At 75.1% G+C, this 56931-nt stretch carries 55 protein-coding genes and 1 tRNA gene (2 of these 56 running past the window's edge); 31 read left to right on the top strand and 25 right to left on the bottom strand.

Annotation, left to right across the window (positions count from 1 at the left end):
• Both ACI8AR_RS01785 and ACI8AR_RS01780 read left to right on the top strand, forming a co-directional pair.
• Positions 1–371: the 3' end of a peptidylprolyl isomerase gene (locus tag ACI8AR_RS01785; protein WP_457049442.1), read on the top strand. Its footprint begins 625 nt before the window's first position; only the last 371 of its 996 coding nucleotides appear in the window; the start codon falls outside the window, past its left edge; it ends in the stop codon at positions 369–371.
• A gap of 4 nt (positions 372–375) precedes the next feature.
• Positions 376–1287 carry a MazG family protein gene (locus ACI8AR_RS01780; protein ID WP_457049441.1) on the top strand — a complete coding sequence of 304 codons (912 nt, stop codon included), beginning with the start codon at positions 376–378 and terminating at the stop codon, positions 1285–1287.
• Here ACI8AR_RS01780 and ACI8AR_RS01775 read toward each other — a convergent pair.
• A complete protein-coding gene (locus ACI8AR_RS01775; protein ID WP_457049440.1) occupies positions 1284–1964 on the bottom strand; it encodes a hypothetical protein in 681 nt (226 codons plus the stop codon). The two genes, ACI8AR_RS01780 and ACI8AR_RS01775, sit on opposite strands and share 4 nt — an antisense overlap.
• A gap of 157 nt (positions 1965–2121) precedes the next feature.
• Between ACI8AR_RS01775 and eno the strand changes: the two genes are divergently transcribed.
• From eno to ACI8AR_RS01755, 4 genes are read left to right on the top strand one after another with little or no spacing between them, the layout of a single operon-like run.
• Positions 2122–3402, top strand: a complete 1281-nt coding sequence (eno, locus tag ACI8AR_RS01770; protein WP_457049439.1) for a phosphopyruvate hydratase — start codon at positions 2122–2124, stop codon at positions 3400–3402.
• A 4-nt stretch (positions 3403–3406) separates the two neighbouring features.
• Complete coding sequence (locus ACI8AR_RS01765) at positions 3407–3946, top strand: FtsB family cell division protein (RefSeq protein ID WP_456936878.1); 540 nt, start codon at positions 3407–3409, stop codon at positions 3944–3946.
• A 44-nt stretch (positions 3947–3990) separates the two neighbouring features.
• Positions 3991–4521, top strand: a complete 531-nt coding sequence (locus tag ACI8AR_RS01760) for a DUF501 domain-containing protein (protein WP_456928214.1) — start codon at positions 3991–3993, stop codon at positions 4519–4521.
• Positions 4518–5468, top strand: coding sequence for a Ppx/GppA phosphatase family protein (locus tag ACI8AR_RS01755; RefSeq protein ID WP_457049438.1), 951 nt, complete (start codon positions 4518–4520; stop codon positions 5466–5468). Before ACI8AR_RS01760 ends, ACI8AR_RS01755 begins: the two co-directional genes overlap by 4 nt.
• A gap of 7 nt (positions 5469–5475) precedes the next feature.
• Here the strand turns inward: ACI8AR_RS01755 and ACI8AR_RS01750 are convergent, their stop codons facing one another.
• Positions 5476–5769, bottom strand: coding sequence for a DUF4235 domain-containing protein (locus ACI8AR_RS01750; RefSeq protein ID WP_457049437.1), 294 nt, complete (start codon positions 5767–5769; stop codon positions 5476–5478).
• A gap of 63 nt (positions 5770–5832) precedes the next feature.
• On the opposite strand from ACI8AR_RS01750, the gene ACI8AR_RS01745 reads away from it, so the two are divergent.
• The 5 genes from ACI8AR_RS01745 (at position 5833) to ACI8AR_RS01725 (ending at position 11028) form a co-directional block, all read left to right on the top strand.
• Positions 5833–6597, top strand: coding sequence for a uracil-DNA glycosylase (locus ACI8AR_RS01745; RefSeq protein WP_457049436.1), 765 nt, complete (start codon positions 5833–5835; stop codon positions 6595–6597).
• Between the two features lie 65 nt (positions 6598–6662).
• Positions 6663–6736: transfer RNA gene (locus tag ACI8AR_RS01740), tRNA-Leu, on the top strand.
• Positions 6737–6878: 142 nt separating this feature from the next.
• Positions 6879–8483, top strand: coding sequence for a M28 family metallopeptidase (locus ACI8AR_RS01735; protein ID WP_457049435.1), 1605 nt, complete (start codon positions 6879–6881; stop codon positions 8481–8483).
• 186 nt (positions 8484–8669) lie between these two features.
• On the top strand, positions 8670–9596 hold the full coding sequence (locus ACI8AR_RS01730) for a Bax inhibitor-1/YccA family protein (RefSeq protein WP_456936884.1): 927 nt from the start codon (positions 8670–8672) through the stop codon (positions 9594–9596).
• Between the two features lie 172 nt (positions 9597–9768).
• Positions 9769–11028, top strand: a complete 1260-nt coding sequence (locus tag ACI8AR_RS01725; RefSeq protein ID WP_457049434.1) for an epoxide hydrolase family protein — start codon at positions 9769–9771, stop codon at positions 11026–11028.
• Between the two features lie 71 nt (positions 11029–11099).
• On the opposite strand, the gene ACI8AR_RS01720 is transcribed toward ACI8AR_RS01725, so the two are convergent.
• Together ACI8AR_RS01720 and ACI8AR_RS01715 are read right to left on the bottom strand one after the other, a co-directional pair.
• Complete coding sequence (locus ACI8AR_RS01720; RefSeq protein ID WP_457049433.1) at positions 11100–12320, bottom strand: acetyl-CoA C-acetyltransferase; 1221 nt, start codon at positions 12318–12320, stop codon at positions 11100–11102.
• 135 nt (positions 12321–12455) lie between these two features.
• Positions 12456–13469, bottom strand: a complete 1014-nt coding sequence (locus ACI8AR_RS01715) for an SGNH/GDSL hydrolase family protein (RefSeq protein WP_456936887.1) — start codon at positions 13467–13469, stop codon at positions 12456–12458.
• A 68-nt stretch (positions 13470–13537) separates the two neighbouring features.
• Here ACI8AR_RS01715 and ACI8AR_RS01710 point away from each other — a divergent pair, with 68 nt between their 5' ends.
• Complete coding sequence (locus tag ACI8AR_RS01710; RefSeq protein WP_457049432.1) at positions 13538–14932, top strand: DUF2252 domain-containing protein; 1395 nt, start codon at positions 13538–13540, stop codon at positions 14930–14932.
• On the opposite strand, the gene ACI8AR_RS01705 is transcribed toward ACI8AR_RS01710, so the two are convergent.
• From ACI8AR_RS01705 to ACI8AR_RS01690, 4 genes are read right to left on the bottom strand one after another with little or no spacing between them, the layout of a single operon-like run.
• Positions 14895–15353, bottom strand: a complete 459-nt coding sequence (locus ACI8AR_RS01705; RefSeq protein ID WP_457049431.1) for a GNAT family N-acetyltransferase — start codon at positions 15351–15353, stop codon at positions 14895–14897. The two genes, ACI8AR_RS01710 and ACI8AR_RS01705, sit on opposite strands and share 38 nt — an antisense overlap.
• The gene (locus ACI8AR_RS01700) at positions 15350–15865 is read right to left on the bottom strand and encodes a hypothetical protein (protein WP_457049430.1); all 516 of its coding nucleotides are present in this window, start codon (positions 15863–15865) and stop codon (positions 15350–15352) included. The genes ACI8AR_RS01705 and ACI8AR_RS01700 overlap by 4 nt, the downstream gene beginning before the upstream one ends.
• Before the next feature lie 42 nt (positions 15866–15907).
• Positions 15908–17896 (bottom strand): VWA domain-containing protein, encoded by a 1989-nt coding sequence (locus ACI8AR_RS01695; RefSeq protein ID WP_457049429.1) that lies wholly within the window; start codon positions 17894–17896, stop codon positions 15908–15910.
• Positions 17897–17898: 2 nt separating this feature from the next.
• Positions 17899–19362: a sigma 54-interacting transcriptional regulator gene (locus ACI8AR_RS01690; protein WP_457049428.1), complete on the bottom strand. Its 1464-nt coding sequence runs from the start codon at positions 19360–19362 to the stop codon at positions 17899–17901.
• Between the two features lie 85 nt (positions 19363–19447).
• Between ACI8AR_RS01690 and ilvA the strand changes: the two genes are divergently transcribed.
• The 4 genes from ilvA (at position 19448) to ACI8AR_RS01670 (ending at position 24784) form a co-directional block, all read left to right on the top strand.
• Positions 19448–20662 carry a threonine ammonia-lyase gene (gene ilvA, locus ACI8AR_RS01685; RefSeq protein ID WP_457049427.1) on the top strand — a complete coding sequence of 405 codons (1215 nt, stop codon included), beginning with the start codon at positions 19448–19450 and terminating at the stop codon, positions 20660–20662.
• Positions 20663–20809: 147 nt separating this feature from the next.
• Positions 20810–21829, top strand: a complete 1020-nt coding sequence (locus ACI8AR_RS01680) for an ATP-binding cassette domain-containing protein (protein ID WP_457049426.1) — start codon at positions 20810–20812, stop codon at positions 21827–21829.
• Positions 21826–22635: an ABC transporter permease gene (locus ACI8AR_RS01675; protein WP_387987883.1), complete on the top strand. Its 810-nt coding sequence runs from the start codon at positions 21826–21828 to the stop codon at positions 22633–22635. Before ACI8AR_RS01680 ends, ACI8AR_RS01675 begins: the two co-directional genes overlap by 4 nt.
• A gap of 91 nt (positions 22636–22726) precedes the next feature.
• The gene (locus ACI8AR_RS01670) at positions 22727–24784 is read left to right on the top strand and encodes a M3 family metallopeptidase (protein ID WP_457049425.1); all 2058 of its coding nucleotides are present in this window, start codon (positions 22727–22729) and stop codon (positions 24782–24784) included.
• A gap of 77 nt (positions 24785–24861) precedes the next feature.
• Here ACI8AR_RS01670 and ACI8AR_RS01665 read toward each other — a convergent pair whose 3' ends face one another.
• Both ACI8AR_RS01665 and greA read right to left on the bottom strand, forming a co-directional pair.
• The gene (locus tag ACI8AR_RS01665; RefSeq protein WP_457044950.1) at positions 24862–25182 is read right to left on the bottom strand and encodes an RNHCP domain-containing protein; all 321 of its coding nucleotides are present in this window, start codon (positions 25180–25182) and stop codon (positions 24862–24864) included.
• A gap of 20 nt (positions 25183–25202) precedes the next feature.
• Positions 25203–25703, bottom strand: coding sequence for a transcription elongation factor GreA (gene greA, locus ACI8AR_RS01660; RefSeq protein WP_110907602.1), 501 nt, complete (start codon positions 25701–25703; stop codon positions 25203–25205).
• A 217-nt stretch (positions 25704–25920) separates the two neighbouring features.
• Between greA and mca the strand changes: the two genes are divergently transcribed.
• Both mca and ACI8AR_RS01650 read left to right on the top strand, forming a co-directional pair.
• Positions 25921–26808: a mycothiol conjugate amidase Mca gene (gene mca, locus ACI8AR_RS01655; RefSeq protein ID WP_457049424.1), complete on the top strand. Its 888-nt coding sequence runs from the start codon at positions 25921–25923 to the stop codon at positions 26806–26808.
• Positions 26805–27167, top strand: coding sequence for a hypothetical protein (locus ACI8AR_RS01650; protein WP_457049423.1), 363 nt, complete (start codon positions 26805–26807; stop codon positions 27165–27167). Before mca ends, ACI8AR_RS01650 begins: the two co-directional genes overlap by 4 nt.
• A 55-nt stretch (positions 27168–27222) precedes the next feature.
• Here ACI8AR_RS01650 and ACI8AR_RS01645 read toward each other — a convergent pair whose 3' ends face one another.
• Positions 27223–27777, bottom strand: a complete 555-nt coding sequence (locus ACI8AR_RS01645; protein ID WP_457049422.1) for an AMIN-like domain-containing (lipo)protein — start codon at positions 27775–27777, stop codon at positions 27223–27225.
• A 288-nt stretch (positions 27778–28065) separates the two neighbouring features.
• On the opposite strand from ACI8AR_RS01645, the gene ACI8AR_RS01640 reads away from it, so the two are divergent.
• The 3 genes from ACI8AR_RS01640 (at position 28066) to ACI8AR_RS01630 (ending at position 30355) form a co-directional block, all read left to right on the top strand.
• Entirely contained in the window at positions 28066–28674 is a 609-nt protein-coding gene (locus ACI8AR_RS01640; protein ID WP_457049421.1) for a TetR/AcrR family transcriptional regulator, read from the top strand.
• A gap of 206 nt (positions 28675–28880) precedes the next feature.
• Positions 28881–29291: a response regulator gene (locus ACI8AR_RS01635; RefSeq protein ID WP_457049420.1), complete on the top strand. Its 411-nt coding sequence runs from the start codon at positions 28881–28883 to the stop codon at positions 29289–29291.
• Positions 29292–29341: 50 nt separating this feature from the next.
• The gene (locus tag ACI8AR_RS01630; RefSeq protein WP_457049419.1) at positions 29342–30355 is read left to right on the top strand and encodes a glycoside hydrolase family 6 protein; all 1014 of its coding nucleotides are present in this window, start codon (positions 29342–29344) and stop codon (positions 30353–30355) included.
• 73 nt (positions 30356–30428) lie between these two features.
• On the opposite strand, the gene ACI8AR_RS01625 is transcribed toward ACI8AR_RS01630, so the two are convergent.
• The 9 genes from ACI8AR_RS01625 to ACI8AR_RS01585 all read right to left on the bottom strand — a co-directional run bounded on the left by ACI8AR_RS01625 (position 30429) and on the right by ACI8AR_RS01585 (position 42713).
• Positions 30429–32570, bottom strand: a complete 2142-nt coding sequence (locus ACI8AR_RS01625) for a GAF domain-containing protein (protein WP_457049418.1) — start codon at positions 32568–32570, stop codon at positions 30429–30431.
• A 150-nt stretch (positions 32571–32720) separates the two neighbouring features.
• The gene (locus ACI8AR_RS01620; RefSeq protein WP_457049417.1) at positions 32721–33425 is read right to left on the bottom strand and encodes a response regulator; all 705 of its coding nucleotides are present in this window, start codon (positions 33423–33425) and stop codon (positions 32721–32723) included.
• On the bottom strand, positions 33422–35347 hold the full coding sequence (locus ACI8AR_RS01615) for a PAS domain S-box protein (protein ID WP_457049416.1): 1926 nt from the start codon (positions 35345–35347) through the stop codon (positions 33422–33424). Before ACI8AR_RS01615 ends, ACI8AR_RS01620 begins: the two co-directional genes overlap by 4 nt.
• On the bottom strand, positions 35344–35793 hold the full coding sequence (locus tag ACI8AR_RS01610) for a hypothetical protein (protein ID WP_456936906.1): 450 nt from the start codon (positions 35791–35793) through the stop codon (positions 35344–35346). The genes ACI8AR_RS01615 and ACI8AR_RS01610 overlap by 4 nt, the downstream gene beginning before the upstream one ends.
• A gap of 205 nt (positions 35794–35998) precedes the next feature.
• Positions 35999–36790 carry a polyprenol monophosphomannose synthase gene (locus tag ACI8AR_RS01605; protein WP_457049415.1) on the bottom strand — a complete coding sequence of 264 codons (792 nt, stop codon included), beginning with the start codon at positions 36788–36790 and terminating at the stop codon, positions 35999–36001.
• A complete protein-coding gene (locus ACI8AR_RS01600; RefSeq protein ID WP_457049414.1) occupies positions 36747–37937 on the bottom strand; it encodes a PAS domain S-box protein in 1191 nt (396 codons plus the stop codon). The genes ACI8AR_RS01605 and ACI8AR_RS01600 overlap by 44 nt, the downstream gene beginning before the upstream one ends.
• Complete coding sequence (locus tag ACI8AR_RS01595) at positions 37934–39463, bottom strand: hypothetical protein (protein WP_457049413.1); 1530 nt, start codon at positions 39461–39463, stop codon at positions 37934–37936. The genes ACI8AR_RS01600 and ACI8AR_RS01595 overlap by 4 nt, the downstream gene beginning before the upstream one ends.
• A gap of 708 nt (positions 39464–40171) precedes the next feature.
• A complete protein-coding gene (locus ACI8AR_RS01590; RefSeq protein ID WP_457049412.1) occupies positions 40172–41701 on the bottom strand; it encodes an ArnT family glycosyltransferase in 1530 nt (509 codons plus the stop codon).
• A 382-nt stretch (positions 41702–42083) separates the two neighbouring features.
• Positions 42084–42713: a GtrA family protein gene (locus ACI8AR_RS01585; protein WP_457049411.1), complete on the bottom strand. Its 630-nt coding sequence runs from the start codon at positions 42711–42713 to the stop codon at positions 42084–42086.
• A 424-nt stretch (positions 42714–43137) separates the two neighbouring features.
• On the opposite strand from ACI8AR_RS01585, the gene ACI8AR_RS01580 reads away from it, so the two are divergent.
• The 6 genes from ACI8AR_RS01580 (at position 43138) to ACI8AR_RS01555 (ending at position 50219) form a co-directional block, all read left to right on the top strand.
• Positions 43138–44436, top strand: coding sequence for a glycosyltransferase (locus ACI8AR_RS01580; protein ID WP_457049410.1), 1299 nt, complete (start codon positions 43138–43140; stop codon positions 44434–44436).
• A 287-nt stretch (positions 44437–44723) separates the two neighbouring features.
• On the top strand, positions 44724–45371 hold the full coding sequence (locus ACI8AR_RS01575) for a response regulator (protein WP_457049409.1): 648 nt from the start codon (positions 44724–44726) through the stop codon (positions 45369–45371).
• A 154-nt stretch (positions 45372–45525) separates the two neighbouring features.
• Complete coding sequence (locus tag ACI8AR_RS01570) at positions 45526–47535, top strand: thioredoxin domain-containing protein (RefSeq protein WP_457049408.1); 2010 nt, start codon at positions 45526–45528, stop codon at positions 47533–47535.
• 57 nt (positions 47536–47592) lie between these two features.
• Positions 47593–48195, top strand: a complete 603-nt coding sequence (locus ACI8AR_RS01565) for a hypothetical protein (protein ID WP_456926448.1) — start codon at positions 47593–47595, stop codon at positions 48193–48195.
• Positions 48196–48214: 19 nt separating this feature from the next.
• Positions 48215–48871, top strand: coding sequence for a maleylpyruvate isomerase N-terminal domain-containing protein (locus ACI8AR_RS01560; RefSeq protein ID WP_457049407.1), 657 nt, complete (start codon positions 48215–48217; stop codon positions 48869–48871).
• Positions 48872–48965: 94 nt separating this feature from the next.
• Positions 48966–50219 carry a geranylgeranyl reductase family protein gene (locus ACI8AR_RS01555; RefSeq protein ID WP_457049406.1) on the top strand — a complete coding sequence of 418 codons (1254 nt, stop codon included), beginning with the start codon at positions 48966–48968 and terminating at the stop codon, positions 50217–50219.
• Positions 50220–50225: 6 nt separating this feature from the next.
• Here ACI8AR_RS01555 and trhA read toward each other — a convergent pair whose 3' ends face one another.
• The gene (gene trhA, locus ACI8AR_RS01550) at positions 50226–51038 is read right to left on the bottom strand and encodes a PAQR family membrane homeostasis protein TrhA (protein ID WP_457049405.1); all 813 of its coding nucleotides are present in this window, start codon (positions 51036–51038) and stop codon (positions 50226–50228) included.
• A gap of 137 nt (positions 51039–51175) precedes the next feature.
• On the opposite strand from trhA, the gene ACI8AR_RS01545 reads away from it, so the two are divergent.
• From ACI8AR_RS01545 to ACI8AR_RS01530, 4 genes are all read left to right on the top strand, one after another.
• On the top strand, positions 51176–51955 hold the full coding sequence (locus tag ACI8AR_RS01545; RefSeq protein WP_457049404.1) for an isoprenyl transferase: 780 nt from the start codon (positions 51176–51178) through the stop codon (positions 51953–51955).
• 13 nt (positions 51956–51968) lie between these two features.
• Entirely contained in the window at positions 51969–53186 is a 1218-nt protein-coding gene (locus ACI8AR_RS01540) for a DUF885 domain-containing protein (protein ID WP_457049403.1), read from the top strand.
• Between the two features lie 3 nt (positions 53187–53189).
• Positions 53190–53477: a hypothetical protein gene (locus ACI8AR_RS01535; RefSeq protein WP_457049402.1), complete on the top strand. Its 288-nt coding sequence runs from the start codon at positions 53190–53192 to the stop codon at positions 53475–53477.
• A 268-nt stretch (positions 53478–53745) separates the two neighbouring features.
• Entirely contained in the window at positions 53746–55041 is a 1296-nt protein-coding gene (locus ACI8AR_RS01530) for a PhoH family protein (RefSeq protein ID WP_457049401.1), read from the top strand.
• 94 nt (positions 55042–55135) lie between these two features.
• Here the strand turns inward: ACI8AR_RS01530 and ACI8AR_RS01525 are convergent, their stop codons facing one another.
• The 4 genes from ACI8AR_RS01525 to ACI8AR_RS01510 all read right to left on the bottom strand — a co-directional run.
• Positions 55136–55723: a hypothetical protein gene (locus ACI8AR_RS01525; RefSeq protein WP_457049400.1), complete on the bottom strand. Its 588-nt coding sequence runs from the start codon at positions 55721–55723 to the stop codon at positions 55136–55138.
• Positions 55696–56052, bottom strand: coding sequence for a type IV toxin-antitoxin system AbiEi family antitoxin domain-containing protein (locus ACI8AR_RS01520; RefSeq protein WP_457049399.1), 357 nt, complete (start codon positions 56050–56052; stop codon positions 55696–55698). The genes ACI8AR_RS01525 and ACI8AR_RS01520 overlap by 28 nt, the downstream gene beginning before the upstream one ends.
• Positions 56053–56197: 145 nt before the next feature.
• Positions 56198–56443 carry a hypothetical protein gene (locus ACI8AR_RS01515; protein ID WP_456926439.1) on the bottom strand — a complete coding sequence of 82 codons (246 nt, stop codon included), beginning with the start codon at positions 56441–56443 and terminating at the stop codon, positions 56198–56200.
• Positions 56440–56931 carry the 3' portion of a hypothetical protein gene (locus ACI8AR_RS01510; protein WP_457049398.1) on the bottom strand. Its footprint extends 2280 nt past the window's final position, so only the last 492 of its 2772 coding nucleotides appear in the window; its start codon lies off the right edge, out of view; it ends in the stop codon at positions 56440–56442. Before ACI8AR_RS01510 ends, ACI8AR_RS01515 begins: the two co-directional genes overlap by 4 nt.

Here is a 56931-nt window from a genome sequence, read left to right as displayed (position 1 = left end):
TGCCCGCGCTGCAGCCGACCGGCACCGCCGACGTCCCCGCGCCGCTGGCCGAGGGCGTGGCCGCCGCCGCGCCGAACACCGGCTTCAGCGTCACGGTCGGCGACGTGCCCGGCGTGGTGGTCGCCTTCGTCGGGCAGCGGACGACGCCGTCGTTCGAGGAGGTCCGCCCGCAGCTGGAGGACGAGGCCGCCCAGGGCGCCGAGGAGGCCGGGGCGGCGGTGGTGGACGAGGTCCGCGACGACGTCGGCGTCACCGTCAACCCGCGCTACGGCGAGTTCGGCGACCAGGACGTGGTGCAGGAGGCCGAGGGCGGCGTCGTCGACCTGCTCGACGACGCCGGCGCCGCCGCCCCCGCCACCGGCGAGGGCTGATCCGGTGCCCCCTGCCGTCGTCGTCACCGTCAGCCCGCGGCTGCCCGGCCTGCTCGGCCCGGCCGGCTGGGCCGCGCTGGCCGGGCGCCGGATCGCCGCGCTGCCCGGCGCCGCCGCCACCGCGGACGCGCTGCGCGCCGCCGGGTGGCAGGTCGCCGACGCCGCCGACGCGGCCGGCCTCGACGGCGACGTCGCCTGCCTCGCGGCCCCGGGGGAGGAGGTGGCCGGTCGCCCGGTCGTCGACGGCGCCCCTGAGCCGCCCGGCGCCCGCCTGCTCGACGTCGTCGCGGTGATGGACCGGCTGCGCTCGCCCGGCGGCTGCCCCTGGGACGCCGAGCAGACGCACTCCTCGCTGCGCGGCTACCTGCTCGAGGAGGCGCACGAGGCCTACGACGCCATCGTCGACGACGACCCGGTCGCGATGCGCGAGGAGCTCGGCGACGTCCTGCTGCAGGTCGTCTTCCACGCCCGCGTCGCCGCCGAGGCCGGCCCGGACCGGCGGTTCGACGTCGACGACGTGGCCCGCGACCTGGTCGAGAAGCTGGTCCGCCGGCACCCGCACGTGTTCGGCGACGCCGGGCCGCGCGACGTGGCCGGCGTCGAGGCGGGCTGGGAGGAGATCAAGAAGGCGGAGAAGCAGCGGCGCTCGCCCACCGAGGGCGTCTCGCGCTCGCAGCCGGCCACCGCGTGGGGGACGGCGCTGGTGCGGCGGGCCGCCCGGGCCGGACTCCCGACGCCGGAGCCGGCCGAGCTGGGCTCGACGTCGCCGGAGGAGCTGGGGGAGCGGCTGCTGGCCGTCGTCGCCGCGGCCGCGCAGCGCGGCTGGGACGCCGAGGACGCGCTGCGCGAGGCGGTCCGCCGCTACGCGGGCGAGCTCGACGCGGCCGCCGAGGCGGCGTCGTCCGCAGCGCCCTAGCCGACGAGGAGCTGCCCGGCCGGCGCGGTGGTGACCCGCGGCGCGGTGAGCATGGCCTTCAGCGCGCCGAGCACGCCGAGCCCGGCGACGGCGGCGGCGCACCAGACGCCCGGCCCGAGCCGGTGGACGTCCCAGCCGGCGTCCACCAGCCGGGCGACGACCGCGGCGGCCACGGCCAGCGCGACCGCCAGCGCCAGCACGCCGGACACCCGGTGGCCGCGCGCGGGACGCAGCAGCAGGAGCCCGAGGACGACGAGCAGGGCACCGCCGGCCGCCACCGTCGCCGGCTGCCACAGCCCGGTGCGCCCGAGCTCGGCGACCCCCTCCCGGGCCGCGTCGACCGAACGCACCACCAGGTCCAGCCCGGTGGTCCGCCCGTCCGGTCCCCACGGCAGCCACAGGCTCGCCGCGTCGGCCACGCCGGCCAGCAGCAGGAGCACCCCGCCGACGACATCGGGGCGCCGCACGTAGAACAGCCCTCCGGAGCCGGCCGCCACCCCGGCCACCTCCGTGCCGCCCGGGGCGGGCTCCACGTCCTCGACGGCGTCGTCCGCGGCGGGATCCGCCGCGAACCCGAGGATGGACGGACCCGTCCCGTCGTCCGCGTCCACCGGAGGTGGCGGGGGCGCGGCTCCGGCGCCGTACCCGGGGGGTCGCTGCTGCTGGCGCTCGGTCATCGGGTCCTCCGACGGCGCAGACGTGGGGAGGACGCCCGCCAGGACGAGGTTATCGCCGGATCGGTTCCGCCGAGGCCGCACCGTGACCGCTCCGTTACGGGAGTCCCGGGACCACGCGTCCCGGGTGATCACCGCTCGCCTCGCTAGGCTGCTCCCCGTGCCGAGCATCGATGCCGTAGGCGCGCGGGAGATCCTGGACTCGCGCGGTAACCCCACCGTGGAGGTCGAGGTCGCCCTCGACGACGGGACGATCGCGCGGGCCGCGGTCCCGAGCGGCGCCTCCACCGGCGCCTTCGAGGCGGTGGAGCTGCGCGACGGCGGCGACCGCTACGGCGGCAAGGGGGTCACCCAGGCCGTCGACGGCGTCCTCGACGTCATCGGCCCCGAGCTGGTCGGCTACGAGGCCACCGAGCAGCGGCTGGTCGACCAGCGCCTGCTCGACCTCGACGGCACGCCGGACAAGTCGCGGCTGGGCGCCAACGCGATCCTCGGCGTCAGCCTCGCCGTCGCCCGCGCCGCCGCCGAGTCCACCGGCCTGCCGCTGTTCCGCTACGTGGGCGGCCCGTCGTCGCACCTGCTGCCGGTGCCGATGATGAACATCCTCAACGGCGGCGCCCACGCCGACAGCAACGTCGACGTGCAGGAGTTCATGATCGCCCCGATCGGCGCGGCGACCTTCGCCGAGGCCCTCGCCGTCGGCACGGAGACCTACCACGCGCTGAAGTCGGTGCTGAAGGGCCGCGGGCTGTCCACCGGCCTCGGCGACGAGGGCGGCTTCGCCCCCGACCTGCCGAACAACCGCGCCGCGCTCGACCTCATCGCCGAGGCGGTGGAGAAGGCCGGCTACGCGCTCGGCACCGACATCGGGCTCGCGCTCGACGTCGCCGCCACCGAGTTCCACAGCGACGGCGGCTACGAGTTCGAGGGCCAGACCCGCTCGGCGGAGTTCCTCACCGACTACTACCGCGAGCTGGTCGACGCCTACCCGATCGTCTCGATCGAGGACCCGCTGTCGGAGGAGGACTGGGACGGCTGGATCGCGCTGACCGCCGCGCTCGGCGAGCGCGTGCAGCTGGTCGGCGACGACCTGTTCGTCACCAACCCCACCCGCCTCGCCGACGGGATCGAGCGGAAGGCCGCGAACGCGCTGCTGGTGAAGGTCAACCAGATCGGCACGCTCACCGAGACCCTCGACGCCGTGAACCTGGCGCACCGCAACGGCTACCGCTGCATGATGAGCCACCGCTCGGGCGAGACCGAGGACACCACGATCGCCGACCTCGCCGTCGCCACGGACTGCGGGCAGATCAAGACCGGCGCCCCGGCGCGCAGCGAGCGGGTGGCCAAGTACAACCAGCTGCTGCGCATCGAGGAGGAGCTCGACGACGCCGCGCGGTACGCCGGCGCGGCGGCCTTCCCGCGCCTGCGGACCTCCTGACCCGGTGAGCGCCGGTTCGGGGCGGCGGCGCTCGACCGGCCGCCCGCTGTCGCACGCCGCGTCCCGGCCGGTCCCGGCCGGGACGCGGTCGGGCGCCGGCAGCCGTCCCGAGGCCCGCCGCCCCGGCCGGCGCACGCCGCCGCGGACGCCCGCGCGTCCCGCGGCGGCGCGTCGGCCACTGTTCACCGGCCGGACCGTCGTGTTCGTCGGGCTGCTCCTGCTGCTGTCGCTGACGCTGGCCGGGCCGGTGCGGCAGTGGCTGGACGGCCGCGCCGAGATCGCCCGGCTGACCGCGGAGAGCACCGCCTACGACGAGCGCATCGCCGACCTGGAGGCCGAGCTGGAGCGCCAGGCCGACCCGGCCTGGACCGCCCGCGAGGCCCGCGAGCGGCTGGCCTACGTCCTGCCCGGCGACCGGCTGGTCGTCGTGGTGGACGGCGAGGCGGCCGAGGGCGACGCCGGCACGCTGCCCGACGCCGTCGACGCCGCGCCGCGGCCCTGGTACGAGGAGCTGCTCGGCTCGGTGGCCGACGCCGACGGCTGAGGGGTGCCGTCGGGCCCGCCGACCGGCTGCCGCAGACTTCCCTGGTGACCACCCCGACCACCCCGGGACGCCGGGTGCACGAGCCGATCACGCCGGAGGAGCGCGAGGTCGTCGCCCGGCAGCTGGGCCGGCCGCCGCGCGCGGTGCGGGCGGTCGCGCACCGCTGCCCGTGCGGACAGCCCGACGTCGTCCAGACCTCGCCGCGGCTGGAGGACGGCACGCCGTTCCCCACGCTGTACTACCTGACCTGCCCGCGGGCGTCGGCGGCCGCCAGCCGGCTGGAGTCCACCGGGCGCATGCGCGAGTGGCAGGAGGACCTCGGCACCGACGCCGACCTCGCCGCGGCCTACCGGGCGGCGCACGAGGCCTACCTGGCCGAGCGCGACGCCCTCGGCGAGCTGCCCACCCGCAACACCGCCGGCGGCATGCCCGACCGGGTCAAGTGCCTGCACGCCCTGGCCGGCCACGCGCTGGCCGCGGGACCCGGCGTCAACCCGATCGGCGACCGCGCGGTCGCCGGGATGGGGGAGTGGTGGGCCGCCGGCCCCTGCGCGCAGCCGGAGGAGCGGCCGTGACCCGGGTGGCGGCGATCGACTGCGGCACCAACTCCATCCGCCTGCTGGTCGCCGACGTGCCGCCCGAGGGCGCGCACACCGACCTGCTGCGCCGCATGGAGGTCGTGCGGCTGGGCCAGGGCGTGGACGCCACCGGCCGGCTCGCGCCCGAGGCGATCGAGCGCACCCGCGTGGTGCTCGCCGAGTACGCCGCCCAGGCCCGCGACCTCGGCGCCACCGCGGTGCGGATGGTGGCCACCAGCGCCACCCGCGACGCCGCCAACCGCGAGGACTTCGAGGCGATGGTGCTGGCCACCCTCGGCCGGGCGCCGGACGTCGTCCCGGGCGACGAGGAGGCCCGGCTGTCCTTCCTCGGCGCCACCGCCTCCCTCGCCGCCGCGGCCGCCGCGCACGGCGGCCCGCCGCCGCGCCCGCCCTACCTGGTGGTCGACATCGGCGGCGGGTCGACGGAGTTCGTCCTCGGCGACGCCGCCGGGGTGCGCGCCGCCCGCTCCGTCGACGTCGGCTGCGTGCGGCTCACCGAGCGGCACCTGCACGGCGACCCGCCGACGGCGGACGAGATCGGCGCCAGCGAGGCCGACATCCGCGCGGCGCTGGCCGAGGTGGCCGCGGCGGTGCCGGTCGAGGAGGCGGTCACGCTGGTCGGCCTGGCCGGCTCGGTGACCACCGTGGCCGCGCTCGCGCTCCAGCTGCCCGCCTACGACGCCGAGGCCATCCACGGCTCGCGGATCCCGGTCTCGGCGGTCCGCTCGGTCACCGCCGGGCTGCTCACCGCCACCCGCGAGCGCCGGGCCGCGTACCCGGTCATGCACCCGGGACGGGTCGACGTCATCGGCGCCGGCGCGCTGGTGCTGCGGGTGGTCATGGACGCGTTCGCGCTCGACGAGGTCGTCGTCAGCGAGCACGACATCCTCGACGGCATCGCGCTCCGGCTCGCCCGCGGCTAGACCGGGGTCAGGGCCCCTCGTTGAGGCCGGGGGGCAGCTTGCCGGTCAGCTGCTGGTAGGCCGTGGCCGCGCCGCGGGCGGCCAGCAGCCGGCCGGCCGCGACCGCCAGCCCGGAGAACGCGGCCCAGGCCAGCGCGTCCGGCCAGGAGACGCCCGGCGCGGCCGGGTTCTTCGGCGGGGTCGTGCCGCGGGCCGCGTACCAGGCGGCGTCGGTGAGCTTGCGGACGGCGATCCCCGACACGGTGGCCGTCCCCGTGCCGAGGAGCTTCCAGGTCAGCGGCGCCTTCTGCTTGCGGGCCATGGGGTGATCATGCCTGCCGCCCCCGCGGCCCGCGCGTCCCCGGGCGGGTGGTCCACTGGGCGCGTGGCGGTCGACGCGCAGGGGTTCCCGGTCACGCGGACGCCGGCGGGGGTGGCCCGGTCCGCCCGCGCGGCCCGCGACCTCCCCGTCCTGGACGCCCGCGTCTCCGGCTGCCGCGCCTGCCCGCGGCTGGTGACCTGGCGCGAGGAGGTCGCCCGGGTCAAGCGCGCCTCCTTCCGCGACCAGGACTACTGGGGCCGGCCGGTGCCCGGCCTGGGCCCGGCGGACGCGCGGATCGCCGTCGTCGGGCTGGCGCCGGCCGCGCACGGCGGCAACCGCACCGGGCGGGTCTTCACCGGCGACCGCAGCGGCGACTGGATCTTCGCCGCGCTGTGGCGGGCGGGCCTGGCCAGCCAGCCGACGTCGACGCACGTCGGGGACGGCCTGGAGCTGACCGGCGTGCGGGTGGCCGCCGCGGTCCGCTGCGCGCCCCCGGACAACGCGCCGACGCCGGCCGAGCGCGACACCTGCTCGCCGTGGCTGGCCCGCGAGCTGGCGCTGCTGCCCGACCTGCGGGTGGTCGTCGTCCTCGGCGGGTTCGGCTGGACGGCGCTGTGGCCGGTGCTCGCGGAGGCGGGGTACGCCCTGCCCCGCCCGCGGCCGGCGTTCGGGCACGGCGTGGAGGTGACCCTGGAGGGGCCCCGCGGGCCGCTGACCCTGCTCGGCAGCTACCACGTCAGCCAGCAGAACACCTTCACCGGCCGGCTGACCGAGCCGATGCTGGACGCCGTCCTGTCCCGGGCCACGGAGCTCGCCGGGACCGGCTGAGCCGGAGCTCGGCCGCAGGGCCACCCTAGGCTGGGCGGCGCGGGGCAGCCGTCCGCCGCGCGTCCGCCCCCGTGGCCCAATCGGCAGAGGCAGGCCCCTTAAAAGGGTCGCAGTGTGGGTTCGAGTCCCACCGGGGGCACCGTCCGGACCTGCAGTTCTTCCGGCTCCTTACCGCAGGACCGAGAAGAAATCCAGGGCTTGACGTCCCCTGTGATGGTGATGACAGGGTGACGCCCCGTGAGCAACGGAGCTCATGCCCGACGTTCGAGGGGAAGTCGTCCATGACCCAGTCCCACCCGTCCCGCCGGTCACGGCTCGCCGTGATCGGCAGCGCCGGCGCCATCGCGCTGGCCGGGAGCGTGGTCGCTGCGCTGCCCGCCGGCGCCGCCGGCGGCTGCGAGACCCGCAACAACAACACGGTCGCCAAGCTGACCGAGTGCGTCACGCTCGAGGGCGTCACGGAGCACCTCGAGGCGTTCCAGGACATCGCCGACGCCAACGGCGGCAACCGCGCCTCGGGCACCCCGGGCTACGACGCCTCGGTCGCCTACGTGAAGGAGCGGCTGGAGGCTGCCGGGTACACCGCCGAGGTCCAGCCGTTCGCCTTCCCGTTCTTCCAGCTGCGGAGCAGTTCGTTCAGCCGTGTCACGCCCACGGCGACGACCTACACGGCGGGCACCGACTACGCGCCGATGACCTACACCGGCGCCGGGACGGTGGACAACGGCGCCGTCACCCCGGTCGACATCGCATCCGGGAACAGCGGCTGCGAGGCTGCCGACTTCGCCGGCCTCGTCGCCGGGTCGGTCGCTCTGGTCCAGCGGGGCACCTGCTCCTTCGCGCAGAAGGCGCAGAACGCCCAGGCCGCCGGCGCCTCCGCCGTCATCGTGTTCAACAACACGGGCGGGCCGCTCAACGGCACCCTGGGTGCTCCGGGGATCACCATTCCGGTCATCGGCGTGCCCACGGCCCTGGGGCAGGAGCTCGCCGCCGCGGGTACGACCGTCGACATCGCCGTCGACTCCACGAGCAAGACCAGCACCACCTACAACGTCATCGCCGAGCTGCCCGGCCGCACCTCCGACAACGTGGTCATGGCCGGTGCACACCTGGACTCCGTGCTCGCGGGCCCGGGCATCAACGACAACGGCTCCGGCAGCGCGGCGATCCTCGAGGTCGCCGAGAACATCGCCAAGGTCAAGCCGGCCAACACCATCCGGTTCGCCTGGTGGGGCGCCGAGGAGCTCGGCCTGCTCGGCTCCGAGCACTACGTGGGCACCCTGCCGGAGTCCGAGAAGGAACGGATCGGGCTCTACCTGAACTTCGACATGGTCGGCTCGCCGAACTTCGCCCGGTTCATCTACGACGGCGACCAGTCGGACTTCGAGGCGCCGGTGGAGGTCCCCGAGGGCTCGGCCCAGATCGAGTACGTCCTCGAGGACTACTTCGAGGCGCAGGGCCTGTGGTACGAGGGCAGCGAGTTCAGCGGCCGCAGCGACTACCAGGCGTTCATCGAGGCGCAGATCCCCTCCGGGGGCCTGTTCACCGGCGCCGAGGTCCTCAAGCAGGCGTACCAGGTGCCGCTGTACGGCGGGACCGCCGGGGTCGCCTACGACCGCAACTACCACCAGGCCGGGGACACGATCTTCAACGTCGACCCGAAGGCGCTGGAGACGAACTCCGACGCCATCGCCTACTCGGTGCTGACGCTGGGCTACGACACGTCCCGGGTGAACGGCGTGGCCGGCCAGCCGGTGCCGGGTGGCACGTTCGAGGAGGACCCGACCGACCGCCAGTTCCGGGTGACCCCGGAGCAGAAGGCCGGCGGCGGCGGCCTCTCGCCGGACCACGACCACGACCACGACCACGGTGGGGTCGAGGCCTGACCTCCACCTGCCCAGCACGACCCGGGGGCGCGGCACCGCACGGTGCCGCGCCCCCGGCGCGTCTTCCCACCCGGTCGGGGGTACTGGCAGGGTCAGGAACGCGCAGGCCACCTGCGGCGTTGTAGGAACCGAGTGGGGTGCGAGGTAGCAGCCCACCGACCGACCAGTCACCTCGAGGAGATGACGATGCCCAGCTCCAACCCGGTCTTCGGCCGGGGCTTCGCCAACGCCGCGTCCGGCGGTGGCCAGCCGTACGGCCAGGGCTACGGCGCTCCCGGCTCCGGCCAGCAGTACGGCCAGCAGGGCTACGCCGCTCCCGGTCAGCAGCAGTACGGCCAGCCCTACGGCCAGCAGTACGGCGCGCCCCAGGGCTACGGCGCCCCGCAGGGCTACGGCGCGCCGCAGGGCTACGGTGCCCCGGCCCCCGCCGGCCCGTACGGCCCGCCGGCCACCCGCTACATGACGATGGACGACGTCGTCCAGAAGACGGGCCTGTCGTTCCTCGTCACCGTCCTGGCCGCCGCGGCCGTCTGGGCGCTGCCCGGCCAGGCCGCGTGGGGCCTGGCGCTGCCCGCGGTGCTCGTGGCCTTCGTCCTGGGCCTGGTGATCAGCTTCAAGCAGATCGCCAACCCGGCGGCGACCCTGGCCTACGGCGCGCTCTACGGTGTCGCGCTCGGCGCCATCAGCGAGGCCTTCAACACGATCTACCCCGGGATCGTGATCCAGGCGGTGATCGGCACCTTCGGTGTCTTCGCCGGCATGCTGGTCGTCTACAAGACCGGCGCCATCCGGGTCACCCCCAAGCTGACCCGCTGGATCGTCGGCGCCCTGTTCGGTGTCCTGGCCCTGGTCCTGGTCAACCTGCTCGTGTCGTTCTTCGTCCCGGGCGGCCTGGGCCTGCGTGACGGCGGCCCGCTGGCCATCGTCTTCAGCCTCGTCGTGATCGGTGTGGCGGCCTTCACGCTGCTGCTCGACTTCGACATGGCCGACCAGGCGATCCGCCGCGGCGCCCCGGCCAAGTTCGCCTGGTACATCGCCTTCGGCCTGCTCGTCACGGTCGTCTGGCTGTACCTGGAGATCCTGCGGCTGCTGTCCTACTTCCAGGACAACTGACCCGCAGTCCGTCCCGGTGGCCCGGTCCCCCTCGGGGGACCGGGCCACCGGCGTCTCCGGGGCCGGGAGCGCCGGATCGTCCGCCACGGACGATGCGGGTCCGGGCCGGGCGGCGCTGGGGTCGGGGGAGGGCCCACGAGCGGGTCCCCCCAGCCCGCGCCAGGAGGCCCGGATGTCCGCTCCCACCGACCCGACGACCGTCTCCGTCCCCGGAGCGGTGCCCCAGCCGCGGACCGCCGCCGGGGCCGACCCCACCGCGATCCGCCCGTTCCGGATCGCCGTCCCCGAGGCGGAGCTGCTCGACCTGCGCCGGCGCGTCGCCGCCACCCGATGGCCCTCCGCAGAGCTGGTCGGGGACAGGTCGCAGGGCGTGCAGCTCGCGACGGTGCAGGCCCTCGTGCGCCACTGGCTCACCGACTACGACTGGCGCGCGTGCGAGGCGCGGATCAACGCGCTCCCGCAGTTCACGACCGAGATCGACGGAGTGGAGGTCCACTTCCTGCACGTCCGCTCGCCGCACGAGGACGCGCTGCCGCTGGTCATGACGCACGGCTGGCCGGGCTCGGTCGTCGAGCTGCTCGAGACCGTCGGCCCGCTCACCGACCCGACGGCGCACGGCGGCCGCGCCGAGGACGCCTTCCACCTCGTGCTGCCGTCCCTGCCCGGCTACGGCTTCTCCGGCGAACCGCGGGAGCTCGGCTGGGACGTCGCACGGGTCGGGCGCGCCTGGGCCGAGCTGATGCGCCGCCTCGGCTACACCCGCTACGTGGCCCAGGGCGGCGACGTGGGCGCCGGCGTCACCGACGCGATGGGCCGGCAGGCGCCCGAGGGGCTGCTCGGCATCCACCTCAACCTGCTCGTGACCGCGCTGGCCGGTCCCCAGCCGACCGACACCGATCAGGAGCGCGAGGCCGCCGCCGCGGTCCAGACGTTCAGGACCAGCGGCTTCGCCTACTTCCTCGAGCAGGCCACCCGGCCGCAGACGATCGGCTACGCCCTCCTCGACTCACCCGTCGCGCTGGCGGCCTGGATGCTCGACCACGACACGGACTCCTACTACAAGTTCGCCCGCGCCTTCGTCGACGGGCAGCCCACCGGCAACCTCACCCGCGACCACGTGCTGGACGACGTCACGCTGTACTGGCTGACCGGCACCGGCGCCTCGGCGGCCCGGTCCTACTGGGAGAGCTACGGACCGGACGCGCCCGCCGCCGCCGCGGCCGGCCAGGCGCCCCCGCCGGTCGCGGTCCCGACCGGCTTCACCACGTTCCCGGGCGAGATCTGGCGCGCGCCGCGCAGCTGGGTCGAGCGGTCCTACCCGACCCTCACCTACTTCAACGAGGTCGACCGCGGCGGGCACTTCGCCGCCTGGGAGGAGCCCGAGCTGTTCACGACCGAGGTCCGCGCGGCGTTCCGGCCGCTGCGCGGCTGAGCCCCCGCGAGACGACGGCGACCCGGCCCCCGTGAGGGGACCGGGCCGCCGTGGCGTGCCGGGAGCTCAGCTCAGGAGAGGCGCTCCAGCACCATCGCCATGCCCATGCCACCACCGACGCACATGGTCTCCAGGCCGAAGGTCTTGTCCTTGGTCTGCAGGCCGTTGATGAGCGTGCCGGTGATCCGGGCGCCGGTCATGCCGAAGGGGTGGCCGACGGCGATCGCGCCGCCGTGCACGTTCAGCTTGTCGATGTCGATGCCCAGGTCCCGGTAGCTCGGGATGACCTGCGCGGCGAACGCCTCGTTGATCTCGACCAGGTCGATGTCGTCGATGGTCATGCCCGCCCGCTGCAGGGCCAGCTTCGAGGCGTCGACCGGGCCGTAGCCCATGATCTCCGGCGACAGGCCGGTGACCGCGGTGGAGACGATGCGGGCCAGCGGGGTGAGACCGAGGTCGCGGGCCTTGGTGTCGCTCATGACGACCACGGCGGCGGCGCCGTCGTTGAGCGGGCAGGCGTTGCCGGCGGTGACCCGGCCGTCGGGGCGGAAGACCGGCTTGAGGCCGGAGATGCCCTCGAGGGTGGTGCCGGGCCGCGGGCCGTCGTCCTTGCTGACGACGGTGCCGTCGGGGGTGGTGACCGGGGTGATCTCCCGCTCCCAGAAGCCCTCGGCGATCGCCTTCTCGGCCAGGTTCTGGCTGCGCACGGCGAACTCGTCCATCTCCTGCCGGGAGACGTCCTTGAGCAGCGCCAGGTTCTCGGCGGTCTGCCCCATGGCGACGTAGATGTCGGGGATCTCGCCGTTCTCCCGCGGGTCGGTCCACGAGTCGGCGCCGCTCTCGGCGGTCTTGGCCACGCGCGCCTCGGCGTCGGCGAAGACCGGGTTGTGGGTGTCGGGCAGCGAGTCGCTGTTGCCCTTCACGAAGCGGGAGACCATCTCCACGCCGGCGGAGACGAAGACGTCGCCCTCGCCGGCCTTGATCGCGTGCATGGCCATGCGGGTGGTCTGCAGCGACGAGGAGCAGTAGCGGGTGATCGTGGTGCCCGGCAGGTGGTCCATGCCGAGGAGCACGCTGACGACGCGGCCCATGTTGTGGCCCTGCTCGCCACCGGGCAGACCGCAGCCGAGGATCAGGTCGTCGATGTCGGTCGGGTCCAGGGCGGGGACCTTGTCCAGCGCCGCGCGGACGATGGTGGCGGTCAGGTCGTCGGGACGCAGGTCCTTGAGCGACCCCTTGAACGCGCGCCCGATGGGGGAGCGCGCGGTCGCGACGATGACGGCTTCGGGCATGGGGTCCTCCACGGTGAGGGGCTCCCGGCCGGGGGGTGCCGGGTGTCGGGTCACCCCGGAAACTACCCCCGGGTACGCGACGGGTCGCGGGTGCGCCGGGAACAGAGCACCGTTGTGTTGCGGGTCACTCGGCGCTCAGCCGACCGACGCCTCCCTGGCCTCGCCGGCCTCCTCGGGCGTGGGCAGCTCGGTGGGCCGGCGGCGCAGCAGCCGGGCCCACGGGCCCAGCGGGCCGGTGCCCGAGCCGCGGACCTCGGTGGCCCGCACCTCGGTGCCCGGGCGTCCGGCGGCCCGCGCCGCGGCCTGGGCCACCGGGCGCACCGAGGTGCGGCGCAGCCGCCCGCGCTCGGCCCGGGCCGGCCAGACGCCGATGGCGTCGGCGAGGGCGGGGAGGATGACCGCGGCGGCCTGCGCGTAGCCGGCCGCGCTGGGGTGGAACTCGTCGACGCTGAACAGCGAGCGGTCCTGGGCGAAGCTCGGCCCGAGCACCGAGCCGAGCGACACCGTCCGCCCGCCGGCCTCGACGACGGCGATCGTCTGCGCCGCGGCCAGTTGCCGGCTCCAGCGCCGGGCCAGCAGGCGCAGCGGCTGCCCGATCGGCCGGATCGTCCCGAGGTCGGGGCAGGTGCCGACGACGACCTGCGCGCCCGCCTCGCGCAGCCGCCGCACCGCGTCGGCCAGGTGGCGCACCGACACCGCCGGCCGGGTGCGGGTGGTGACGTCGTTGGCGCCGATCATGATCAGCGCGACGTCGGGCCTCTGCTCGAGCGCGGCCTCGACCTGGGGGTCGAGCTCGCAGGACTCGGCGCCGGAGACGGCCAGCCGGACCAGCCGCACGGGGCGCTCGGCGAGCTCGGTCAGCGCGGCGGCGAGCAGCACGCCGGGGGTCTCGGTAGCGCGCGTGACGCCCAGGCCGACGGCGCTGGAGTCGCCGAGCACGGTGAACACGATCGGCTTGCCGCGGCGCCGGCCGTAGACGCCGTCGCCGGACGGCGGGTCCTGCTTCGACGTCCGCGCCTCGACCCGGCGGCGGGCCGCGAGGGCCTGGAGGCGCAGCAGGGCGAGCAGCCCGGCCCCGGCCAGGCCCAGCCCGCCGCCGCCGTAGGCGGCGCCGGCCGCCAGCCGTCGCGCCCTGCTCGCCCTCGTCACCGCCACCCCGTCCGTCGCGCCGCGCAACCGTCTGTCCTGCAGGCTAGTCGGCCTCTACGGTGCCCCCCGTGCCCGAATCCCCCCACCGGGTGGCCCCCGGGGGAGCCCCCGGTGACCGCTCGCAGCTGATCGTCGACGTCCTGGTCGAGGCCTTCTCCGAGCTGATGGCCGCCGACGCCGACGCCTTCCGGACCAAGTTCCGCAAGATGGCCGCCGACCCCTTCGCGTTCTACCGCGGCAGCGCCTGCCTCTTCTACGCCGACGTGGACCGCCTCGAGGACCCCTGGTGCGACGAGCGGACCAGCCGGGTGTGGATCCAGGGCGACCTGCACGCGGAGAACTTCGGCACCTACATGGACGGCGCCGGGCGGATCGTCTTCGACGTCAACGACTTCGACGAGGCCTACGTCGGCTCGGTCACCTGGGACCTGCGACGGTTCGTGGCCAGCTTCGCGCTGCTGGCGTGGCGCAAGGCGCTCGGCGACGACGTCATCGGCGACCTGGTCGGCACCTACCTCGGCGCCTACCTGGACCAGGTGGAGGCCTTCCGCCGCTCCGACGACGACCGCTCGTTCGCGCTGACCGTCGCGAACACCGAGGGCGCGGTCCGCGAGGCGATCCTCGAGACGACGACCCGCACGCGGGCCTCGCTGCTGGACCGGATGACCGTCGTCGAGGACTACCGGCGGCGGTTCGCCGACGGCGGCCGCACCCGCCGGCTCGACGACGCCGAGCGCGACCGGGTGCTCGACGACGCCGAGCGCGACCGGGTGCTCGCCGCACTGGACCGCTGGCGGGAGACCGTCGTCCCGCCGGTGCGCCGCCGCGACGTCGCCTACGACGTCAAGGACGTCATCGGCACCGGCGGGTTCGGCATCGGCAGCGCCGGCCTGCCCGCCTACAACGTGCTGCTCGAGGGCTACGACCAGGCGCTGGAGAACGACGTCGTCCTGTCGCTCAAGCAGGGCAACGTGGCCGCGCCCAGCCGGATCGTCCGTGACGAGCGGATCCGCTCCTACTTCGAGCACCACGGGCACCGCACCGCGGTCAGCCAGCGGGCGCTGCAGGCCAACGCCTCGCAGTTCCTCGGGCACACCGAGATCGACGGCGTCGGGTTCGTCGTCCAGGAGCTGTCGCCCTACGAGGTGGACCTGGACTGGGAGGACCTCACCGAGCCCGAGGAGATCGCCCCGGTCGTGGCCCAGCTGGGCCGGGCGACGGCGAAGATGCACTGCGTCGGCGACGTCGACAGCGACCACACGCTCGTCGACTTCCAGACCGAGGAGGCGGTGTCGGCGATGGTCGGCGGCCGGCGCGAGGAGTTCGTCGCCGACCTGGTCGACTTCGCGCACTCCTACGCGCGGCAGACGCAGGAGGACCACCGGCTGTTCGTCGACGCCTTCCGCGCCGGGCGCATCCCCGGGATCAGCTCGAGCGGCGCCCAGCCGCTCCGAGCGCGGTGAGCATGCCGACGTGCGGGCCGATGCCCGCGACGTCGAACGGCGGGGTCACCACGCGGAAGCCCATCCGCTCGTAGAAGCCGGCCGCGGGGACGCGGGCGTTGCACCACAGCAGGTCCGCGTCCCGCGCGGCGAGCAGCTCCCGGCCGGCCGCGACCAGCGCGCGGCCGGCCCCGGCGCCCCGCACGGCGGGGTCGGTGGCCATGCCGCGCAGCTGCCACGGCGCCCGGGCCGGCTGCCACGGGCAGGGCGCGGGGGACAGCCGGACGACGCCGACCACCCGCCCGTCGGCGGTCCGGGCGGCGAGGTGCACGGTCGCGGGGTCGTCGTCGCCGGGCATCGCGGCCGGACCGCCCCCGCGCAGGACGGCGCTGCGCAGCGGCAGGACGACGTCGAGGCCGACCTCCTCGACCGTGACGGTCACGTCGTGGGCGCGGCCCCGGAGCCGCAGTTCTCCTCGTAGTAGGCACCGATGCGCGACAGCGCCGGCCCGGCCGCCGACCCCTGGACCTCGGTGACGGCGGCGTCCACCTGCGCGTCGGCGTCGGGGCCGGCCGGGTCGATCGCGCCGACCCGGCCGCGCAGCTGCGCCAGCCCGTCGCGGACCGCCTGCCAGTCGGCGGCGACCTCCCCGGGGGCGGTCACCCCGTCGAAGGCGGTGACGGCCTGGTCGAGCAGGGGCGGCAGGGCGGCGACGCCCTGGGTCTCTGCGGCCTCGAGCGCCGCGCCCAGCCGGGCGACCACCGGTGTCGCGTCGGCGCAGAACGCCGCCGCCCCGGGGCCGGCGGACGACGGCGCGGCGGACGACGACGGGGTCGCGGCCGCGCTCGAGGCGGACGACGGCGACGCCGACGCGCCGCCGTCGTCCCCACCTCCGCAGCTCACCAGCAGGGCGCCGGCCGCGGTGAGCAGGCCGGCCCGGAGGAGTCGGGGCACGGCCCCACGCTAACCGGGTACGGCCTGACTCCCCGGCCCGGCTCAGCGCGCCCGGCGGCCCCGGCGGGTGCGCAGGTAGTCCGCGACGACGTACTCGCCGAGCCGCTCGCTGTCGGGCGTGAAGACCCGGCCGCCGGCGCGCGCGGTGATGTCGTGGACGAAGTGCACCAGCCCCGGCTCGGGGTCGAGCGCGAACACGTTGAGCGTCGCGCCGGACCGGGCCACCCGCTCCACCTCGGCGACGGTCCGGGCGATCGTCTCGGGCATCGGCGGCCAGCAGAAGTACGGCGTGCCGTCCTCCTCCAGGTGCGCCGTCGGCTCGCCGTCGGTGACCACCAGGACCACCGGCTCGGCGTCGCGGTGCCGGGCCAGGAACCGGCGGGCGAGGATCAGCCCGTGCTGCAGGTTGGTGCCCTGCAGCGTGTCCACCGACAGCTCGGCCAGCGTCTCGGGCTTGAGCACCTGCGCGGTCGACGAGAACCCGATGATCTGGATCGCGTCCTGCGGGAAGCGGGTGGTCACCAGCGAGTGCAGCGCCATCGCCGTCGACTTGGCCGCGCCCCACGTGCCGCGCAGCGCCATCGAGTAGGACAGGTCGACCAGCAGCGCGACCGCGGCGCCGGTGCGCCGCTCGGTCTCCACGACCTCGAAGTCCTCGACGGCGATGCGGACCCGGCGCTCGCCGTGCCCGTGCGGGTCGCCGGCGGTGCGCAGCACCGCGTTGCGGACCGTGCGGACGACGTCGAGCGGCTGCTCGTCGCCGAACTGCCACTCCCGCGAGCTGCCGGTGAGCTCCCCGGCCGCGCCGGCGTCGGCGACGTCGTGCTCGCCGCGGCCGGTGGCGTCGAGCTTGGCGAACACCCGCCGCAGCGCGGTGGCGCCCAGCCGGCGCACCGCCTTCGGCGAGAGCTCCAGCTTGCCGTCGGAGCGGTTGAGGTAGCCCTGCCGCTCCAGCTCGCGCTCCATCTGCCGCAGCGCCGCGAGGTCGTCGACGGCCTCCCGGCCCAGCGCCTGCTCGAGCAGCTCCTCGTCGACGTCGGCCAGCGAGGCGCCGGCGTAGCCCTGGGAGAGCTGGTTGGACAGCGCCTCGAGGTCGGCCAGCTCCGCGACGGCGCTGGTGGCGTCACCGAGACCCAGGCCCTGCTCGCCGTCGGGCACCTGGCCGCGCTGGCCCCACGGCAGGTCGGGGCGGGCCTGGCGCAGCGCGTCCTGCAGGTGGGCCATCTCGCTGGCCAGCCCCAGGTCGGACATGGTCTGCGCCATGAGGTCGGCCAGCTCGGCCCGCTGCTCGGGCGAGAGGCCGGCCATCATGCGCTCCTGCGCGGCGGCCCGGCGGGCGAGGGAGTCGATCAGCTCGTCCACCGACTGTGGGTCGTCCGGGAAGAACTGGCCGTGCTTGTCCATGAACTCGCGGAAGCGCTCCTCGGTGTCCTCACCGCGGTTGTGCGCGTCCACCAGCTGCGACAGGTCGGCGACCATGTCCTTGACCGCCTGCACGTCCTGCTCGGTGGCGTTCTGCAGCGCCTGCTTCATGTTGGCGAAGGAGCTGTCGAGCACCTCCCGCCGCAGCAGGTCCTGGATCTGGTCGTAGGTCTGCCGGGCCTCGGGCGAGGCCCAGTCGTACTCCTTGAGCGCCCGGACGGCGCCCGCGGTGTCCTGCGGCAGCGCGTCGAGCTCGGCCTCCTTGAGCCGGGCCAGGTCGTCGGGGTCGGGGAACAGCTCCCGGCGCTCGGCCGCGAGCGCCCGGTCGAGCAGCTCGCGGACCTCCTGCAGCGTGCCGTCCATCCGGCCCGCGGTGCGGGCCTGCCGCAGCCGCTCCCGCACGGAGCGGCGCAGCTCGTCGAGGCCGCGGCGGCCGTCCATGCCGCGGCGGAGCAGCTCCCGCAGCGCCTCGCGGACGCCGCTGCCGCCGAGCACCGAGTCGCCGATCTCGTCGACGGCGCTGCCCAGGTCGTAGGGCGGGGCCAGCGGGTCGGGCCCGCCCCGCCAGCGGCCGTACCGGTACCCCTTGCCGGGGCGTGGGCGCGCCACCGTCAGGCCCCGTACACCGTGCGGGTGCCGTCGGTGTCCTTGGCCAGCCGGCGGGTGAGGTACAGCCCCTCGAGGGCGAACTCGACCGCCGCGGCCGCCTGCTCGGCGGACTCCTCGCCCTCCGGCACGCCCAGGCGGCCCAGCAGCTCGGCCAGCCGGGGGATGGTGCCCAGCTGGCCCAGCAGCGCCGCGCCCGGCACCAGCTCGCCGGACTCGACCGTCTCGCCGCCGGTGAAGTGCTCCTGCAGGCCGGTCAGGTCCAGCCCGCCGCAGCGGGCCCGGAAGGTCTGCGCGGTCGCCTGCCGCAGCAGGTGCTCCAGCACCTCCAGCTCCCGGTCGTCGTCGGGGTCGCTGCCGGCGTCGGCGAACTCGACCTTGCCGCGGCTGGCCGGGACGACGCCCGGCAGGTCGACCACCCGGGCCACCGGCCGGGTCTCCCCGGCGATCGCGGCCCGGCGGACGGCGGAGGCGGCGACGGTCTCCAGCCCGGCGATCGCGAACCGGGCGCTGACACCGGAGCGCTGGTCGACGTGGCTGGACTCGCGGACCAGCCGGGTGAACCGGGCGATGATCTCGACCAGGTGTGTCGGGACGACGGGGGCGTCGAACGCGTCGTGCCCGCTGGGGGCGCCCAGCCCGCTGGTGCGCGCCTCCTGCTCGAGCAGGCGGATCTCGTCGGCGAGCTCGAGCGGGTAGTGGGTGCGCACCTCGGCGCCGAAGCGGTCCTTGAGCGGGGTGATGATCCGCCCGCGGTTGGTGTAGTCCTCCGGGTTGGCGCTGGCCACGAGCAGCAGGTCCAGCGGCAGCCGCACGCGGTAGCCGCGGATCTGGATGTCGCGCTCCTCGAGCACGTTGAGCAGCGCGACCTGGATCCGCTCGGCGAGGTCGGGCAGCTCGTTGACGCTAAAGATGCCGCGGTTGGTGCGCGGGACCAGGCCGTAGTGGACCGTCTCCGGGTCGCCCAGGGTGCGGCCCTCGGCCACCTTGATCGGGTCGACGTCGCCGATGAGGTCGCCCACGCTGGTGTCGGGGGTGGCCAGCTTCTCCCCGAAGCGCTCGCTGCGGTGCAGCCAGCCGACCGGGGTGTCGTCGCCGTGCTCGGCGATCTGGCGGTGCGCCCACACGCTGATCGGGTGCAGCGGGTGCTCGTTGAGCTCGCTGCCGGCGAGGACCGGCGTCCACTCGTCGAGCAGGCCGACGAGGGTGCGGATGAGGCGGGTCTTGCCCTGGCCGCGCTCGCCCAGCAGGACGAGGTCGTGGCCGGCGATGAGGGCCCGCTCGACCTCGGGGACGACGGTGTCCTCGAAGCCGACGATGCCCGGGAGGGAGGGCTCGCCGGCGCCCAGGCGGGCGAGCAGGTTGGCGCGGATCTCGGCCTTGACGGGCCGGGCGGCGGCTCCGCTGGCACGGAGCTCGCCGAGGGTCGTGGGTGCGGGTGGGGTCTGCGCTGGGGCGACGTCCGTCACCTCAGCCACGGTACGACGACCAGGGAGGATGCGGGAGCGGCTGCGTCGGCCCGGACGCGATCGTCCGCCCTGCGAGGATCAGGGCATGGGAGCGGATCTGGTCACCGGAGCCGACGTCGTCGCCGCCGCCGAGCTGCTCGACGGGGTCGCCCGGCGCACGCCGCTGGAGCACTCGCGGGCGCTGGCCGAGCGGGTCGGCGGCCCGGTGCACCTCAAGTGCGAGAACCTGCAGCACACCGGCTCGTTCAAGTTCCGCGGCGCCTACGTGCGGCTGTCCCGGCTGGCCGCCGACGAGCGGGCCCGCGGGGTGGTCGCGGCCAGCGCCGGCAACCACGCGCAGGGGGTGGCGCTGGCCGCCCGGATGCTCGGCGTCCGGGCCACGGTGTTCATGCCCGAGTCCGCGCCGCTGCCGAAGGTGGCCGCCACCCGCGGCTACGGCGCCGACGCGCGGCTGGTCGGGGCCGACCTGACAGCGGCGCTCGCGGCCGCCGTCGAGCACGCCCAGGCGACCGGGGCGGTGTTCATCCACCCCTTCGACCACCCCGACGTCATCGCCGGGCAGGGGACGGTCGGGCTGGAGCTGCTCGAGCAGTGCCCCGAGGTCGCCACCGTCGTCGTCTGCACCGGCGGCGGCGGGCTGGTGTCCGGGGTGGCCGCCGCGGTGCGGGAGCGGCGGCCGGAGGCCCGGGTCGTGGCGGTGCAGGCGGCCGGGGCCGCCGCCTTCCCCGGCTCGCTGGCCGCCGGGCGGCCGGTGGCGCTGACCGGGGTCTCCACGATGGCCGACGGCATCGCCGTCGGCGCGCCCAGCGACCTCACCCTCGCGCACGTCCGCGACCTGGTCGACGACGTGCGCACGGTGGGGGAGGAGGACCTCTCCCGCGCGCTGCTGTTCTGCCTGGAGCGGGCCAAGCTGGTCGTCGAGCCGGCGGGGGTGGCCGCGGTCGCCGCCGTGATGGCCGAGCCCGAGGCGTTCCGGCCGCCGGTGGTCGCGGTCGTGTCCGGCGGCAACGTCGACCCGGTGCTGATGATGAAGGTCGTCCAGCACGGCATGGCCGCCGCCGGCCGGTACCTGCGGCTGCGGCTGGCGGTGCCCGACCGGCCGGGGTCGCTGGCCGCGGTGCTCGCCGTCCTCGCCGAGGCCGGCGCCAACGTGCTGGAGGTCGAGCACGAGCGGACCGCGACCCGCCTGGACCTCGGGCAGGTCGAGGTGTTCGTCGTCCTCGAGACCCGCGGCCCCGACCACGCGCGGACCGTCGTCGGGGCGATCGAGCAGGCCGGCTTCGCCGTCGCCGAGGCCTAGCGCTCACTTCTCCCGCGTCCGGCGGTCTGCCCTCCGGGACCGCCGGACGAGGAGAGGTGTCGTGGGAGTGGACAGCAGGCGTCGGACCGTTCGCCGGACGCGAAAAGCGTTCGGGAAGTGTCGGTGCTCACACCTAGTTTCCCTGTCATGAACGACGCGATCCTGGTCGAGGGACTGCAGAAGCGCTTCGGGTCGAACACGGCGCTGGCGGGGGTGGACCTCGCCGTTCCCGAGGGCACCGTGCTCGGGCTGCTCGGGCCCAACGGCGCGGGGAAGACGACCGTCGTCCGCATCCTGACCACGCTCCTGCTGCCCGACGGCGGGCGCGCGGAGGTGGCCGGCGTCGACGTCGTCCGCGAGCCGGACCGGGTGCGCTCGGTCATCGGGCTGACCGGGCAGTACGCCGCCGTCGACGAGTACCTGACCGGGTTCGAGAACCTGGAGATGGTCGGCCGGCTGTACCGGCTTGGGAAGCGGGAGTCGCGGGCCCGGGCGGGGGAGCTGCTCGAGCGGTTCGACCTCACCGACGCCGCGAACCGGCCCGCGAAGACCTACTCCGGCGGCATGCGCCGGCGGCTGGACATCGCCGCCTCGCTCATCGCCCGGCCGCGGGTGCTCTTCCTCGACGAGCCCACCACCGGCCTCGACCCGCGCAGCCGGCTGGCGATGTGGGAGTTCATCGCCGACCTCGCCGGCGGCGGCACGACGATCCTGCTCACCACCCAGTACCTGGAGGAGGCCGACCGGCTGGCCGACTCGATGGTGGTCATCGACCGCGGCCGGGCGATCGCGCGCGGCACGGCCGACGAGCTCAAGGCGCAGGTCGGCGGGCAGCGGCTGGAGTTCGCGGTCACCGACGCGGGCGCCCTGCCGGAGATGGTGGCGCGGCTGCGGCCGCTGGCGGTGGACGAGCCGCACGTCGACGAGCAGGCGCGCCGGCTGAGCATCCCGGTCACCGGCGGCGCGGAGGTCCTGGCCGACGCGCTGCGCCGGCTCGACGGCCACACCGCCGACATCTTCGACGTCGGGCTGCGCCGCCCCGACCTCGACGACGTGTTCCTGGCGCTGACCGGCCATGCCGCCGACGACAGGGCCGCCGAGAGCGCGGACGCCGGCGCCACCGACGAGACCCCGGCCGAGCCGGTCCCCACGGGAGGCGTGCGATGACCTCGCTGGCCGCGACGCTGTCCGACAGCGTCGTCATCACCAAGCGCAACCTGATCAAGGTCAAGCGGGTGCCCGACCTGATCGTGTTCGCGACGCTGTCGCCGATCATGTTCGTGGTGCTGTTCCGCTACGTGTTCGGCGGCGCGATCGGCGGGCTGCCGCCGGGCATCAGCTACGCGGAGTTCCTGCTGCCGGGGATCTTCGCGCAGACGGTCGTCTTCGGGTCGACCGTCACCGGCGCGAGCATCGCCGAGGACCTGCAGAAGGGGCTGATCGACCGGTTCCGGTCGCTGCCGATGTCCCGGTCCGCGGTGCTGGTCGGGCGCACCATCGCCGACTCCGGGCTCAACGTCATCTCGATCACGGTGATGGCGCTGACCGGCCTGGTGGTCGGCTGGCGGATCAACTCCTCCATCGGGGAGGCGGTGGGCGGGTTCCTGGTGCTGCTGGTGTTCGCCTACGCGATCTCGTGGCTGATGGCGGTGGTCGGGCTGCTGGTCCGCACGCCGGAGGTGGTCAACAACGCCAGCTTCATCGTGATCTTCCCGCTGACGTTCATCGCCAACACGTTCGTGCCGCTGGAGACCTTCCCGGCGGTGCTGCGCACCTTCGCCGAGTGGAACCCCGTCTCGTCGGTGACGCTGGCCGCCCGCGAGCTGTTCGGCAACGTGCCCGCCGGCTACCCGGTGCCCGACGCGTGGCCGCTGCAGAACCCGGTGCTCTACACGCTGATCTGGACGGCGGTCATCCTCGCGGTGTTCGTGCCGCTGTCGGTCCGCCTCTACCAGCGCACCGCCTCTCGCTGACGGCGACCGTCGTACCCAGGTGGCCCGGAACCGCACCGGTTCCGGGCCACCGGCGTACGCGGGTCTGCGCGGCGGCGCAGGATGGACGGCGATGAGCGCCGAGACCGCCCCCGCCGTGTCCAACCCGCTGTTCGCCGAGTCACCGCTGCCGTACGGGCTGCCGCCGTTCGCCGACATCACGCTCGAGCACTGCCGCGAGGCGGTGCTGGCCGGGATGGCCGAGCAGCGCGCCGAGATCGCCGCGATCACCGGGTCGGCCGAGCCGCCGACCTTCGCGAACACGATCGAGGCCCTCGAGCGCTCCGGCGCGCTGCTGCGCCGGGCCGAGGCGGTGTTCGGCAACCTGTCCTCGTCGCTGTCCACGCCGCGGCTGCGGGAGATCGAGCGGGAGCTCGCGCCGCTGGAGGCCGCGCACGCCGACGCGCTGCGGCTGGACCCGGCACTGTTCGCCCGCGTCGACGCCGTCCACACCGCCCGGCACTCCGCGGGCCTGGACCCCGAGGCGGTCCGGCTGGTGGAGCGGCACCACCTCGACCGGGTGCTGGCCGGCGCCCGGCTCGACGAGGCCGGCCGCGCCCGGCTGTCGGAGCTGAACCGGGAGCTGTCGGAGCTGTCCACGCAGTTCGGGCAGAACCTGCAGCTGGCCACCGAGGCCGCCGCCGTCCGGGTGGCCGACGCCGCCGCGCTCGACGGGCTGGGCGAGGAGGAGGTCGCCGCCGCGGCGCGCGCCGCCGCCGACCGCGGCCTCGACGGGTACGTGCTGCCGCTGCTGCTGCCCACCCGCCAGCCGGTGCTGGCCAAGCTGCGGGACCGGGAGCTGCGCCGCCGGGTGTTCGAGGCGTCGGTGACCCGCGCGTCGTCGGGCGAGCACGACAACGGGCCGGTCGCCGCGCGGATCGCCCGGCTGCGCGCGGAGCGGGCGCGGCTGCTCGGCTTCGCCACCCACGCCGACCTGGTGCTGGCCGACCAGACCGCCGGCAGCACCGCCGCCGTCGACGGGATGCTCACCTCGATGGTCGGGCCCTCGACGGCGAACGCGCGGGCCGAGGCCGAGGTGCTGGCCGAGGCCGCCGCCCGCGACGGGGTCGACGAGCTCGCGCCGTGGGACTGGGCGTTCTACAGCGAGCGGGTGCGCGCCGAGCGGTACTCGGTGGACACCGCGGCGCTGCGGTCGTGGTTCGAGCTGGACCGGGTGCTCGTCGACGGCGTCTTCCGGGCCGCGGAGCTGCTCTACGGCTTCCGGTTCAGTCCCCGCCCGGACCTCGCCGGCTACCACCCCGACGTCCGGGTGTGGGAGGTCAGCGGTCCCGACGGCGAGGCGGTCGGCCTCTACCTCGGCGACTTCTCCGCCCGCGAGGGCAAGCGCGGCGGCGCGTGGATGAGCTCATTCGTCACCCAGTCGCGCCTGCTGGGCACCCGGCCCGTCGTCGTCAACAACCTCAACGTGGCCCGCGCGCCCGAGGGGCGGCCGACGCTGCTCACCCTCGACGAGGTCGACACGCTCTTCCACGAGTTCGGCCACGCGCTGCACGGGCTGAGCTCCGCGGTGACCTACCCGCGCTTCGCGGGGACCGCGGTGCCGCGGGACTTCGTCGAGTTCCCGAGCCAGGTCAACGAGATGTGGGCGCTGTGGCCGGAGGTGCTCGCGCACTACGCGCGGCACGTGGAGACGGGGGAGCCGCTGCCGTCGTCCGCCGTCGAGGCGCTCGACGCCGCCCGGCTGTGGGGCGAGGGCTTCGCGACGCTGGAGTACCTCGCCGCGACGCTGCTGGACCAGGCCTGGCACCGGATCACCCCGGAGACCGAGGTCGGCGACCCGGCGGAGTTCGAGCGGCGGGCGCTGGAGGCGGCCGGCGTCGCCTCCGACCTGGTGCCGCCGCGCTACCGGACGACGTACTTCCAGCACGTCTTCGCCGGCGGCTACGCGGCGGGCTACTACTCCTACATCTGGTCGGAGGTCCTCGACGCCGACACCGTCGAGTGGTTCCGCGAGAACGGCGGCCTGCGGCGGGAGAACGGCGACGTCTTCCGCGAGCGGCTGCTGTCCCGCGGCGGGGCGGTGGACCCGCTGGAGGCCTTCCGCGCCGTCCGCGGCCGCGACGCCGACCCGGCGCCCCTGCTCCGCCGCCGAGGGCTGGCCCCGGCCTGACCCGTGATCATCGGCGGGTGGCTGTCCGACACGCCGGCGACCGCAGCCACCCGCCGATGATCACGGGCGGGAGCGGTTCACAACCAGGGGAGCGAGAGGACCAAGTCGAGGTCGTCGGGGGCGTCGCCGTCGCGGACGAGCCGGTTGGGCTGGCGGTGGCCGCACGCCGTGCAGCGGTGCACCACCTGCCAGCCCTTGCCGGACTTCTCGACCAGGCCGATCGGCTCCATCGGCTGCCGGCACCCGCTCGCGCGGTCGCCGGGCAGGTCGTCGACGTGCAGCGACCACAGGCACACCGGGCAGTGGTTGCGGTAGTGCCCGTCGGTGTTCGCGGGGACGTCGGCGGCGCAGTGCACGCAGACGAAGCCGGTGTTCTCCGCCCGCCGCGAGCGGGCCACGCGCACGGGGAGGGCCCGGGTCAGGGGACGAACGGCTCGACGGCGACGACCTCGACGGTGATGTCGCGGCCGTTGGGCGCCTGGTAGGTGACCGAGGTGCCCGGCTTCGCGCCGAGGATCGCCGAGCCCATCGCCGACTCCGGCGAGTAGACGGCGAGGTCGGTGGTGCCGGCGATCTCGCGGGAGCCGAGCAGGAACTTCTCGGTCTCGTCGTCGCCCTGGAAGCGGATGGTGATGACGGTGCCGAGCTCGGCGGTGGTGGCCGTCGTCGGCGGCTCGCCCACGCGCGCCTTCCGGAGCAGGTCGGTCAGCTGCCGGATCCGGCCCTCCTGCTTGCCCTGCTCCTCCTTGGCGGCGTGGTAGCCGCCGTTCTCCTTGAGGTCGCCCTCCTCCCGGCGGGCGTTGATCTCGGCGGCCATGGCGGGCCGGCCGGCCACCAACTGGTCGAGCTCGGCCTTCAGCCGGTCGTGGGCCTCCTGGGTCAGCCAGATGCCCTGCTCGTTCTCAGTGGGGGTGGTCACGCGGGGTACTCCTGCACAGCTCGGGGGCCGCCTCCCGGTCGGGATGCGGCGACGTCGATCCGGCCAAGCTAACACCGGCCGGGGGCCCGTGCAGGGACCGTCCGCTCCCTGTGGGGGGAGCGGACGGTACCGGAACGGACCGTGACAGGCACCACATCCAGCCCTCCGGGGGACCTGTCGGCGGCGTTCCGTCGGCGCGCCGGGGGACACTGGGGAGGTGACCGACGCCGACCCGATGCGCCTGCTCGCCGTCCACGCCCACCCCGACGACGAGTCGAGCAAGGGTGCCGCGACGATGGCCAAGTACGTCGCCGAGGGCGTCGAGGTGATGGTGGCGACCTGCACGGGCGGCGAGCGCGGCTCGGTGCTCAACCCGTCGCTGGACCGCCCGGAGATCTGGGAGCGGCTGCCGCAGCTGCGCGTCGAGGAGATGGCCCGGGCACGGGAGATCCTGGGCGTCGAGCAGGAGTTCCTCGGGTTCGTCGACTCCGGCCTGCCCGAGGGTGACCCGCTGCCGCCGCTGCCCGAGGGCTGCTTCGCGCTGGTGCCCACCGAGGAGGCGGCCGCGCCGCTGGTGGCGCTGATCCGCCGGTTCCGGCCGCAGGTCGTGCTCACCTACGACGAGCGCGGCGGCTACCCGCACCCCGACCACATCAAGACGCACGAGGTCTCGGTGCACGCCTTCGAGGCCGCCGGCGACCCGGAGCGCTACCCCGAGCTGGGCGAGCCCTGGCAGCCGAGCAAGCTCTACTACCACATGGGCTTCACGCTGACCCGGACGCGGGCGCTGCACGAGGCGATGCTCGAGACCGGCGCCGAGTCGCCCTACGCCGAGTGGCTGGCGAACTGGGACCCGGAGCGGGACACGAGCCACCGCGTCACCACCCGCGTCCCGTGCGCCGAGTACTTCCCGGTGCGCGACGCCGCCCTGATCGCGCACGCCACCCAGATCGACCCGAACGGCCGCTGGTTCGCCTGCCCGATGGACCTGCAGCAGCGGGTGTGGCCGACCGAGGACTACGAGCTGGCCCGCTCGCTGGTGGACTCGACGCTGCCGGAGGACGACCTGTTCGCCGGCATCCGCAGCGAGGTGCCGGTCCCGTGAGCGCCGGGCTGGTGAGCGGCGCGCTGGCCGGGGCGGTCCTGGCCGCCGAGGAGCAGTTGCCCGAGGACGTCGGCAAGTCCGGCCCGCTGGGGCTGTTCCTCACCCTCGTCCTGCTGCTCGCCGTCTTCCTGCTGGTCCGCTCGATGAACCGGCACCTCAAGCGGATCCCGCGCAGCTTCGAGCCGGAGGACGACCAGCCGCAGGTCGTCGTCCCCGACACCCCGGCGGAGCTGGTCGACCCGCCGCGCCGGCCCGGTCAGGACCTGCTCGACGACCTGCGCCGCGCTCCCCGCGCCATCGAGGGCCCCAAGCGGAGCGGCCCCGAACGCGACGAGCGGACGGACCCGCCGGCGCACTGACGCCGGCGGGCCTCCTGCCGGTCGGGCCGGGTGAGCCCCGGTGCGGCCGTGCTGCTCACCAGGTGTGCGCGACGTCGACGACGAGGCGCGAGCCGTCGCCGGGGCCGTCGAGGACCAGCACGCGGAACGGCAGGCGGGCGCGCACGCCCAGCCCGACGGTGCTGCTGCCCTCGAACGAGCCGGCGTAGGCCACCTGCCGGAAGGTGCGGTAGCCGCCGACGGCGACGGCCTCGGCGTCGGTGCGCGGGTCGTAGGTCGCCGCCCCGGTCCCGGTGTACCCGGGGGTGTGCACGACGACCTGCAGGTCGGCGGCCCCGCGCAGGGGCACGGGCCGGCCCGACCCGTCCTGCACGACCTGGGGCACGTACCGGACGTCGTAGCCGACGTCGGCGGCGTCGATCCCGTCGAGGTCGAGGACCAGCCGGTCGTAGCAGGCGTGCCGGCCGGTGCGGACGTCGTCGAGGGTGCCGCGGCCGCCGTCGGCCACGGTCTCCGGCAGGGAGCCCCACGCCGTGCTGCACGAGGCGGCGGAGGCGGAGGGGAGGGCGACGCCGAGGGCAGCCGTGGCGGCGGCCAGGACGACGGCGGCGCGGGTGCGGGTGGTGCTCATGGCGGGCTCCCGGGTCAGGGGGATGCGGACGAGGTGAGGATGCGCCGACGACCGCCCGCAGGCCACGGCCCGGATCGCCCACGCGCGTCGATCTGCGGCGCCTCGCGCTGTGCAGAAGTGACAGGAAACGGCCCTCCTGACGCGACACGAGGTGGCACATCGTCTTCCCGTGGTCCGGGCATGACGCTGCGTACGGGGAACCGGTGAGGGCCGGATCAGCGGCGTCGGCGCACGGCGCCCGCCCCGGCCTGCTTGTGTCCGGTGACCCGTTCCGCTACGCGTTGGCGTGTGGCGTCCCGGTCCGGTGGGTCCTCCCGCGGTCGGGGACGGCCCCGGGACGACAGCCTCGACTCGCGCATCCTGGAGCAGACGATCCGGCTGCTCGTCGCCCACGGCTACGCCGGCTTCACCCTCGACCAGCTCGCCGCCCGCAGCGGCGTCGCCAAGACCACGATCCTGCGCCGGTGGCCGTCGAAGGCGGCGGTGGCCGCCGCCGGGCTGGAGCGGCTGGCCCTGCACAGCGTGTCCGTGCCGGACACCGGGACCCTGCGCGGGGACCTGGAGGAGATGCTGCACGGGGCCGTCGACACGTTCGTGCGCGGCCGTGGACGGTTCGTGCCCCGGCTGATCCGCGAGTCGGGGCACCGCCCGGAGATAGCCGACCTGCTGGCCACCGTCATCCACACCCGCCGCCAGGCCTACCGGCGGATCCTGGCGCGGGCGCTGGCCCGCGGCGAGCTGTCGCCGGCCGTCGACCACGAGCTCTTTATCGACGTGCTCATCGGCCCGGTCTGGACGCGGCTGCTCATCACCCGCGACCCGGTCACCCGCGAGTACGTCGACCGCGTCGTGGACGCCGCCCTGACCGCCTTCACGCAGCCGACGCCCACGCAGTGACCGCGCCGGCCGGCGCCGGCCCCGAGGACGGGCAGCCTGGCGGGGGCTGCCACCGGGAGGCGACCGGTGTCGTGGTGGGCTGCCCGACCGGGCGGTCGACCCGGGAAATCATCCCGTCGTCCATTCCGGCGTCATGCAACTGACGGACGTGAAGATCGATCCGTCGTACGCTGATCGGTCCGCGCGGGAAATCTAACGTCCCTGGTGTGTCCATTCCACCGAACGGCCATTCCGCGGGCCTCCTGCGGATCGTCGTCGCGGACGACCACCCGCTGTCACTCGCTGCGCTGATCGATCTCATCGCGGAGGAGCCGTCCGTGCGGCTCGTCGGCGCTGCGCTGCGCGTGGACGACGCCATAACGCTGGCGCTGGCCCACTGCCCGGACGTCGTCCTGGTGGACGTGCACATGCCCGACGGTGGTGGTGAACGAGTCGCCTCCACCATTCGGGAAGTGCTTCCCGGCGTGCGGATCGTCGCATTGTCCGCACATCTGGAAGAGGAACGGATCCGCGGGATGCTCTCGGCCGGTGCGGACCGGTTCGAGCCCAAGGAAGCAGATTTCGCGTCACTCATGCGGGATCTCGTCCACGAACACCACCGCGGTCCCGCGAAGTGACCGCCAGCGGGGCCGGCGGTGCCTCGCCGAATCGACAGGAGTCCCCCGCGATGCACCTGCGCTCACCGCGGGCCACGGTCCGCGCTACCCGATGGAAGGTCGCCGCGCCCCTCGCGGCCGCGACGCTGGCCGTCTCCGCAGCGGCGTACGGCACGTCCTCGCCGGAGCCGGCGCCGTCCGGCACCTCGCTGCCGGAGCTGGCCTCGTCGCTGTACGTCGACCCGGACTCCCAGGCCGCGGTCTGGGCGCAGTCCCACCCGGACGATCCCGCGGCCCGGGAGGTCGAGGAACGGATCGCCAGCCAGCCGACGGGCAAGTGGTTCGGCGCGTGGAGCGGTGACATCACCACCGCCGTGGAGGACTACACCTCCGCCGCGGCCGACGCCGGCGAGGTGCCCGTCCTGATCGCCTACAACGTCCCCCACCGCGACTGCGGCGGCCACAGCGCCGGCGGACAGGGCGACGAGGGCGCGTACCGCCGCTGGGTGGACGGGTTCGACGCCGGACTCGGCGACCGCCCCGCGCTGGTGGTCCTCGAGCCGGACGCGCTGGCCCAGCTGGACACCTGCCTGAGTGACCAGCAGCAGGAGGACCGGCTGCGCCTGCTGTCCTACGCGGTGGAGAAGCTGCAGTCGGACGACGTCTGGGTGTACCTGGACGCCGGCCACTCGAACTGGGTCCCCGCGGACGTGATGGCCGAGCGGCTGGAGGCGGCCGGCATCGCCGACGCGCACGGGTTCGCCCTCAACGTGTCCAACTACAACGCCACGGACGACGAGGTCGCGTACGCGGACGAGCTCAACGGTGCCCTGGGGACCTCCAAGCCCTTCGTCGTCGACACCAGCCGCAACGGCAACGGCGCGAACGGTGAGTGGTGCAACCCCGGTGACCGGCAGATCGGCGAGGCACCCGGCGCCGAGGACGGGGGACAGCTGCGACTGTGGCTCAAGGCCCCGGGCGAGTCCGACGGGGACTGCGGGATCGGCGAGGGGACCGCGGCGGGCGAGTTCTCCCCGGAGCTCGCGATGAGCCTGCTCGAGGGAGCGGAGCCCGTCGAGCCGTGACGTCGGGCCGGGACCTCGCAGTCGCACCGCCGCGACCCGGCGCCGGGCGGGACCAGGACGACGTCCCGGCGGGTCAGCCCGGCCAGATCCCACCCCGCAGCGGCCCTGCGCCGGGTGGCGGGCCGGACGGGACGGTGACCCGCACCCGCGTCCCGGCGCCGAAGGAGCTGGTGATCTGCACCGTCCCGCCCATCGCGGCCGCGCGCTCGCGCATGGAGCGCAGCCCGAGGTGTCCCGGGTACTCGGCGTCGGGCTCGAAACCGACCCCGTCGTCGACCACCTCGAGGATCACGGTGGACCCGTCGGCGTGGAGCCGGACGCCGACGTGGGACGCGTGCCCGTGCCGGGCCGCGTTGTGCAGCGCCTCCTGCGCGATCCGGTACAGCGCGTGCTGCGCCTGGAGCGAGACCTCGGGCACGTCGTCGAGGACCGTCTCGACGACGAGCCCGTGCCGGGCGCGGACGGCGTCGGCCTCCTTGGTGAGTGCGGCGTGCAGTCCCTCCAGTTCCAGGGACTCGGGGCGCAGCTCGAAGATGAGTGCCCGCATCTCGGCGAGGGCCACGTCGGCCAGCTGCAGCACGTAGTCCGCCGGTCCGGAGATCTGTCCGGGGTCCCGGTCGAGCAGCTCGCGGATGGTGCGTGCCCCCAGCGCGATCCCGTAGAGCGCCTGCGACACCGAGTCGTGCAGTTCCCTGGCGAGGTGCTGCCGCTCGGCCAGCGACCCCCTCTCCCGGGCCGCGGCGAGCAGCAGGAGGTTGCCCACGATGGTCGCGGCGTCGCTGGCGACGACCCTGAGGAAGGCGACGTCGGGGTCGTCCGGCCGCTCGGCGAAGAAGCAGCAGAGCGCCCCGCGGGTCGCGACCGGTCCGATCAGCGGGAGGTACACCACGGTGGTCCAGGCCGCCTCGTCCAGGAGGTCGTGCACCGGGCGCAGCCGCTCGTCGCCGCGCAGTCGCGCCCTCGCGTCCTCGACGACCACCGGGGCGTGCCCGGTGATCGCCTCCATCGCGGGGTGCTCGCCTCCGCGGTACGCGGCGTCCAGCCCCAGCACCAGGGCTGTCGGCAGGCCGTGGCTGCCCACGGTCCGCAGCCTCTGGTCGCCGTCGAGGAGGTGGACGGAGCACGCCTCGGCGTCGGCGAACTCGACGACGCTGCGCGCCAGGTCGTCGAGCGTCCCCTGCAGCGGCCGCTCGGCCAGCATCGGCGTCACGGCCAGCTGCCTCAGGTGCTCGCGCATCCGGACCCGTTCCACCGCGACCGCGGCGTCGGCGGCGAACAACTGCACGGTCAGCACCTGCTCGTCGTCGAACGCCACCTGCCCGTGCCGGTTCACGAGCTCGACCACCCCGACGACCCGCTTCCGCACCAGGAGCGGGACGAGCAGCACGGACCCCGCGACGTCGTGTGCCGGGGGACCGCTGCCGGCCCGGGGCTCCGGGGACGGGTCGGCGACGACGCAGACGCGTCCGCTGCGCATCACCTCCGCCGCCATCGACGACACCGCGGACGAGGCCACCTCCTGCGCCGCATCCCCGTCCGGGCCGTCGGTGGCCCGCGGCACCAGCTCGCCGCCGGGGGAGGGCATCACGACCGTCGCGGCTGCCGCCCCCACCAGCCACCGGGCCAGCCGGGCGGTGCGCCGCAGCACCTCGTCGCTGGGGCCCGCCTCCAGGACGGCCTGGGTGATCTCGGCCAGCGCCCGGAGGAGGCGCTGTTCCAGCCGCCCGCGCTGCTGCAGCTTGTCCTCGAGCGACCTCTGCGCGGTGAGGTCCTGGACGACCAGGCAGAACCCCTCGAGGTGCCCGGCGTCGTCGGTCGACGCCGACAGCACCGTCCTGCCCCAGAACCGGGCCCCGTCCCCGCGTCGGAGCCACCCGACCCCCGTACAGCTGCCCCGGCGCGCCGCCTCGGCGAGGGCCCTGCCCGGTTCGCCCGACTCGGCGACCGCGGAGGGGTACAACCGCTCGATCGGCTCCCCGATGATCTCGTCGGCCCGGTGACCGAAGCTCTGCGCGGCCCCTTGGTTCCAGCTCGCCACCCGGCCCCGGGCGTCGACGGCCACGATCGCGCAGTCCGTCACCGAGTCCACCAGGCGGCGGAACAGCGACCCGTCCGCGGGGCGTGCTCCGTCGCCGTCCGCGGGGGCGGCCCAGGGCGAGGGCACCCCGAGGCGGCCGGTCTCGTGCCCCAGGGCACTCGACGCCTCGACGTTCACGGCAGCCACCACCCCTGGTGTCGATGCTCGCGTGAGGTGACCGGGGGAGGGGAGAGACCACGGGCTCGGGTCCGGGGAGCCTATCGCTACCGGTCGTTGCGTAGAAGGACCTCCGCCGTGGCCCGGTGCCGCGCCCGACCCGGGCCGGGGTCACCGCGGCTCCCCGGGGGACCGCGGCGTCGGCACGATCCCCGACTCGGTGGCCTTCGCGACCGCCTCGAGCATCGAGCGGGCGCCCAGCTTGAGCAGCACCTTGTGGACGTGGCTGCGCACCGTCGAGTACTCGATGCCCAGGTGGCGGGCGAGTGCGCGGTTGTCCATGCCCCTGGCCATCAGGGCGAGCACCTCGCGCTCGCGGGGGGTCAGACTCGCGCCGAGCCGGGTGTGCTGGGCCCGTTGGCGCGCGATGACACGTCGCCGGGTCAGCAGCTCGGCGAGCCGCTGGGCGGGGATGAGGATCTCGCCGTCGGCCGCCCGGTGGATGGCGCGGACGAGGTCGTCGCTGGGTGCGGACTTGAGCAGGTAGCCCGCCGCGCCGGCCTCGACCGCAGCGGTCACCGCGTCGTCGGACGAGTCGGCGCTGAGGAAGACGACGGCGGCGTGGGGGCGCAGCTCGCGGATCCTGGCTGCTGCCTGCGCGCCGCTGCCGTCGGGGAGCCGGAAGTCGACCAGGACGACGTCCGGCTCGGATCGCTGGACCGCGTCGACGGCCGCGGCGACGGTGGGGACCCAGCCGAGGACGTCCAGGTCGGGGTACTCCGCCAGCAGGGCGGCGAGGCTCTCGGCGACCACCTGGTGGTCCTCGACGAGCAGCACCCGGATCGGGGCGTCCGGCGGGCTCTCCGGGGCCGTCATGGTGCGTGCGTCTCCTCGTCCTGGCGCGCGCCGTGCAGGGCGTCGGCGGTGTGGGGGATCCAGAACTCGACCGTCGTCCCCCGGCCGGGGGCACTCTCGATCCGGCACCACCCACCCGCGATCTGTGCGCGTTCGGCCATGAGCGGCAGCCCCAGGTGCCCCGGTACGGACTCCGTGTCGGGCTGGTAGCCGACGCCGTCGTCGCTGATGGCGACGAGGCACCCGTCGTCCACGGTGGACAACCGGACGGTCACCGTGCGGGCGCGGGCGTGCCTGCGGATGTTGGTGAACGCCTCCTGGGCGATCCGGTACACGATGAGCTGCACGTCCGCGCTGGGCTCGAAGCGGAGCCGGTTCGTCACGGTGAAGGTGGTGCCGGTGTCGGAGCGCAGCTGTTCCAGGTGGCCGGTCAGGTTCGCGACCAGCCCCAGCTCGGTCGACGGCGGCTGCAGGTCGAACGTGAGGTGACGCAGCCGGCCGATGGCCTGCTGGACGGTCTCCTCGACCGCGGCGAGCAGGTCGCGCTCGGCGGGGGTGCTCAGCCGGCGCCGCAGTTGCTGCAACCGCAGCGAGGCCGCGGTGATCGCCTGCAACGGGTCGTCGTGGATGGCCGCGGCGATGCGCTTGCGCTCGTCCTCCTGAGCCCGTACCAGGTGGGTCAGCAGCAACTGGTGCTCGTGGTCGCTCTTGCGGAGCAGCTGGAAGCTGCGTTCGAGGGCCAGCTCGGAGCGGCGCTGCTCGGTCCGGTCACGGATCGTGGCGGCCACCAGGGACCGGTGTCCGTCGCGCAGCCGGCTGAAGACGACGTCGGCGGGGAACCCGGTGCCGTTGCTGCGGCGGCCGGTCAGCTCGACCCCCGGTTCGGTGCCCCGATCGGCCCGGGGCGGTGGCGGGCCGCTCCACCGGCGCACGTACGTCTCGACGGGACCGTCGAGGAGGAGCTCCAGCGGTCGCCCCAGCAGCTCGCCGAGCCCGTAGCCGAACAGCAGCTCGGCCTGCCCGTCGACGAGTTCGACCCGTCCCGCGGTGTCGACCGCGACGAGGGCGTCGGGGGCGGACTGCGGCACGTACCGGTGGTGGGTGTCGACCGCGTCGGGGGTGCCGAGGTCGCGCAGGAACACCGCCACGAGCGACTCGCCGCCGAGGTGCAGGGACCTCGTGGTGACGGCCACCGGGAACTCGGTCCCGTCGCCCCGGACACCGGCCAGCTCGGCCGCGGGGCCGGGGGCCTCGTCGGGCGGTGCGCTCCGCGCGTGGAACAGCCGGTCGGCGAGGGTCCCGTGGTACCTCGGGGGCAGCAGCGTGGTCGCGGGCTTCCCCATCAGCTCGCGCCTGACACGACCGAAGACCCGGTCCGTCCCCGCGTTGACGAGCCGTATCCGGTCGTCCGGCCCGACCAGCACGACGGCTGCGGGGACCGCGTCGACGAGGTCGTGGAAGGCCTCCTCGCTGTGCCGCAGCTCCGCGGCGGCGTGCCGGTGGTCCTCGCGGTCACGCAGCAGGGCCCGGGCGAACCGGGTGCCGAGGTCGACGGGCATGCTGAGCTGGCCACGGCCCGCGCGCTGCACCGCCTCGACGATCTCGGTGCCCGGCGTGCCCTTCAGCAGGTAGCCGGCGGCGCCGGCGGCGAGCACCTCGAGCACCAGCCCGTGGTCCTCGAAGGCGGAGAGCGCGAGCACGGCCGTGCCCGGCGACCTCGCCCGGACCTCGCGTGCGGTGTCCGGACCGGTGCCGCCGGGCATGCGCATGTCCACCAGCACCACGTCGGGGCGCAGCTCGGCCGCCTGCCGCACCGTGTCGGCGTGGTCGCCGGCGACGCCGAGCAGCACGATGCCGGGGTGGCTGACGAGGGTGTCGGCCAGCGCGTCGCGCATCGCCGTGTCGTCGTCGGCCACCAGGAGCCGGACGACGGCGGCGCTCATCCGGTGCCTCCCGTCTCGGTCGGGGCCGGTTCGAGCCGCGCCTCCCGCGGCGCCGGGACGAGGTCGGCGGTGTCCGGCGCGAGCCAGCCGAGCGCGACCGCCATGGGCTCGACCAGCACCCGGTAGGACCCGCCGCTGATGCGGTGCTCGGCGGCGAGCGCGCCGGCGGCGTCCCACGCCGCCGCCCAGAAGGCCCAGTCGGTCCGGTCGTGCGACAGGGCCACGCTCATCGCCCGCTCGCGGGCCACCATGGCGGCGTTGTGGACCAGGGGACGGTCCTCCGGCGGCATCGCGCGCTGGATCGCCGCCCAGGCGGTCGCCCGCGCCTCCGCCGGTGTCCGCCGCCATGCCCTGGCGACGGCATCGACGTCGTCGGGACCGAGGTCAGGGATCTGTACGAGGAACCCGAGCAGCTTCTGCGAACCGGGTCCGAAGATGTCGATCATCTCTGGCCCTCTGTCCCGTGCGTGAGGCCGTCTGTGCTCCTGAACGGGCTGGCCGTCATCCTCCGGCCGGCCGGCCACCGCGGGCATCCCGCAGGACTCGGAGCTGCACCGGGCACTTGCGAGGGGAGCCGGCGACCCACCCACGGGGGAGGTCGCACGAGCCGAGAGGGGGACGCCTCCGGCGGACCCGGCGCGGGTCCGGCGGTCACCGCCGTGACGCCGCCAGGGCCCCGGCCCCCGGGGTGGCCTGCACCGGGCGTCCGCCGGTGGCCGGGCGGTGCAGGACGCGGTGTCCGACTCCCCAGACGGTCACCCGCCACAGCGCCTCGCGGACGATCGCGCCGCTCATCTTGCTGGCGCCGCGCTCCCGCTCGACGAAGGTGATGGGGACCTCGACGACGCGCAGCCCCCGCTCGACCGCCCGGCGGGCCAGGTCGATCTGGAAGCAGTAGCCCTGTGACGCGACGGTGTCGAGGTCGAGCTGCTCCAGCGCGCCGGCGCGGATCGCCCGGTACCCGCTCGTCGCGTCCCGGATCGGGAGCCCCAGCGCCAGCCGGGCGTAGGCGGTGCCGCCCCGGGACAGCAGCCGGCGCGTCGCCGGCCAGTTGCGGACCGCACCCCCGGGCACCCACCGGGAGCCCAGCACCAGGTCGGCCCGGGTCAGCGCGGCGAGCAGCCGGGGCAGTTCCTCCGGCTGGTGGGACCCGTCCGCGTCGATCTCGACCAGCACGTCGTAGCCCCGGTCCAGACCCTGGCGGAACCCGGCGAGGTAGGCCCTGCCGAGCCCCTGCTTGGCCGGCCGGTGCAGCACCGACACGTGGTGGTCCCCGGCGGAGAGTCCGTCGGCGATCCGCCCGGTCCCGTCGGGGCTGTCGTCGTCGACCACGAGGACGTCCGCTCCGGGCACGGCCGCGCGCAGCCGACCGACCACGGATGCGATGTTGGCTGCCTCGTCATAGGTCGGCACGACGACCAGCACCGCTCCGACGTCGCCCACCGACTCGACTGCACGATCTGCGTTCACGGTTCGCCTCTGGACGGGTGTTGTGCGGTTCCGCCCGGTCGGTCGCCTCGTCGATCCGGGGGATCCAGAACTCGACGGAGGCGCCGGCACCGGGCGTCCTCTCGATCCGGCACCAGCCGCCGGCGATCTCGACGCGCTCGTGCAGGAGGGTCAGGCCGAGCGGTACGGGGTCCGACCCGGCGGTGTCGGCGGGGTCCCCGACGCCGTCGTCGGCCACGATGGCCAGGACGCCGTCACTGACCTCGTGCAGCCGGACGTGCACGGTGCTGACCCGGGCGTACCTGCGCACGTCGGTCAGCGCCTCCTGCGTGAGCCGGTACGCCAGCGCCCGGGTCTCGACGGGCAGGCCCTCGCTCAGGCCGTGGTCGAGACCGACGGTGGCGCCGGTGTCGGCGCGCAGCTGCTGCAGGCAATGCCGCACGGCGGCGAGTGACCCACCCCGCTCCGGTCCGGGTCGCCGCAGGTCGCACACGAGGTGGTGCAGCCGTCCGACGGCCAGCTGCATGCTCTCCTCCAGGCGGGTCAGCAGCCTGCGGTCGCCGGGGTCGCTGAGGCGCCGCCGAAGCTGCTGCAGGCGCAGCGAGGCCACGGCGATCGCCAGGATGGAGTGGTCGCGGACGTCGGCCGCGATCCGTCTCCGCTCCTCGTCCTGGGCGCGCACGAGGTGGGTCAGCAGCGTCACGCGCGCCCGTTCGGTCGCGTGCAGCCACCGCACGCTGTCGTCCACCACCCCCAGCGTGCGCTCCAGCTGCGAGTCGTTCCAGAAGGACAACGCCAGCCCGTTGCCCGGGTCGCGGCCGAGGGGGGTGATGGTGAGTTCCACCGGGACCTCGGTGCCGTCCCGGCGGCGCGCGGACACCTGCAGGCTCGTCGTCACCCGCGTGGCGCGGCACCGCTCCAGGTGCTGCGCGACCTCGGCCCGGAAGCGGTCGGGCACCAGGACGCCGACCGGGCCGCCGACCACCTCGCCCGGCGGGTACCCGAACAGCTGCTCGACGCCCGGGTTGACCCGACCGACCCGGTCCTCGGTGTCGACGATCAGGAGGGCGGCCCTGTCCCGATCGAGGGCCCGCCCCGGCACCGGGTCGCCCGAGGGGGCCACCCGGCCGCCGACGGTCATCCCTGCCCGCCCTCGGACGGGGCGGCCGGCTCCTGCGGCGCGCCCTCGGGTGGGGTGCCGCCCTCCGGCGGGGCGGCCGGCTCCGGCGGGGCGCCCTCCGGCGGGGTGGCCCCCTCCGGCGGGGTGCCGCCCTCCGGCGGGGCGGTGCCCTCCGGTGGCTGGTCGCCCTGGGGCGTGTCCGCCGTCTCGGCGAGCTCCGCCGGCAGCGTGTACTCCGCCCGCTCGGGGACGTCGCCCACCGGGCCGGTCGGCGCGCTCACCTCGAACTCCACGGTGGTCTGGCCTCCGCTGTCGCGCCCGATCAGCGTGAAGGACAGCGTGCCCTGGTCGCCCCCGTCGACCTGGAAGCTGCCGGCCGGGCCCGCCTCGCCGCGGTCGTTGACCCGGAACGCGGTGACCAGCTCGCCCTCGCTGTTCTCGGTGCGGCCCAGGTAGACCAGCACGACCTCCTCCGGGCCGAACCCCTCGGCGAAGAAGCTGAACGTCGTACCGGGGGAACCGCCGTACGTGCTGGGCCCCGCGCTGGGGGTGTAGGGCAGGATCTCGAAGCCGGATCGGGTCGTCGCCCTGCTCAGCTCCCCGATCATCACGAGGCTGTTCGAGCCCGACAGCCCGTACGGGACCTCGAACCCGACCCCGCCGAAGCTGCCCTGGCTGTCGGCCTGCGCGGTCATCAGCGGCGCCCCGCTGGACGCGTTGACGTAGACCAGCACCCGCTCCTCGGGTGCGAAACCCTCCCCGGACAGCGTCAGCACCTGCTTGGCCTTCACCGCGTACGGCGTCGCGGCCGAGGTCGGGTACAGGCCGTTGAGGAAGAAACCCGCGGTGGCCGTGGTGCCGCTCTCCTCGCCGACCAGCACCAGGGTGTTCTCGCCCACCGTCCCGGTGCCGACCCGCACCGGTGCCTCCTCGACGCCCCCGCCCTCGCCCGCCGTCAGGGTCGCCGAGGGCTCACCGGACACCCGGCCCCAGAACACGTCGATCGTCTCGTTGGGCGCGAACCCGCGCGCCGTCACCGAGATGACGTCGCCCGGCTGCCCGGTCTCCTCGCTGAGGCTGACCGATCCGGTGCCGGCGGTGGCGACCGCCTCGGCCCGTGCGGTCTTGTCACTGTTGCGCTGCTGGGCCGTCACCACCACGTTGCCCGTCGCCAGCTGCTCGGGCAGCGTGACCTCGGCGGTGAACCCCCCGTTCTCGTCGGTCTCCGCGGACCCGACCGCCTCGCCCGCGGGAGGCTGGTCCGCCGCGGCGTCCGCGGGGCTCACCGCCAGGTCCACCGTCGCCCCGGGGTCGAAGCCGGCGCCGTCGACCGCGATCGCCGCACCCGGCTGGGCCACCGCCGGGTTCAGCGTGAGCAGGGAACCCGCAGGTGCGATCTGCTGACCGTCGATGACCACCGGCTCGGGCGGGGGTTCCGCCGCGGCCTCCGCGCCCCCGTTCCCCGCGCCGGGCTCGGACTCGCCACCGGAGCTCCCGATGACACCGCGGCCGACCCACACCGCCACCGCGAGCACCGCCACGACCACCGCCAGGGTCCGCCACCGGAGGGGAGGCAGGAGCGTGCGCCACGTCGCGCGCCGGGACGGGGTGTCGGTCGGGGCGGAGGTGTCCGCGTGCCGGGCACCCGTGGAGGGCGGACCCTCGGCGTCCGGGGCGTCGGGCGGACGCCCCCGCCACCGGACGGGCGGCAGGAACGCGCGCCACGCGGCGCGCCGGGACGGGGTGTCGGGCGGGGCGGGGGTGTCCGCGTGCCGGGCACCCGTCGAGGGCGTGCCCTCGGCGTCCGGGGCACCGGGCGGACCCGCGGGGACCGGCGGCTCGGCAGTCCCCGTGGCCGGTCCTCGGACGTCGCCGGAGGCGGGCGCGGCCCACGTCCCAGCGGAGCCGCCCGTCGCGGCGCGCGGGACGTCCGAGTCGTCCGGGAGCACGCCCGTCCCGCCGGTCGCGGACTCCGACGGGTGCGGGCTGCGGCTGACCGGGACGTCGGGTCGGGGGTCCCCGGGTGCCGGGCGCGCCTCTCCCCGGGCGGACGGTCCCGCGCCGGCCGGGCGCAGGACCGGATCGTCCGGGACGCCGGTGCGAGTGGCCGCAGGCTCCTGCTCCTCGGCCGCCCGGCGCGGCTTGGGACGCAGCAGCCGCGCGGCCGACCGGTTCGTCGCGACCTTGTCCGGGGCCTCGGTGGAGTCGCTCATCTCGCTGGTACCTCCCGGCCGTGGGGACGGGCGGGGACGTCGTCACCCGACGCGGTGCACGAACAGGGCGACGTCGCCCTGCTCGACCTGCCACACCTGCTCGGAGTGGCTGTCCAACGCGTCGAGGATCCAGTCCTCGCGCCCGTCACCGTTGTTGCGGTCCATCGCGACGCGCATCTTGTTGGACATCACGATGTAGTCGATCTCCTGCCAGTCCTGACCGAAGAGCTCGTCGCGCACCTCGGGGTCGGCCGACGCCTTCCAGTGCGAGTGCGCGAACTCGTATCCGGCCTCGCGCAGCGAGATCCACATGTCGTCGTCGATGATCAGCTTGGCGTCCTTCGGCACGTTGTCCTCGATCCACGCCAGCTGCTCCTCCTGCATCTCGGTCAGGTTCAGCCGGTACATGTCGTGGGCCTGCAGCTGGCCCAGGTCGCCGTGCACGACGAGGTAGCCGCCGATCGGCGAGAGCAGCGCCGCGGCCGCGGCCACCAGCACCGCCCTCCTCGCCACCACCGGGACACGGCGCACCAGCGGGCCGGTGACCAGGCCGATGTTGAGCGCCAGCAGCGGGATCAACGGCAGGACGTAGAACTCCAGCAGGACGCTGCCGCGGGCGAGGTAGACCCCGTAGCTCAGCACCAGGAGGGCCGCGACCAGCTGGCTCTGGTTGCGCTGCGAGTCCCGCAGTCCCCGGACCAGCAGGACGACGGTGGCGGCGCCCCCCGCGACCAGCAGGAACACGTCCTTGGGCAGCCAGAAGTCGTTCATCATCTGCCAGAAGACGCTGTCGCCGCTGATCGCCGTCCCCTGGGTGCGGTTGAGCTGCCACCACACCGTGTACAGCAGCGACACCCGGTCGGCGGGTGGGTTCTCCAGGTCGAAGTTGAGGCCCGTCGGGAACAACTCCTGCTTGAGGAGTGCGTACATGAGATAGAAGGTGACCGGCGTCCCTGCGGCCAGGAAGAAGAAGCCCCTGGCGAACCGGTGGTTCAGCCGGCCACGGATCCGCCGGTACAGCAGGAAGACGAGGACCGGGCCGAAGAAGATGGCGTTCTCCTTCGTCGTCACGGCGATCCCGAAGGCGAGTCCCGCGACGAGGCAGGGGGTGATGCGGTCGTCGGTCCTGCTGAGCAGGTAGAGGCTCAGCAGGAGCCAGAAGACCATGAGGTTGTCCAGCAGCACCTGCCGCTGGTAGAAGATCGCCAACGGCGACAGGTTGAACAGCGCCGTCGCCACCACCGCGGTGGTCGTGCTCCCCGAGAAGCGTCGCGCGATCTCGAACAGGAAGAACGCCGACGCCGTGTGCACCAGCACCATCAACACCCGGCCGGTGTCGACGGGATGACCGAACAGGTCGAACTGCCCGGGCAGGATCCCGACCCACGCAGCCAGCGTCAGCCACCCACCGGGCGCGTGGTCGTAGAAGTAGGTGTACGGGGACAGCGTCGCCTCCCGCAGCACCGCCCACGCCTGCTGGAGGTAGATCCCCTCGTCGGTCAGGTACAGCGGGTAGCGGAACAGGTTGTAGCCGTGGGAGAGAGCGCCCGCCGCGAGCAGGGCGAGCAACACCCGGTTGTCCCGCGGCTCCGCCCCGGCCCCCGGGTCCTGCGCACCGGCAGCCGTCCCCCTCGGCCGGGCGACCCGCTGCCCACCGGCCGGGTCCGACGCAGCCTCCCCGGTCCGCGGACGCACGGGCGTCGCGACCGGGGACTCGGGGGTGTCGGGAACGGTCTGCGTCATCGCCAGCTCCAGCCCCCTCTCGGCGAGGCCCCACCGGGGGCGACCGTCCCGTGGATCGTCCGTTGCGGGATCCACCGCCGGCATCCCGCGAGAATCCGTCCCGCCCCCAGCACTTCGGGGGTCCGCCGGCTCACCCGAAGGGTGGCCACCCGCCGGGTACTCGCGGCCGTGCGACCGCCCCGGCCCGCCGTGCCGGCTCCCGCGGACGCGCTCACGGCGTCGGGGTCAGGCGCGGGACCGCTGCGCCCGCGGTGGGGACCGGCTGCGCGGTGTCCGTGACGGCGTCGTCGCGCAGAGGTCCGCCGACGGCGAGCGGTCGCCGGTCACCGTGCTCCACCGGTGCGGTCCCGGCACCCCCGGGCCCGTCGTCGACCCCGGCGAGGCCGGCCGGCACGCCTCCGCGCGTCGACGTGCCGGTGTCGCGCCACACCCACAGCGTGCTCGCACCGAAGTTGAGCCCGGCGGCCACCGCGATCCCGGCCAGGTCGGCCGGCAGGTGGTGCACCCCGGCCCCGACCAGTGACCACACCACCGCGACGTTCAGCAGGATCGTGGTCAGGGAGCTCAGGCCGTACCGGCCGAACCGGGCCAGCGACACCCGGCGCCACCCGAAGGTCCAGCGGTTGTTGACCAGGTAGTTGTGGACGACCGCCGTGGCGACGGCCACCGGCGAGGCGACCAGCAGCGGCAGGTCCGCCGCCGCGTAGAGCACCTGCAGCACCAGCACGTTGACGACGACGCCGCCCGTGCCCACCACGGCGAAGCGCAACGCCCTGACGGGCGTCGACACCCGCGGGGTGCGCCCGGTGACCGGAGCAGTGCTCCACGACGACTCTGCCATCCGCCCGTCGGTCCCTTCATCCACCGGCACCGGAACCGTGCGACGCGGGGTCGGCGGTCCGCATCCCGCAACGAAGCGACACCGCGGGCCGACTTCCGGGGGGCACGGCGCTGACCTCTGCAGGGGAGTGAGGCGCCGGTCACCGGGAGGGGGCGCTCGCCAGGTCAGGGGAGCGCGACACCGCGACGCCCCGGCGTCGTCCGGTCGCCCCACCGCAGGGAGGGTCGCCCGTGCGGCGGGGGCGCACCCCCCGAGCGAGTGGGTCCCCCCGACCCCGGGAAGTCCGGGCACGACCTCGCTTCGCGGCGGGATGTCGCCGCCCGTCCTGTGTCGGAACATCCGGGGAAGGCCGGTCCAGCGGAGGTCCGCTCAGGGGACGCGGGCCCCTCCCGCTCCCAGGCCGACACCCCGGCGGAGGCGACCGATGTCCGTGGTGCTCGTCGTGCTGACGGCGCTGTCGCTCATCCTGTCGCTGCAAGCGGGTTACGCGCTGTACATGATGGTCTACACCTGGGACCAGCCGGAGGCGGAGCGGCGAGCCAGGGCGCCGGACGTGTTCGCGTCGCCGGCGGTGTCGTTCACGGTCCTCCTACCGGCACGGCACGAGGAAGACGTCATCGCCCAGACCATCGAGAACGTCATGCGGGCGAACTACCCGTCGCAGTTGCTGCAGGTCTTCGTGATCTGCCGGGTCGACGACGAGGGCACCATCGAGCGGGCGCTGGCCAAGCTCGAGCAGCTCGCCGACGTGGGGCTGGAGAACGTCGACATCGTGGTGTTCGACGACGACCCGATCAACAAGCCGCACGGGATGAACCACGCGCTGGCCTTCGCCACCGGGGACGTGGTGACGATCTTCGATGCCGAGGACGACATGCACCCCGACATCTTCAACATCGTCAACACCGTCATGGTCGAGGAGAGCGTGAAGGTCGTGCAGGCCGGCGTCCAGCTCATGAACTACACGTCCCGCTGGTACTCGGTGCTGAACGTGCTGGAGTACTTCTTCTGGTTCAAGAGCCGGCTGCACTACCACGCCAAGTACGGGGCGATCCCGCTGGGCGGGAACACGGTCTTCTTCAGCCGCGACGTCCTGGACCGCCTCGGTGGATGGGACGAGACGAACCTGACCGAGGACGCCGACATGGGCCTGCGGGTCAGCCAGATGGGCGAGCGGGTCCGCGTCATCTACGACGACCGCTACGTGACCCGCGAGGAGACCCCGCCGACGCTGACCCACTTCATCAAGCAGCGCACCCGGTGGTGCCAGGGGTTCATGCAGACCCTGGCCAAGGGGACCTGGAAGCACATGCCGACCCGGACCCAGCGGTGGCTGGCCTTCTACACCCTCGCCTTCCCCAACGCCCAGGCCGTGCTCGGGATCTACGTGCCGTTCTCGCTGCTGATGATGTTCACCCTGCGGGCACCCGTGGGGATCGCCCTCATCTCCTACGTGCCGGTCGTGCTGCTCGCCGCGCACTTCATGATCCACGTCGTGGGCCTGTACGAGTTCACCGAGGCGCACGGGCTCAAGCCGTCCAGGACGATGATCCTCCGGATGGCCGTCGCGTGGTTCCCCTACCAGGTGCTGCTCGCCTACGCGGCTCTGCGCGCTCTGGCACGGCACCTGCGCGGCGTGCACAACTGGGAGAAGACCGCCCACACCGGCCAGCACCGGGGAGCGGCCGCTGCTCGGCCCGGCGTGGAACCCACGCGCGCCTGACCGGGGCCTCTCGCTCCGGGGGAGTCCGGCCGGGCCTTCTGGGGAGCGGCGCTCCCCCGGAGCGGGGAGGGGTCGCCGTGGGGACGCCGCTGACCTGCAGCGACGCTCCCGACCCCCGCGGTACGAGGGCGCGTGGCCGACGCTGCCGCGGGCGGAGGGGACGAGTGGCGGGACGAGCCGGGTTCCCCTGACCGACGGAGTCCCTGGACCCTGTCGAGGGGAGCTCAGGGACCCATGCTGGGAGTGGTCAGCCCAGGCCCGACGACCGAGTCCTAGAGGTGGTGGCCGTGGCCGTCCGGATCCTGCTCGCCGACGACCACACGGTGGTCCGCCAGGGACTGCGCATGTACCTCGAGCTGGAGGACGAGCTCGAGGTGGTGGGGGAGGCCGCGAGCGGGGAGCAGGCGGTGACGCTGGCCCGGGAGCTCCGCCCCGACGTGGTGGTGATGGACCTGCTGATGGACGGCATGGACGGGATCTCCGCCACCGAGGTCATCCGCACGGAGATGCCCGACGTCGAGGTGCTCGCGCTGACCAGCGTGCTGGAGAACGCGTCGGTGGTGGGAGCGGTGCGCGCCGGGGCGGTGGGGTACCTGCTGAAGGACACCGAGGGCCCGGAACTGCTGCGCGCCATCCGGGCCGCAGCGGCCGGGCAGGTGTACCTCTCGCCCGCCGCGGCGGCCCGGCTGGTGCGCGAGGTCACGGCCCCGGTCGCGCCGGCGCAGCTGACGCCGCGCGAGTCGCAGGTACTGGTGCTGCTGGCCAAGGGCAGGGCCAACAAGGAGATCGCCCGCGAGCTGCGCATCGGGCAGCAGACGGTCAAGACGTACGTGAGCAACATCCTGAGCAAGCTCGGCGTGCGCAGCAGGACCCAGGCGGCGTTGTACGCCGTGCAGGCGGGTCTGCTGCCGGTGCAGGAGCTGTCGGTGCCCTGACCGGGGGCGGGGGCTCCGCCCGTGCGGCCCCGCGGGCGGCAGTCCGGGCTCCGTCTCGTCGTCGCGGTGGTCCTCTGCCACGGTGGGGACCTGGTGTCGCGGTGGCCGAGCGCCGGGGCGCCCCGTCCTCCGATCCGACGCCGGGAGGCGCCAGATGGTGAACCGTCTCGCCGCCGCGACCAGCCCCTACCTGCTGCAGCACGCGGACAACCCGGTCGACTGGCGCGAGTGGGGGGAGGAGGCCTTCGCCGAGGCGCGCGAGCGGGACGTCCCGGTGCTGGTGAGCGTCGGGTACGCGGCCTGCCACTGGTGTCACGTGATGGCGCACGAGTCGTTCGAGGACGAGGCGACCGCGGCGCAGATGAACGCCGGGTTCGTGTGCGTGAAGGTCGACCGCGAGGAGCGGCCCGACGTCGACAGCGTCTACATGACCGCCACCCAGGCGCTCACCGGCTCCGGCGGCTGGCCGATGACCGTCTTCACCACCCCGGACGGGCGGCCGTTCTACTGCGGCACCTACTACCCGCCGCGCCCCGCCGGCGGCATGCCCGCGTTCCGGCAGGTGCTCGCCGCCGTCTCCGAGGCCTGGACGCAGCGCCGCGAGCAGCTGGAGGAGGCCGGCACCCAGATCGCCGAGGGGATCTCCCGCCGCCTGGACCTCGGGCCGCCCACGCCGCTGTCGGCCGCCGACCTCGACGGCGCCGCGGCCGCGGTCGCCGCCGACCACGACGACCGGCACGGCGGGTTCGGCGGCGCCCCGAAGTTCCCGCCGTCGATGCTGCTGGAGTTCCTGCTGCGGCACGCCGCCCGCAGCGGGGACGCGCGGTCGCTGGAGGTGGCCCGCCGCACGCTGGAGGCGATGGCGCGCGGCGGCATCCACGACCAGCTGGCCGGCGGCTTCGCCCGCTACTCGGTCGACGCGCGCTGGGTGGTGCCGCACTTCGAGAAGATGCTCTACGACAACGCGCTGCTCCTGCGCGTGTACCTGCACCTGTGGCGGGCCACCGGCGAGGAGTGGGCGCGCCGCGTGGCCGACGCGACCGCCGCCTTCCTCGTCCGCGACCTGGGCACGCCCGAGGGCGGCTTCGCCAGCGCCCTCGACGCCGACACCGACGGCGTCGAGGGCCTGACCTACGTGTGGACGCCGGCCCAGCTCACCGAGGTGCTCGGCGACGACGACGGGCTCTGGGCCGCGGAGCTGTTCGCGGTGACCGAGCACGGGACGTTCGAGCACGGCACCTCCACGCTGCAGCTGCTCCGCGACCCCGGCGACGACCCCGAGGACGCCGCCCGCCTCGCCTCCGTGCGCGAGCGGCTGCTGGCCGCCCGCGCCCGGCGCCCGCAGCCGGCCCGCGACGACAAGGTCGTCACCGCCTGGAACGGGCTGGCGATCGCCGCGCTGGCCGAGCACGGCGTCCTCACCGGCACCCGCGCGTCGGTGGAGGCCGCCCGCCGCGCGGCGGAGCTCCTCGCGGACGTGCACTGGGTCGGCGGGCGGCTGCGGCGGGCCTCGCGGGACGGCGTCGCCGGCGCCCCGGTCGCGGTGCTCGAGGACCACGGCGACCTCGCCGAGGGGCTGCTCGCGCTGCACCAGGCGACCGGCGAGGGCCGGTGGCTGGAGTGGGCCGGCGACCTGCTCGACGTCGTCGCGGAGCAGTTCCTCGACGCCGAGGGGTGGCACGACACCGCCGCCGACGCCGAGGCGCTGGTGCACCGCCCGTTCGACCCCGCCGACGGGCCGACGCCGGCCGGGGTCGCCGCGGCCGCGGGGGCGTTCGTCACCTACGCGGCGCTGGCCGGGTCGCCGCGGCACCGCGAGCTCGGCGAGGCCGCCACCGGGCAGCTCGGCGTGCTGGTGCGCCGGGCGCCGCGGGCGGCGGGCTGGGCCGCGGCGGTGGGGGAGGCGCTGCTCGCCGGGCCCCTGGAGGTCGCCGTCAGCGGGCCGGCCGGGCCGGAGCGGGACGCGCTCGCCGCGGTCGCGCGGGGGTCGACGAGCCCCGGCGCCGTCGTCGTGGTGGGGGAGCCCGACGCCCCTGGGGTGCCGCTGCTGGCCGACCGGCCGGCCGTCGGCGGACGCCCCGCCGCCTACGTGTGCCGGGGCTTCGTCTGCTCCGCGCCGGTGACCGACGTGTCCGCTCTCGGCGCAGCGATGGCCCCTTCCTGACACCGTCCTGCGGTCTTACCGTGTAATCACGTAAGCACTGCACTGGAGGAGGCCGTCGTGCACGGACACCACCACCGCTTCGCAGACTCACCCTTCGCCCGCATGGGCGCCCCCGGCTGGCGCCGGCGCGGCCCGGGCGGCCGCGGGGGCGACACCCCGCCGGTCGACCGCGCCGAGGTCGCCGGCTGGTTCGCCGGGCGGCTGCCCGACGGCTGGTTCACCGGGCCGGCCGACATCACCGTCGACCGGGACGAGATCACCGTCGTCGGCCCGCTCGCCGAGCCCGACGCCGGCGAGGGCGACCCGACCGCCGCTCGCGCCGGCCGCATCGCCCGCTTCCGCGAGGACACCCGCGGTCAGCGGATGGCCATCGCCGACGCCGCCCAGGAGCGCTACGGCCGCTCGGTGGCCTGGGGCGCCGCGTGCGGCGACGTCCGGGAGGTGTTCACCAACGCCTCGGTGCCGGTGATGACCCGGCTGCGCCAGCCCGAGCGACTGGTGCTCGACACGCTCGTCGACGCCGGCGTCGCCCGCTCCCGCTCGGAGGCCCTGGTGTGGGCCGTGCGCCTGGTCGGGCAGCACGCCGACGCCTGGCTGACCGAGCTGCGCGACGCCATGGCCTCGGTGGAGGAGGTCCGGGCGCGCGGCCCGGAGCTGTGAGCCCTGCCAGGCTGGCGGGGTGAGCCTGGAACTGCTGCGGTCGGCCTACGGCGCCCTCGGCGGGCTGGTCGCCGACCTGACGCCCGCCGAGGCCTGGCAGCCCAGCGGCTGCGCCGGCTGGACGGTCCTCGACCTCACCCAGCACCTGCTCGACGACGCCCGCCGGGGCCTGGTCGCCCTGGCCACCCCGGCGGAGGCGCCGGCCACCACCGACGCGGTCGCCTACTGGCGGGCCTGGCAGCCCGCGCCGGACGAGGACGACGACACGCTGTGGCGGACCCGCGTGCGGGCCAGCGTGATGGACGGCCTGCGCGGGCTGGCGCCGCTCTACGTCCAGACGGCGGCCGCGGTCGGGGTGGCGGCCGGCCGCGTCGGGCCCGGTGAGCTGGTGGGCACCCAGGGCTGGGTCGTCCGCGTCGACGACCTGCTGTCCACGCTCGCCGTCGAGGCCGCCGTCCACCACCTGGACCTGGTGGCGCACCTGGACCGGCCGGGACCCGCGCCGGAGCTGCTGGCCGAGGTGCGCCGGGTGCTCGAGGGCCTGCTCGGCGGCCCGCTGCCGCCCGGCTGGGACGACGCCACCGCCGTCCGCCGCGGCACCGGCCGGGAGCCGCTGTCCGACGCCGACCGCGCCGCGCTGGGGGACGCCGCCGCCCGGTTCCCCCTGTTCGGCTGAGGAGGACCACCCTTCCCCCCACGCCTCGCAGGCCCGCCGCGGGCCCCTGGAGGGCCGCCGTTCCAGCACCTCACCGTCGGGGACACTGGACGACGTGCCAGCAGCTGCCGCCGTCCCCGCCGCGACCGACGTCCTCGTGGTGGGGGCCGGGCCGGCGGGCTCGGCGGCGGCCGCGTGGGCCGCGCGCGCAGGCCACGACGTGCTGCTCGCCGACGCCGCCGTCTTCCCGCGCGACAAGACCTGCGGCGACGGGCTGACACCCCGCGCGGTCGCGGAGCTCGACCACCTCGGCCTCGGCGACTGGGTGCGCGGGCACACCCGCAACCGGGGTCTGCGCGCCGCCGGGTTCGGGCGGCAGTGGGAGCTGCCCTGGCCGGGCGGGGAGTTCCCCGACCACGGCAGCGCGGTGCCGCGCACCGAGCTCGACGCCCGCATCCGGGAGGTCGCGCTCGGCTCGGGGGCGGTCCCGGTCGACGGCGCGCGGGCGGTCGACGTCGAGCGCGACGGCGACCGGGTCCGTGCCGTGGTGCTCGAGCTCGCCGACGACAGCCGGGTGCGCGTCGCCTGCCGACGGCTGGTCGTCGCCGACGGCGTGCGGTCCCCGCTGGGCCGGGTGCTCGGCCGGGAGTGGCACCGCGACACCGCCTACGGCGTCGCCGCCCGCAGCTACGTCCGCTCCGGCCGCAGCGACGACGAGTGGATCTCCTCGCACCTCGAGCTGCGCGGTGAGGAGGGCGAGCTGCTGTCGGGCTACGGCTGGGTCTTCCCGCTGGGCGCCGCGGCCGGGGAGGTCAACCTCGGCGTGGGCACCCTGGCGACCGCCCGGCGGCCGGCCGGCGTGCAGCTCAAGGCGCTGCTGGAGTTCTACGCCGAGGCGCGGCGCGAGGAGTGGCAGCTCGACGGGCCGGTCCGCGACGTCGCGTCCGCGCTGCTGCCCATGGGCGGCGCCGTCTCCGGTGTCGCGGGCCGGAACTGGGCGCTGGTCGGTGACGCCGCCGGCTGCGTGAACCCGCTCAACGGCGAGGGCATCGACTACGGCCTGGAGACCGGGCGGGCCGTCGTCGACCTGTTCGCCGAGGACGACTGGTCGCGCGCCTGGCCGGCGACGCTGCGCCGTCACTACGGCGAGGCCTTCTCGATCGCCCGGCGGCTGGCCGGGCTGCTCACGGTGCCCCGGTTCCTGCCCACGGCCGGCCCGCTCGGGATGCGGTCCCGGGCGCTGATGACCGTGGCGCTGCGGGTGATGGGCAACCTGGTCAGCGAGCAGGACCGCGACGTCGTCGCGCGGGCCTGGCGGGCGGCGGGCCGGGCGTCGACCCGGTGGGACGAGCGGCCGCCGTTCAGCTGAGCGGGCTCACACGAAGGGCGAGTTGTACATCGCGAAGTAGACGGCGATGTAGTGGCAGATCGCGGCCACCACGGTCATCGCGTGGAAGACCTCGTGGTACCCGAAGACGCCCGGCCACGGGTTCGGCTTCTTGATCGCGTAGGCCACGCCACCGACGGTGTAGAGCACGCCACCCGCCGCCAGCAGCACCAGCGAGGTCACGCCCGCGATGTGCAGGATGTCGGTGAGGATGAAGACCGCGACCCAGCCCAGGCCCACGTAGAGCGGGACACCCACCCAGCGCGGCGCCGTCGGCCAGGTGAGCTTGAGGCAGACGCCGGCCAGCGCACCGGCCCAGACGCCGCCGAGGATCCAGTAGCCCAGCGGCTGGTCGACGGCCAGCAGCGAGAACGGCGTGTACGTGCCCGCGATGAACAGGAAGATCATCGAGTGGTCGAGCCGCTTCATGACCTTCCAGCCGCGCGGTGACCACCGGCGCCGGTGGTAGAGCGCGCTGATGCCGAACAGGCCGCAGATGGTCAGGCAGTAGACGGCGACCGAGAAGCCGGCGCGGGCGCCGAGCACCGAGCCCAGCGGCACGAGGACGGCGCCCGCGACGATCGCGCCGAAGAAGGCGAACAGGTGCAGCCACCCGCGCATCCGCGGCCGGGTGTCGGGGTGGTCCCAGTCCCTGTCCCCGAAGTCCTCGGCGGTCCAGGTCCGTTCGACCTGCTCGTCCTCCTCGAGGACGGCGGCGAGGGCGGGGCCGCGCGGGGCCTCGATCTCGGCGCCGTCGGCCTGTACCCGGACCGGCTCGAGTTCATCGGGAGCAGAGGTCACGCCCCCGAGGTTACGGAGGCGTAGGTGAGCCTGCACCGGCAGCGACCTGTGAGTTCCCCGGCAGCCTCCCGGAGGGGCGACGCGCGGGCGGGAGGCAGCGGAACGGCGGTGTCCCGGGGCGCCTAGGGTGAGGCCCCGTGGGGGCGCGTCAGTGGGTCCGCGACGTCCTGACCCAGATGTACGAGCGTCGCCTGGCCCGGCAGCTGGTGGGCGCAGACGTCCCCCGGCACGTGGGCGCGATCATCGACGGCAACCGCCGCTGGGCCCGCGCCACCGGGCTGCTCGACCCGAATGCCGGCCACCGCCGCGGCGCCGACCGCATCGCCTCGTTCCTCGGCTGGTGCGACGAGGCCGGCGTCGAGGTGGTCACCCTCTTCCTGCTCTCCACCGACAACCTGTCCCGCCCCGAGCCCGAGCTGACGCCGCTGCTGCGGATCATCGAGGGCGTCGCCCTGGACCTGTCGGCGCCCGACCGCCGGTGGCAGCTGCACCCGGTCGGCGCGCTGGGCCTGCTGCCGCCGGAGACGGTCACCGTCCTCAAGGAGGCCGAGGAGGTCACCCGCGACCGGCCGGGCGCCACGGTCAACCTCGCCGTCGGCTACGGCGGCCGCCGGGAGATCGCCGACGCCGTCCGCTCGCTGCTGGCCGAGCACGCCAGCCGGGGGACGTCGCTGGACGAGCTGGTCGAGGTGCTCGACGTCGAGCACATCGCCGAGCACCTCTACACCCGCGGCCAGCCCGACCCGGACCTGGTCATCCGCACCAGCGGCGAGCAGCGGCTGTCGGGCTTCCTGCTCTGGCAGACGGCGCACTCGGAGTTTTACTTCACCGACGTCTACTGGCCCGACTTCCGGCGGGTCGACTTCCTGCGCGCGCTGCGGGCCTACGCGGCGCGGCACCGCCGTTTCGGTGGGTGACAGACTCGGGCCCATGGCACGCGGCGCGGTCGACGTCCCCCTCGAGTACGTACGGCTGGGGCTGCGGTTCGACCGGCTGGAGTCCGGCTTCGTCGACGCCTACACCGGTGAGAAGCGGATCCGCGCCGAGGTCGAGAGCGAGCCGGCGCCGACGCCGCAGGGCCTGCGCGACCAGGCCCGGGCGCTGCTGCAGGAGCTGGACTCGGCCGTGCTCCCGGCCGACCGCGCCGCGTTCCTGCGCGGCCAGCTCACCGGCCTGGAGTGCAGCGCCCGGAAGATGAGCGGCGAGCCGGTGGGCTTCCTCGACGAGGTGCGCAGCTACTTCCAGGTCGACCTCACCCTCGGCGACCCGGCCGCCTACGCAGCCGCGCACGCCGAGCTCGACGGGCTGCTGCCCGGCGAGGGGGCGCTGGCCGAGCGCTACGCCGCGCACCGCCGCCGCGAGGAGTGCCCGCCGCAGCGGCTGGAGGCCGCGGTGCACGCGCTGTCCAGCGCGCTGCGCGACCGGGTGCGCGGCCGGTACGGGCTGCCCGAGGCCGAGACGGTGCGCTACGAGGTGGTCACCGACAAGCCGTGGTCGGGCTTCAACTACTACGAGGGCGACTTCCGCTCGCGGGTGGCGATCAACGCCGACCTGCCGCACCGGCTCAGCCAGCTGGTGCACCTGGTGGCACACGAGTCCTACCCCGGCCACCACACCGAGCACTGCCGCAAGGAGCGCGGGCTGGTCGAGCGGGCCGGCCACCTCGAGCACACCGTGTTCCTCGTCAACACCCCCGAGTGCCTCATGGCCGAGGGGCTGGCCGACCTCGGCGTCGACGCCGCTGTCGGCGACGGCTGGGGGCCGTGGTCGGCCGAGGTGCTCGGCGACCTGGGCCTGCGCTTCGACGGGCACCTCGCCGAGCGGATCGCCGCGGCCGCCGCGCCGCTGAACCGGGTGCGCCAGGACGCCGCGGTGTTGCTGCACGACCGCGGGGCCGACGCCGACGAGGTGGCCGCCTACATCCAGCGCTGGTCGCTGGTCAGCCCCGACCGGGCCCGCCAGCAGCTGCGGTTCCTCACCCACCCGCTGTGGCGGGCCTACATCACCACCTACGTCGAGGGCTACGACCTGCTGCACCGCTGGCTCGGCGCCCGGCCGGCCGGCCAGGACGTCGCCGACCGCTTCGTGCGCCTGCTCGACGAGCCGCTGACCCCCGCCGTCGTCACCGCCGAGCTCTCGGACGCCTGACCGGTGCCCCGCCGCGACCCCCGGGAGGCCCGCGCCCTCGGCCTGTGGACGGCGGGATGGCTGTTCGTGCTCCTGCTCGCCGGCCTGCTGTGGATCGGCGACCTCGCCGTCCAGTGGCCGGTGCTGCTCGTGCCGGTGCTGTGGGCGGCGGCGGCGGCGCGGCCGCGGCGGGGGCGGCGGCCGGAGACCTGGGGGGCGCCGGAGCACGGCGGCCCGGCGCCCACGTGGGAGCTGCCGGCGTCGCGCCCGCTGCCCCGGCCGCCGGACGCGCGGGGGCGCGAGCCGTACTGAGCGGTGCGTGCCCGGCCGTCGCTGGGACGGGCGGTGCGGGTGGGACCCCATCGGGTGAACAGTGCGTTTCGGCGCGCTGCGACCGCGCGCTCCTGTCGGTCCGGAGCTCTAGCGTCCGGGGTGGACGACGGGCCCGCCCCGCCGTCCACGGGAGGCCCGGTTGGTGCTGACGTTCTCGTCGACCAGGGGGGCCGGTGCCCGGCCCCTGCGCCGGGGCCCGGCCACCTTCGAGCCGGGGCGCGGTCTCGCGCCCCAGGGGAGACGACCCGTGACCACTCGCCGCACGTACGTCCTCGACACCTCCGTCCTGCTGTCCGACCCCCGCGCGCTGCTGCGCTTCGGCGACGCCGACGTGGTGCTCCCGCTGGTCGTCATCGGGGAGCTCGAGGACAAGCGGCACCACCCGGAGCTCGGCTGGTTCGCCCGCCAGGCGCTGCGGCTGCTCGACGACCTGCGGGTCACCCACGGCCGGCTCGACGCGCCGGTCCCGGTGGGGGAGGACGGCGGCACGCTGCACGTCGAGCTCAACCACAGCGACGCCGCGGTGCTCCCGGCCGGCTTCCGCAACGACAGCAACGACAGCCGGATCATGGTGGTCGCGCTGAACCTGCGGGCCGAGGGCCGCGACGTCTGCCTGGTCACCAAGGACGTGCCGCTGCGGGTCAAGGCGGCCGCCGTCGGCCTGGAGACCGACGAGTACCGCGCGCTGGACTCGGTCGACGAGGGCTGGACCGGCATGGCGGAGCTCTCGCTGGACGACGCCGAGCTGTCGGGCCTCTACGACACCGGCGAGGTGTACGTGCCGGCGGCCGCGGAGCTGCCCGCGCACACCGGGCTGGTGCTGCTGAGCTCGCGCGGGTCGGCGCTGGGCCGGGTGACGCCGGACAAGCAGGTGCGGCTGGTGCGCGGTGACCGCGAGGCGTTCGGGCTGCACGGGCGCTCGGCCGAGCAGCGGGTGGCGCTGGACCTGCTGCTGGACCCCGAGATCGGCATCGTCTCGCTCGGCGGGCGCGCGGGCACCGGCAAGTCGGCGCTGGCGCTGTGCGCGGGGCTGGAGTCGGTGATGGAGCGGCGGGCGCACAAGAAGGTCGTGATCTTCCGGCCGCTCTACGCCGTCGGCGGGCAGGAGCTCGGGTACCTCCCGGGCAGCGAGGGCGAGAAGATGTCGCCCTGGGCGCAGGCGGTCTACGACACCCTCGGCGCGCTGGTGTCCAAGGAGGTCCTCGACGAGATCGCCGCGCGTGACCTCATCGAGGTGCTGCCGCTGACCCACATCCGCGGCCGCTCGCTGCACGACTCGTTCGTGATCGTCGACGAGGCGCAGTCGCTCGAGCGCGGCGTGCTGCTGACCGTGCTGTCGCGGCTGGGCTCGGGCTCGCGGGTGGTGCTCACCCACGACGTCGCGCAGCGGGACAACCTGCGCGTCGGCCGGCACGACGGCGTCGCGGCGGTGGTCGAGCAGCTCAAGGGGCACCCGCTGTTCGCCCACGTCACGCTGACCCGGTCCGAGCGCTCGCCGATCGCCGCCCTGGTCACCGAGATGCTGGAGGACCTCGAGCTCTGACCGCGGGGTCGCCCGACCGGGCTCCTGCGGTGTCCTCGGCGCTCCTGCGGTCCTGCAACACCGCAGGAGCAGAGGTGACACCGCAGGAGCCCGGTCAGAGCGGTCGTCCGGCCCGGCTGAACGCCCGGCGGACCCGGCGGTCGACCACGGAGGGGGCATCCAGGTCGGCCCAGGTCCAGCGGGCGACCTCCCAGCCCGAGTCGCGGATCTCGTCCTCGCGCAGCTTCTCGCGGAACACGACGTCGCCGGGGTCCCGTCCCTCGTCCGCCCGGTACTTCACCCGCCCGTCGAACTCCCCGACGGTCCGCCGTGCGCGCCAGCCGAAGTCGCAGCGGCCCACCACCGACCGGTCGGACCGCAGGAGCCGCACCTGCAGGTCAGGGGCGGGGAACCCGAGCCGGTGGAGCAGCACCCGGCTGCGGCTCTCGCCGACGCTCTCGCTGCGTCCGTCGGCGAACGCGACGACCCGGGCGGCGCGGCGCGACCCGGGCACCGGCCCCATGCGTTGCAGGCACGCGGCCAGGTCCGCACGAGTCACGCCTCCTGCGGCCAGCGCGGCGTCGGCGGTGACGACCGCGGACTCGAAGGGGACCGACCGCGCCAGGTCCACGACCGTCCGCGCCAGGCCGGTCAGGAGGACGCCGTCGACCAGGGTCAGCTCGTCGTCGGCGAGCCGCGCCACGTGCAGGTGGACCCGGGCACTGCCGCTCCCGGCGGCGGCGGCCGCCTCGTGACGTGCACCCGCTCGGGAGCCACCCGCCACAGCGGCAGGCCGTGGAGGACAGCGGCCGAGGCGTGGCTGATCACGCTGCCGTCCCGGAGCGCAGGCGCCGTCGCCACGACGAGCGCGCGGTGGTGCGGCGCCCCTGCCGTCGGGTCGACGTACGCGCCCCGCCGGATGCGGGTGAGCTCACCCCGCCGGACGGCGGCCGCCAGTTCGCCGTCGGAGAGGCCGGCGGCCAGCGCCTCGGACCTGCGCAGCACCGGTCCCGTGCGCAGCCAGTCGGTCATGCGCCGACCGTCGCCGGTCGCCGGCCGGGCCGACGTGCGCCGGGTGGATCTGTGGACGACGTCCCGGCCTGTGCTCTCGCGGTGTCACCCGCGCTCCTCCGGTGCTGCGAGGCCGCAGGAGCGTGGGTGACACCGCAAGAGCGGGTCAGGCGGCGGGGGTGGGGTCCTCGTCGCGGAGCGCCGGCGCCCGGGACGCGCGCTCGGGGGCCGGGCGGGTCCGCGGCGTCGCGGCCCAGCGCAGCAGTGCCACGGCGCCCCACCCGGCGAGGAGGCACCAGGGCAGCCGGGTGACGACGTCGTCGAGGGTGAAGTCGCCGCGCAGGTACAGCGCGAGCACCGGCAGGGCCAGCACGAACCCCGCCGTGAGGACGTCCCAGCGCAGCGGGCTCATGCCTCAGCGGTCTCCAGCCGCTCGCACAGCAGCGAGGCCCAGCGGTGCGCGGTCGCCCGCACGCCGTCGAGGAGGGCCACCGGCACCGTCGTCCGGCCCAGCACGGCGGCGGGGTCGGCGGTCAGGTCGGAGTCCTGGACGACGAGCGCGTCGACGCGGGGCAGCGCGTCCAGCCACGGGCCGACGTCCTCGGGCTTGCGGGTGGCCTCGACGACCGCCCAGACGGCGACCGGCGAGAAGATCGCCATGACCTGCTCGAGCCACGTCCGGCTCCCGGCACGCATGGGGGCGTCCACCGCGACGACGGTCGGCGTCCCCGCGGCGGCGGCGTCCTGCTTGCGCGCGATCGCGGTGTCGACCGAGGTGATCCGGCTGGACTCGGGCGCGAGCGCGGCGAGGTCGCCGCGGGTGGCCCACTGCAGCCGGTCGCCGTCGAGCCGCATGCCGGCGGCCAGCGAGCGGGCGGCGGCGAGCGTCTCGACGCCGGG

Source organism: Geodermatophilus sp. SYSU D01036, assembly GCF_054050435.1.
Note: the sequence above shows the minus strand (reverse complement) of the source record. Positions and strands in the feature narration are given on the sequence as shown.

Bases quoted from the DNA above. Each gene is read 5' to 3' on its own strand.
- ACI8AR_RS01775 (WP_457049440.1), bottom strand. From the start codon at position 1,964: ATGACCGAGCGCCAGCAGCAGCGACCCCCCGGGTACGGCGCCGGAGCC.
- ACI8AR_RS01750 (WP_457049437.1), bottom strand. From the start codon at position 5,769: ATGGCCCGCAAGCAGAAGGCGCCGCTGACCTGGAAGCTCCTCGGCACG.
- ACI8AR_RS01735 (WP_457049435.1), top strand. From the start codon at position 6,879: ATGACCCAGTCCCACCCGTCCCGCCGGTCACGGCTCGCCGTGATCGGC.
- ACI8AR_RS01730 (WP_456936884.1), top strand. From the start codon at position 8,670: ATGCCCAGCTCCAACCCGGTCTTCGGCCGGGGCTTCGCCAACGCCGCG.
- ACI8AR_RS01725 (WP_457049434.1), top strand. From the start codon at position 9,769: ATGTCCGCTCCCACCGACCCGACGACCGTCTCCGTCCCCGGAGCGGTG.
- ACI8AR_RS01720 (WP_457049433.1), bottom strand. From the start codon at position 12,320: ATGCCCGAAGCCGTCATCGTCGCGACCGCGCGCTCCCCCATCGGGCGC.
- ilvA (WP_457049427.1), top strand. From the start codon at position 19,448: ATGGGAGCGGATCTGGTCACCGGAGCCGACGTCGTCGCCGCCGCCGAG.
- ACI8AR_RS01680 (WP_457049426.1), top strand. From the start codon at position 20,810: ATGAACGACGCGATCCTGGTCGAGGGACTGCAGAAGCGCTTCGGGTCG.
- ACI8AR_RS01675 (WP_387987883.1), top strand. From the start codon at position 21,826: ATGACCTCGCTGGCCGCGACGCTGTCCGACAGCGTCGTCATCACCAAG.
- ACI8AR_RS01670 (WP_457049425.1), top strand. From the start codon at position 22,727: ATGAGCGCCGAGACCGCCCCCGCCGTGTCCAACCCGCTGTTCGCCGAG.
- ACI8AR_RS01645 (WP_457049422.1), bottom strand. From the start codon at position 27,777: ATGAGCACCACCCGCACCCGCGCCGCCGTCGTCCTGGCCGCCGCCACG.
- ACI8AR_RS01630 (WP_457049419.1), top strand. From the start codon at position 29,342: ATGCACCTGCGCTCACCGCGGGCCACGGTCCGCGCTACCCGATGGAAG.
- ACI8AR_RS01620 (WP_457049417.1), bottom strand. From the start codon at position 33,425: ATGACGGCCCCGGAGAGCCCGCCGGACGCCCCGATCCGGGTGCTGCTC.
- ACI8AR_RS01615 (WP_457049416.1), bottom strand. From the start codon at position 35,347: ATGAGCGCCGCCGTCGTCCGGCTCCTGGTGGCCGACGACGACACGGCG.
- ACI8AR_RS01610 (WP_456936906.1), bottom strand. From the start codon at position 35,793: ATGATCGACATCTTCGGACCCGGTTCGCAGAAGCTGCTCGGGTTCCTC.
- ACI8AR_RS01600 (WP_457049414.1), bottom strand. From the start codon at position 37,937: ATGACCGTCGGCGGCCGGGTGGCCCCCTCGGGCGACCCGGTGCCGGGG.
- ACI8AR_RS01585 (WP_457049411.1), bottom strand. From the start codon at position 42,713: ATGGCAGAGTCGTCGTGGAGCACTGCTCCGGTCACCGGGCGCACCCCG.
- ACI8AR_RS01580 (WP_457049410.1), top strand. From the start codon at position 43,138: ATGTCCGTGGTGCTCGTCGTGCTGACGGCGCTGTCGCTCATCCTGTCG.
- ACI8AR_RS01570 (WP_457049408.1), top strand. From the start codon at position 45,526: ATGGTGAACCGTCTCGCCGCCGCGACCAGCCCCTACCTGCTGCAGCAC.
- ACI8AR_RS01540 (WP_457049403.1), top strand. From the start codon at position 51,969: ATGGCACGCGGCGCGGTCGACGTCCCCCTCGAGTACGTACGGCTGGGG.
- ACI8AR_RS01520 (WP_457049399.1), bottom strand. From the start codon at position 56,052: ATGACCGACTGGCTGCGCACGGGACCGGTGCTGCGCAGGTCCGAGGCG.
- ACI8AR_RS01515 (WP_456926439.1), bottom strand. From the start codon at position 56,443: ATGAGCCCGCTGCGCTGGGACGTCCTCACGGCGGGGTTCGTGCTGGCC.